The sequence below is a fragment of the Paenibacillus barengoltzii G22 genome (assembly GCF_000403375.2).
GTDB lineage: Bacteria > Bacillota > Bacilli > Paenibacillales > Paenibacillaceae > Fontibacillus > Fontibacillus barengoltzii.
The window spans coordinates 972946-1030616 of the sequence record NZ_KE159653.1 but is presented as its reverse complement, the minus strand read 5'-3'; the positions used below and the strand labels follow the sequence as shown (position 1 = coordinate 1030616).

The window sequence follows — 57671 nt, the reverse complement described above, 5'->3', positions numbered from 1 at the left end:
ACGCCGAAGGAGAACAGTGGGAATACGGGGACGAACCAGGCGGAGTCTGCGGAATCGCAGCTTTTTGAACTGGGGAAGGAGCCGCTGGAATTCACGCTGTACGGCAACTATGACTGGTACACCATGCCCAAATGGGGCGCCGACGAAACGACAGCTTGGGTGAAAGAGAACAAAAAGGTGAACATTACTGAAATTCCAAACGGCGGAAATACCGTGCAAAAGCTAAACACGATGATTGCCTCCGGCGATCTGCCGGACGTCATTTGGGGCGAGCGGGGCGCGGATGTAGAAAGGCTGCGTGAAGCCGGTCTGCTGGTGCCGCTGGACGATTATATCGAGAAATACCCGAACTTGAAAAAATGGCTCGATCCAAAGGCCATGAACATGCTGCGATCCCCTGACGGCAAGCTGTATCAATTCCCGAACTGGTACACGAACCGTCCGAACGGCAATGCCGGCTGGGTGGTGAACAAGAAGATCTATAAAGAGCTCGGTTCACCTAAACTGGAAACGACCGATGATCTGTACAATTACCTGAAGCTGGTGAAGGAGAAATATCCGGACGTCATTCCGCTGGAGACGGATTTGGCCAGCGAAGGTCACGGGCTCGATCAGATTTACTCCGCGTTTAAGGAGAATAATTTGAGTTTCCCGCGTTATTTTGCCGTACCTAACGGAGATAAAATGACTTCGATCTACAAGGACGAACCGTTCCGGGAATCGGTGGTTTATGCGGCGAAGCTGTTCCGCGAGAAGCTGATGACGCAGGACGCCATGACGCAAACGCGAGACCAGGTGCAGGAGAAGCTGATGAACGGCCGGGTGGCGGTGTACACTTCCTCCAATCCGACCTTGTATGCGATGCAGGCCCATGCCGCTTTGACGCAAAACGATCCGGACGCCGGCTATTTCATGATCTGGCCGATTCATAAGGAAGGACTGGATAAAAACAAAATTTATCCCGGCACCTATAACATGCTCGGCTGGAACGCGGCGGTCATTACGACCAGCGCCAAGAATCCGGAAGCGATCTTCGCGTTCTTGGATTGGTGGACCGGTCCGGAGGGGATGACCTTGCAAATGTGGGGCGTGGAAGGCGAGTTCTGGGAAGGACGGGAAGCGGACGGCATCACGCCGAAGTTCACGGAGAAATATACGCTGGAGAAAGAAAAACTCGCTGATTATCAAGCAAAGATGGACCCGTTGATGTGGGTGGGGAATACCGTCTACGTTGACGATATTAAAGGCAAGTTCGAAGCCACGTTGCCGGAGAGTGAACGGAACTGGTCCACTTACTGGCAGTACGAGATTACCTGGAAAACGCAAGGCGATGCGACGGAGTTCATCAACTTGTTCCCGTTGCCGGATACCGAGGAGGGCATCACCTTCCAAAGCGGCAAGGACATTTGGCAGAAAGCCAGAGCACAAGCGCTGTATGCGAAGACGGATGAAGAAGCGCTGGCGATTCTCGACAAAGCGCATGAGGACACGATGGCCATCGGGTTCGAGAAGCTGCTGGATTACTACACTCAGCGCTGGCATGAGAATTTGAAGATGATTCAGGGCAATTAAGCGAAAGAGAAATTTTTGGGTGGGAGCCGATGGATGAGGCTCCCTTTTCCTGTAGCGCAGGGCGGGGAGGATTAGAGGAATTTCTCCGTTCTCAACGAACGGGGAGGCCGGGTATACTTAGGGGGAAACGGAGCTGAAACCGAATTTCCGCAAGGAAAAAAGGGGGCTGACACGATCGTGTACAAGGTACTGCTTGCTGATGACGAGCATCTTGACCTGGAGGGCATGAGAACGTTTATACCCTGGTCCGAGCTGGGGATGGAGGTGGTGGGCGCCGTAAGCAATGGCTTCTCAGCCTGCGAGTTGATGGAGCGGCAGGCCATTGACATTTTGGTAACGGACGTTAATATGCCGCATATGTCCGGACTGGAGTTGGCACGCCGGGCGATGGACCGGAAGCCGGACGTCCGCGTAGTGTTTGTCAGCGGACACCAGGATTTTCATTATGTGAAGCAGGCGCTCTCCCTCAAAGCCTGCAGCTATGTACTGAAGCCGATGGACGATGACGAGCTGGTCGCCTCGCTCCGGCAAATTACGCTGGAATTGGAGCACGAAGCGAATCGGAAGCGGACGGAGGAACAGTATCTAAAAATGATGCAGGCGTTGCAAGCACAGGGCGTAAAGCGGCTGGAGGACGAGCAGGAGCAGCGAGCTGCGACGCAGTTGAATGAAGCGCAACCCGTGCCAGGCTGCAGCCGGCTGATCCGGGAAATCATCGCGACGATGCAGGAGCGCCTCCATGAGAACCTCACTTTAAAGAACATCGCTCAGCAATTTGCCTTTTCGCCGAATTATCTGGGACATCTTTTTAAGGAAGAAACGGGTCAAGGCTTCAGTGAAATGCTGACCGAGCTGCGAATGGAACGGGCGCGCGAGCTGCTCAGGGACCCTGAGGTGAAAATTTACGAGGTCGCCGGTCAGGTCGGATACCGCTATATCCCTTACTTTAGCCGGCAATTTAAGGAGACCTTCGGGATGACGCCGATGGAATTCCGCAAACGGGAGTGAATCCAACTTGATGAAGATCCACCGCGTCACGCTGCCCCAGGCCCCGCGTTACCTTCCGTTTGGCTACAAGCTGATGTTGACCTACCTCGTATTTATTTTGATTCCGGTGCTGGCGATCGGGTATTTTTCCCATTCTCTCTATCAGGAGTCGATTCGCAATCAGACCCGCAGTAATATTCAGGGGACACTGCTGCAAATCCGGGATAACGTTGAATATAAACTGGCCGATGTCGAGCGCGTCTCCTCGATGCTCTATCACGATTACACGCTGATTACGCAGCTGCGCAGTTATGAGGAGGGCTGGAGCAGTTATGAACGAACGACGATGGTGCTTCAGCCCAAGCTACATATCGCCATGAATGCGACCGGCTTGAAGCTTGCCATGTACGTTTTTCTCGAGAATGATACCTTGCCTGAGATTTATCACGGCTCCTTTGTGAATGAGAACCCGGATGCATTGGAAGGCAACTATAATATCTATCATTTAAGCCGGCTTCAGCATAAAGCGTGGTACATCGATTTCCCGGAGGAGCGATACGGAGAGACGCTTGTTTGGCGGCAGGTGGAGAAGGATCGGGATCAGGATCGAATCTCGCTGCTGCGCCGGTTGGTCGATAGCAATACGCCGTTCGATTTACGGGAAATCGGCTTCTTAAGGCTCAGCGTTCGCATCGGCGAGCTGTTTGAGGCGCTGGATTACCGCAAAATCGGTGAAGGCAGCCAGCTGCTAATCCAGGATGGGGCGGGGGAGACGTTATACGAGTCCGGAGGGGTTACATCATCCTCGGGAACCGCCGAATATTTGACGATCCAAGAGGAGCTCGATGGCCCCGGATGGGTGCTGACGGCCCAGGTGCCCCTGACGATCATGGAACGGGACTCGGCGAAGGTGCGCTGGTTTGTGACCTTAATCTGCGTGTTGTGCCTGATTGTGTTTACGTTTGCCGGTATGTTTGTCTCCCGTTATTTCTCGATCCGGGTGACGAAAATCGTCTCGGTGCTAAACGCCTTCCGCGAGGGAGATTTGCATAAACGGATGCGCTACCGGGGGAAGGACGAATTTTCCCAGATCGCCTCCGCCTTGAATGAGATGGGACAAAATATCGAGCAGTTGATTGAGCAGGTCTATCTGACCAGGCTTGAGAAAAAAGAGGCTGAGCTGGAAACGCTGCAAGCGCAGATCAACCCGCATTTCCTCTATAATACGTTGTCCTCGATCAGCCGGCTGGCTAAGTTCGGGGAGATTGACAAGCTGCAGCGCATGGTGCTGGACTTGGCGAAATTTTACCGTTTGTCGCTCAGCGATGGACGGACGATCATCCCGATTTATAGCGAGCTGGCGCAGGCCGAAGCGTATATTAACATTCAGCGAACGAAGTTTGGTGAGGCGGTGTCGTTCGACTTTGAGGTGGACCCGGCTATCTTGTCCTTAGCCACGGTGAAGCTTGTGCTGCAGCCGTTTATTGAGAATGCGCTGGAGCATGCCTGGTTTGGCGATCCGATCCACGTTCGGATTCTTGGATATACGGACGGGCGGGTGGTCAGCTTCAAAATTATTGACGACGGTATTGGGATGACGCAAGAACGGCAGCGGCAAGTGCTCGATTTAGCTCCGGGAGCCGATGGCGGCTTTGGCATTCGGAATGTTCACAGCCGCATTCAGCTGCATTTTGGCTCGGAATATGGGGTGAAGATGTTTAGCCGCCCCGGGATCGGTACGACGGTGCTGATCCGGTTCCCAGCCGTTCCTCATGGTGAGGAAATGCCGGGTTTTCGTGCCTCTACAGGAACGTCAAGCATTTCTTCTTCTGACAAGTCTTGACAACTATTGATTTCGCGGTTTAAATAGGGAGATAGTTTTGAACATCTTGTGAATAAAGAAGGCGAAATCACAATGAACTCACAACTTAAGAAGATTCATCCCTTGTCTTGGACGATTATTGTTGGGACGATCTTTGGACGGATGGCATCGTCCATGAGCATTCCGTTCTTATCGATCTACTTGATTAAATCGCTTGGAGCATCTCCCTCTGAGACTGGGGTTGTCGTTGCGGTCAGTTCATTGATTGGGGTATTCGCCAGCTTCTACGGCGGTTACATCTCGGACGTCATTGGACGCAAGCGGGTGCTGTATATTTCGATATTTGGCTGGGTGCTGGTGTTTATCGGCTTTGGAATGGCGAACCAAGTGTGGCTCTTCTTTATTATGAACGCGCTAAACGGGCTCTGTCGTGCGCTGTTCGAGCCAACCTCCCGGGCGCTGCTGGCTGATATCACGCCGCAAGAAAGCAAAATGCTGGTCTTTAATTTGCGTTATGCCGCGATCAATCTCGGTGTTGTCATTGGGCCGATTCTTGGGTTGCAAGTGGGGGCTTCAGAGTCAGGGTTGGCCTTTTATTTCGCGGGAATTGTATATTTGGTATATGGTCTGGTTCTTGTTTTTCAGTTTATCCTGCATAAAGAAGTCGGAAACGCGGGGCATGGAGCCGGCGAGCGCTTGACGTTGAAGGGCGCTATGCAAGTGACTGGACGAGATCGTACTTTCTTATATGTTCTGATCGGCATGATCTTCTGTGTGCTGGGGTACGGCCATTTCAGTTCCACGCTGGCACAGTATCTGGAGATGACGCCGGGCATCCAGGACGGAGCTAAGCTGTTTGGCTATATGCTGTCGCTGAACGCCATTGTCGTGTTGGCGGTGCAGTTCCCAATCGTCAAGTTTGCCGGCCGTTTCTCGCCGATTGTGCCGCTGCTTGCGGGCAATCTGTTCGTGTCCGGCAGCCTGCTGCTGTTCGGCTCGGTGCATGCGGTCTGGGCGTTCCTGGTGGGTGTGGTGATCTTTACGATCGGCGAAGTGCTGATGTTTACGATGACGGACGTGCTGGTTGACCGGATTGCCCCTGCGTCGCTGCGCGGGACGTATTTCGGGATGTTTGGATTCAACCAATTAGGCAATGTACTTGCACCGCTGGTGGGCGGTTTTCTGCTGGATGCCTTTGGTGCCGTGCAGGCTTTGCTGATCTTTGGGATCATTGCGCTGACGACGGCTTGCGGCGTGCCGTTCCTGCTGCTGGCGAAGCGTCACTTGACTGTGAAGGAAGAAGCGCTGGTTATGAAGGCTGAGGCGGAGGCGGGAGTGCCTAGTTGAGAAGCTGATATGCTGATAGGGCCGATGTGCTGATGTGGGTGCCATTCCTTTGAAGTCTGGCGGCGGAGAAAATAGCATCGCGGGACCGGATCAACTAACGGGATTTTCTACCGTTAAATTCGGGGCATACAGACGGTTTGGCGAAAATAACCGGAAATTCTATTGTTAATTTGCTCGAATCAGCGCCTATGGGCGGTTCCGGGCAGAATTAACGTTAGAATTTCCAGTTAATTGAACACAATGGCTATATTTATCGAAATTAACGGTACTTTTTACAGGTAACTGATATAAGTTGGGGACAGCAGGTACATACCATTGACAACGGATCGGGCGATCAAGCCCGGTCCGTTTTAGGTTTCGGTTGCTTGGGCCAGATGAACGCGGAAATCATAATGAGGCCATCGATGACAAGCACGATCCCCCAGACACGCAAGATCCCGCCCAGCGCTTCCGTCCGGCTCGGATCGTTGATGAAGGTGATCATGCCAAGGAGCAGTGCTCCGCCAATCAGGAAAGAGAGGGCATGGCGCAGAAATCCCTTCAGCTCGTGTTTGGCATACTCCATACCATAACGTTTAGGTGGTTTAGCGTCCTTGTCCTTGATGAACAAATAACGGTACCAGCGATCAGCCCAATCGATCATGCTCTTGCCGAAAGCAATCGAGACTCCAATATAGACGGCTGCGATCCCGTGGGCGGTCGTCGCAACGGCACCGTTGTACAGGTCGACTCCCGTGAGGACGAACAGCACCAGATCAATCACCGGCGTCAATGCGAGCAGGGCCATTCCCAGCTTTGGCCGCTTTAATCCGTAACGGACGGATAGTCCCGCGAGAATCACGATCCAAAAGGCGATCTCACAGGCTACAATCATCCATGCAATAAAGTTCATAATGACCTCCTGTAATTCCGGTATAGATAAAATGTAAAAGTTGAGTGTATTGTATCATCCTGTTTTAATTAATACAACTGTACTAAATAAATTGTGTGATCCGCCTTGGAGGTGCTAAACTAGGAGCATGCCAAAACTAGTAGATCATGAACAAAGAAAACAGATTATCGCTGAAGCTACCTGGCGGGTGATATTGGAGCAGGGGATGGAAGGGGCCTCCGTGCGCAATATTGCCAAGGAAGCGGGACTTTCGCCCGGAGCGCTGCGCCATGATTTCAGCTCGCAGGAGGAGCTGCTGCGATATGCGATGAACCTGGTCAAGGAGAGAGTAACAGAACGGATCATCGCAATCTCCGGAATGGATCTGCCGCCGCTGGAGAAGGTGCTGAGGATTTTGCAGGAGGTCGTGCCGACCCGTGAGGAGACCCGGGCGGAAGCGGAGGTGTGGATGGCGTTTACGGCCTATTTCCGGCATAAGCCGGGGAAGTTTGATGCGCGTCATGACGGGTTGTACGACTTGATGCAGCGATTGATCACCACTTTGGATCAGCATAGGTTGCTGCAAGCCGGGTTGGATCCGGAGATGGAAACGGTGCGGCTGCACGCGTTGATCGACGGCCTCACCTTGCATGCCTTGCTTGATCCTTTGCGGGTAGGTCCAGACCAAATCAACCGCGTCCTGGAGGCTCATCTAGATTCGATTACGAATGCATCCAAGGATCAATAGCTTGCAATCATCTTCCATCGTCAGCAATTGCAACGGGTATCCCCAAATCCGGCTACTTGTCTTTCGGTCAAGCCGGGGCTAGTCTGCATAATCGGCCAAGTTCCCTCATAGACATGTATCAGTTTAGGAAATCAAACTGCAGAGGGGATGATCTCATGCGCCGTTTCACGTGGATGCTGACCATCGTGATAGCCTTAAGCTTCGTGCTGGCTGCATGCGGGAAAAAGGACGCCGACGGCGTCGTCAAGGATTTGGACAAATTGGTTGCCCAGTTGGAGAGTTATCAGGGCTCCGGCACGATGACGCTTTATACGGGTGACAAGCCTCAGGAGTACAAGGTGGAGGTCTGGTACCAAAACCCGTCGTACTACCGGATCGCGCTCACCAATGCGCAGAAGGATGTAACGCAAATCGTGCTCCGCAACGAACAAGGCGTATTCGTACTGACGCCAAGCCTGAACAAGAGCTTCCGCTTCCAAAGCGACTGGCCGGAGAACCAAGGTCAAGTGTATCTGTATCAAACGCTGGCTCGCAGCATCTTAAGCGACAGCTCGCGGCAATTTGAAACTGACAAGGACAGCTACATCTTTGAAGTTGCGGCGAATTACAACACCCATGCTCTAGTCCGGCAAAAAATCTGGTTGGCCAAGGACAACTATGCACCGAAGCAAGTTCAGGTATCCGATGCTGAAGCAAAAGTCGTCGTCGAAGTGAAATTCGATAAGTTCGACTTTGGCACTAAGTTTGACAAGAACTCGTTTGACATGCAGCATAACCTCGATACGGCTGCCCAGAATTCCCAAGGCACACTGCTGGAAGTCGATGAGAATGGCATGCTTGTGGAGAAGACGCCAACGGATGAGGCAACGAGCGCAAACGGCGATGCAGCAACCGAGGAAACGAATGGCGACACTTCGGCTGCACCGGCGTTAACGGAACCTTTTGGCGTGATTATCCCAACGTATCTGCCGGATGGTGTCTTGTACCAGGACGACAAAGCCGTAGAAGGCACCGATCGTACGACCGTACTGCTGCGGTATGACGGTACATATCAATTTACGCTGTCGGAGACGCGTTCGCCAGACCGCACTGCATCGCTCGTACCGGGTGAGTTAATCGATATGGGCTTTACGTGGGGGTTGCTGACCGGCGATACCCTGCGGACGCTGACTTGGACAGTGGACGGTTTGGAATTCCGGATTACGAGCGAGAATTTGCCGGTGACTGAAATGGTGAAAATTGCCGCTTCGATGCAGGATCAAACCGGTAAGTAACACAAGGAACAGGCGGATTGCGGCTGTGCCGAAGGAGCATGCTCCCCGGCCCCGTCGATTCGCCTCTTTCTTCTATAATGATGTCTTTAACAAAATAAACTCCTTCTCAGGAATTGGGTTCTTTTGCAGAATTGACAGCCGCATCCATGAACATTACCATTAGGATATTGCTCAGATATTTGAACTCTCAATCTTTGGAGAAGGTGACCTGAAAGTGCAAGTGATGTATCGACCAACCCATGCGGAAATTGATTTGGACGCGCTGCGCAGCAATTTCGAGGAATTACGGAGAAGACAACCGAAGGACATGAAAATGCTGGCATGCGTAAAAGCTAATGCGTATGGGCATGGTGCTGTACCAGTGGCGAAGGAGTTGGAACAGATCGGCGCGGATTATCTTAGTGTCGCTTTTCTGGACGAAGCGTTGGAGCTTCGGAAAGCCGGCATTAAGCTGCCGATTCTCGTGCTAGGATATACGCCGCCACACGGGGTTCGCACCGCTTGGGAACATGATGTCACGCTAAATGTCTTCAGCCACGAAGTGCTGGAGGCGATTGAAGCGCTGAATCCTGCGGAGTTCCCGCATAAGCTGAAAGTCCATATCAAGATCGATTCCGGCATGGGCCGCGTCGGACTGCTGCCTGGAGATGAGGCGGTCGCCTTTGTACGCAAGGCTATGCAAGTGCCGCATGTGGAAGTGGAAGGCTTGTTCACTCACTATTCCACGGCGGACGAGGAAGACAAAAGCTATACATTGGAACAATATCGCCGGTTCCAGGGCGTGGTGGAAGCGCTGCGGGAGCATAATATTCGCATCCCAATCATACATACGGGAAATAGCGCCGTCGCCATTGATATGCCGGAATTGTCGGTGCAAATGGTCCGCATTGGCATCGCATTGTACGGTTTGTATCCGTCCGACGAGGTGAAACGTGATCAAGTGCAGCTCACCCCGGTTATCTCGCTTAAAACGGAAACGGTACGGGTCAAGACATTGCCTGCCCATTCTGCCATTAGTTATGGAGCGAGATACATCACCGAACAGGAAGAGCGGATTGCCACGCTTCCGATCGGGTATGCCGATGGATATTCACGGATGTTAAACGGTAAGGCGCAAGTACTAATACGCGGCCGCCGAGTCCCTGTAGTTGGCGTTATATGCATGGACCAATGTATGGTGTCGCTTCAAGCTTTGGCTGAGGAAGCCGAAGAAATTCAAGCCGGCGAAGAGGTTGTGCTCATCGGCCGGCAAGCCGGCGAGGAAATTACCGCCGGGGAGCTGGCTTCCGCCATGGGAACGATCCATTACGAGTTGATTTGCATGATAGCCCACCGAGTGCCTCGGGTGTACAAACGAAAGGGCGAATCGGTCTTATTGCTGAACCCGCTGCTGTGACAGAATTGGCGCAGCAGACAAATTTCAACAAAACTTTCCCTGTGTGAAGGATTTTATGCCAGGTCTATCGAATACTAAACATGGAAATGATCAGGTATGTACGGCACTACTGTTTTTGTTTATAATGAAATGCAGCATACTTGATATACGCTCGGCATATATTTCTTTTGTATAAATTTCCTTGAATAATGCTATACTGATTATCAGGAAACAGGGGCGAGTAGGTTTTGGGGGTGGAAGTTTTAAGATGGCTAATATGCATAACACCAAAAGAATCATGATCAGTTTGCCGGATCAGCTATTGCAGGAAGTTGATGGAATCGTGGCGATGGAGAACTCCAATCGCAGCGAATTGATCAGGCAGGCCATGAAGCTGTATTTGAACGAGCGGAAGAAACGGTTTATCCGAGAATCGATGCAGCGCGGCTATATGGAGATGGCCAAAATTAATTTGTCCATGGCCTCCGAAGCGTTCCATGCGGAAGAAGATGCAGACATCACTCTGGACCGCCTAGTAAGCGGGGTGTAAACATTGATCGTAAAGCGCGGCGACGTTTTTTTTGCAGATCTCTCCCCTGTGGTAGGTTCTGAGCAGGGCGGGGTCAGACCGGTGCTTATCATCCAGAATGATATCGGAAATCGATTTAGCCCAACAGCCATTGTTGCTGCTATTACGGCACAAATCCAAAAGGCGAAATTGCCGACTCATGTGGAGATTGATGCGGCAACTCACGGATTTGACCGGGATTCCGTCATCTTGCTGGAGCAAATTCGAACGATCGATAAACAAAGACTAACGGATAAAATTACGCATTTGGATGAGGAGACGATGAAGAAAGTGAACGAATCACTGCTCATCAGTCTCGGTTTAATTGATTTTTGAACATTTATTACTCATGTGTGCGTTTTTAGAATGACTTTTTTACGCTCCGGACGTTGCTCCGGGGCGTTGTTTATTTTGCGATAAAATTGATATAGGATCTTATAAATTTCCTATTTGTCACGCGGACAATTCGAGTACGATGGGAGTAATCACGGATAAAGGAGAGGTTGCCGTTTGAACGCTCAATATGAAATCTATGACGATCCCTTCAAAATGTTGATTTTGCTGGCGACGTTCGTGGCCGAGCAGCAAGGCAGCAAGCTGGATTACGAGAACATCGTGCCCTTTGACAACGACAAGTTTTTATTAACGAACGGCCGGTTCCTGTACAAAAAAGATCAGGTCGAGATCACCTGGTACCAATTCCTAGGGCGGGATATCCAGTGCAACAAGGACCTGACCCGGCAGGAATACAATCGGATGTTCGTCGATTGCATGGCCTCGGTTTATGGAGTGGGCTAAGCATGTAGTAAAGAGTAAAGTGCAAGCGCGCTGGGGAGAGGGTTCCTTGGCGGCTTGCACTTTTTTGGCTTGGTGGCGGAAGATAGATTTCGCCGAAACGCGGAATTTTGGTGCAATCTATTCGAATTTTCAAATATAAATGCGCTGACTGAGTGGGATAATGGCAGAATGTATTCGATTTTTCATATATAAACGGACGGATCACCAGGGGAGCAGCGGAATCTATTCGATTTTTCATATATAATCTCGGATTCCGGCCCCTGGAGGGCACATTCTATATGAAATTTCATATATATCACGCCCCAAATGGTGGGATCTGCCGAAATGTATTCGATTTTTCGAACACATTTGCTGTCATTAGCGGTTCAATCGGTCCGCAGCGCGTAGATGGGGCGGAGCTTGGCCGCCTTGTTGGCTGGGATCATCCCAAAGATGATGCCAATAAATAAGGAGAAGCCAAAAGCGATCAGGACGATCGGGAACGAAACGGTGGTCGTCAGCGATGAATAGTGCCCGATCAATGCGCTGGCGCCGTAGCCCAGCCCGATGCCAATCAAGCCGCCGAAGCCGCTGAGCGTCGTTGATTCGACCATGAACTGCATCAGGATGTCACGCTTTTTGGCCCCAATCGCTTTGCGAACGCCGATTTCCCGAGTACGTTCGCTGACGGAGACGAGCATGATGTTCATGATCCCGATCCCGCCGACAAGCAGCGAAATACCGGCGATGCCGCCAAGTGCCAGCGACAGCATTTGCGTGGTCGAGTTGAGCGTATCCAGCATCTCTTGAGAGTTAAAGATACTGTAGGCGTTGTCAGCGTTTTGGAACTTTTTGTCCAAGACAGCTTCCAGCGACGTTTTGACGGTTTCTATCTGCTTGGTGTCCTCGACCTGTACCGTAATCGATCGGACGCCGCGGCTCTGCAGAAAGCGCTCGGCCGTAGCGATTGGGATCAACAGCTTATTATCATTGGAGGCGGTCAGGCTGGAGCCTTTGGATTCCAACAACCCAACGATTTTGAAGCTGCTGCCGTTCAGCTGAATCATTTGCCCAATTGGATTATCTGCTCCAAAAAAAGTCTCAGCCGCTTCGGTCCCAATCAACGCCACCTTCATGCGAAACTCGTTGTCCATGTCGATGATATAGCGACCCGCCTGGACGTGGAAATCCTGAACTTCCTCGTAGGAAGGCGCAATGCCTTCTACCGAAAGGCTGTCATTTACCGTGCCTTTCTTGGCCGTCACAGAACCGTTAATCACGGGGGATACCGCCTTCACTCCTTCGATTTCTCCCAGAGCCATCGCTTCCTCATAGGAGAGCGACGTGGCGCTGCCCCGGCCCATAATATTCACCGTCAGCAGGTCGGTTCCTAAGCCTTCGAGCTGTTCGGTAATCTGCGACGTGGTGCCTTGTCCTACAGATACGAGCGTAATCACCGAAGAGACGCCGATAATGATGCCTAGCATGGTAAGAAAAGAGCGGATCTTCGCTCCCGCGATGCTTTTCCAAGCCATTTTGATGCTTTGCAGAAGGTTCATGCCCCGTTCCCCCGATCTTCAACAATTCGTCCGTCCTGGATGCGAATGATCCGCTTAGCTTGCTCCGCGATGGACAGATCGTGGGTGATAATTATGATCGTGTGGCCGAGAGCATTTAATTCCCTCATCTTATTCATCACTTCGATGCCGGTCTTGCTGTCCAGCGCGCCGGTCGGTTCATCCGCGAGCAGGAGCGGCGGGGAGCCTGCGATTGCACGGGCGATGGCCACCCGCTGCTGTTGCCCGCCTGACAACTCGGAGGGGCGATGGTGCATTCGTTCTTCCAAACCAACGAGACGGAGCGATTCTTCGACTGATTTTTTTCGTTCCTTGTGCGGGACGTTGCGGTAGATCAGCGGTAGCTCGACATTTTCGTAGGCGGTTAATTTGGGCAATAGATTAAACTGTTGAAAAATAAACCCGATCTTCTCATTACGAATCGTAGCCAGCTTGTTATCGGACAACTTGCGTACGTCCTGTCCATCAAGCAAATACGTCCCTTCGTTGGCGACGTCCAGACAGCCTAACATGTTCATCAGCGTCGACTTCCCGGAGCCGGACGGGCCGATGATGGCAACAAACTCACCATGCTGGACCTGAAAGCTGATGTCGCTGAGCACGGTCATCATCTCACCAGCCATCCGGTAGCCGTGTCCGAGGTGCTGCACGTCAATCAGCGGGGGAGAGAGTGCCGCCATTACCGGCCACCTCCGCCGCTGAACCCGCCTCTGCCGGATGGAATCGGACCGCCCCCGCTGGGAGCTGCACCTCCGGCTCCGCCGAATCCTGCGCCGCCTCCACCAAATCCAGCACCACCTCCGCCGAATCCTCCTTGCATTCTCATTTGTTGTTGGGAAGAGGAACTTGATGAGTTGCTGACGAACGTCGGGATCACCACTGCTTGGCCTTCGGTTAGTCCGCTGACAATCTCAATATACGATTCGTTATGCACGCCAACCTCAACGACTTGGATGCGCCCGTTCATGCTGCTGATTCCCCCGACGGTTCGGCTTGCTCCAGCGCTTCGACCTTGGCGATTGGTCGGGGCTTCTCCAGCGCCGCTGCTTCCAGAGGCAGCGCCCTGCGGCGGCGTCCCTTCAGCAGCAACGTCTGTCGTATCCGGCCGTGCAGGACGGTCTGTGCTGGGCGCACTGCCTCCAGCCGGGATGCTGCCCATGGCTGGCGCATCGCCTACAGTTGGAGGGCTGCCTGTGGTAGGCGCATTATCCGTGGCCGGTGCACTACCTTTGGCCGGCGTGTTGCCTGTTGTCGGACCGCCGCCTGCCCCTCGCGGACTCACGGCACCACCTGTCGCGTTGTTCTCGTTGTTCTCCGTTTCGGGCAGTATGACGAAATACTGGTCGCCTCGCTGTTGAACTGCCTCGATTGGCAGGGTCAAGATGTCCTTTTTTTCCTCCGTGATGATCGTTGCTTCCGCTGACATGCCTACCCGCACGCCTTCGGAATGGTTCAGGGCGATCGTGACATCAAATAACGACACACCGCCCGAGGTGGTCCCTTCATTCGCGATGTCAGAGACTACACCTTCAAAAGTCTGATCCGGAAAAGCGTCAACTTGAACGTTCGCCTTCATGCCCTTTGTGACGCTGGGAATATCCAGTTCGTCCACCTGAATTTTGACGCTGAGCTTCTGGTAATCGTTAATGACAAACAGCTCGCTCCCGCTTTTGGCTTGTTCCCCGGCGGTAATGTTGACTGCGGTGACTGTGCCGCCAATCGGGGAGGTTAACGGATTGGGAGGTACCATTTCCTCCTGCAGTTTGGCAATCTCCGCTTCCGTATTGCTGATGTTTAGCTCCTGCTTGGCGATTGATTTTTTCGTTGCGTTTAACGTCTCCTCATCGGCACCTTCTTGTACCTGTCGTTTAAACTGATTTTGCAAATCTACGAGATCCAGTTTCTGCATTTCCAGGGAGGATTGCTGCTCCTTGATGTTATCGGTGTGATCTGTGCCCTCAAACGTGAGCAGCACCTGGCCTTTTTCCACGACATCGCCCGTCTTGACCAGAACTTCACTGACTTTCCCCTCGTCCTTCGTACGCACGCTTTCGCTCTCAGTGGAGACGATGGTGCCTGATCCGGATACGCTGACGGTGATGTCGCCTTTGCTGACCCGGGTCGTATTCTGAACGGGCGCCGCCGTCTGATTCTGCTTGTCCGGCAGCTTTAGAACAAGGATGAGGGCGATGGCGACCAGAGCTAAGGCTCCGCCCCCAATCCATAACCATTTCTTCTTCATCAAATCCCTCCAACGATGTCATCTACCGACAGGCGGCAGTGCTTGTACCGATTCTCCGCAAATCAAAACCATTTTAGGGGATGAAGATGAGACGAACCTTAAGTGTAGCTGAAAGTTTTCTGAATATTTTTTCATCTAGGAGTCAGTTCACAGGAAATAGCCATAGCGCCCTTCACGGTGATCAAGTACAATGGATGTAACATAATTGGGGGAGGATTTTTTTTACATGGATCAACGTCCGTCTGAAACATCTTATTCGTATTCTACATTTAACCAATTTCCGCCGCCGCCGCCAACGACACCGCCAAAAACCAACGGCAAATCCATCGCCTCGCTGGTGCTCGGGATTCTCTCGATCGTGATTCCGTATGTCGGTTTTATTTTGGGGATCGTTGCGATTGTCTTCGCCAGCTTGTCGTTTAAGGAGATCAAGCGGAAGGGCGAGCAGGGCAAGGGACTTAGCATCGCAGGGCTCGTTTGCGGCATCATCGGTACGGCAGTGTACGGCGTCATTATTGTACTTGCCATTATTGCGATCGTAATCTTTGCGGCTGCAACGCCAGACATCTATGGTACGTTTTAAAGAACGGAATGAAAGCACCGTTGCCTGGGGCACGGTGTTTTTTTTCGTTGACGTTGACTTCCATGTCGCTGGACAAGCTGGAAAAGGCGCGCAAAGTTTGTGATAATAGAAACAATCGCAATTTTTTGAATGAAAGAGGGATAGGGCCATGGCGCAAACGGAGACGAACGGAACAGCGGTGCAAAGTACGGCCGATGCAGGGGAACAGGAGCGAATTATCGCCCAGATTGCGAAGGAGCTGGGACTCTCCCTGAAGCAGGTGCGAACAACGATCGGGCTGCTGGATGAGGGCAATACGATTCCGTTTATCGCCCGTTACCGGAAGGAAATGACCGGAGAGCTGGACGAAAACCAGCTGCGTAATATTGAAGAGCGGACGCAATACCTCCGCAACCTGGAGGAACGGAAGCGGGAAGTCATCCGGATGATCGACGAGCAAGGCAAGCTGACGGATGAGTTGGCAGCCGCAATCACGAAGGCCGTGAAGCTGCAGGAAGTGGAGGACTTATACCGACCTTACCGGCAAAAACGCAAAACCCGCGCGAGCGTAGCGAAAGAAAAGGGACTGGAGCCGTTGGCGGAATGGCTGCTTACGCAGCCGAAGCAAGGCGATCCGCTCACGGAAGCAGCGAAGTTCACCCAGGCTGCCGGGATCGAAGGGGGCGTGGAAACGGCCGAGGAGGCGCTGCAAGGGGCGATGGATATCGTCGCCGAGCAGGTCGCGGATGAAGCGGCAACGCGGGCATGGGTTCGCAAATATACGATGGACCACGGCATGATGGTGTCCGAAGCGAAGTCGCCGGAAGAGGAATCCGTCTACGAAATGTACTATAACTATCGGGAACCGGCCAAAAAAATGCCGCCTCACCGCATCCTCGCCATGAACCGCGGCGAGCGGGAGAACGTGCTGAAGGTGTCACTCGAAGTGGACGCCGAGGCGATCTGCCGCCACATCGCCGGTCAGGTGATCCGCGGGCGTTCCGCAACGGAGGACGTGCTGCGCGCGGCGATCGAGGACGCATACAAACGCCTGATCGCCCCGTCGATCGAGCGGGAGGTACGCGGCGAGTTGACGGAAAAAGCCGAAGCTCAGGCGATTTCCATCTTCGCCGCCAATTTGCGCAGCTTGCTGCTGCAGCCGCCGGTACGCGGCAAAACGGTGCTTGGCGTTGACCCGGCCTACCGCACCGGCTGTAAGCTTGCCGTTGTTGACGACACCGGCAAGTTGCTGGAGGTGGCGGTCACCTACCCGACCCCGCCCAACAACAAGAAAAAGGAAGCGGCCGTCAAGTTCCACGAGCTGATCGACAAATACGGGATCGAGCTGATCGTGATCGGCAACGGTACGGCTTCGAGGGAGACCGAGCAATTTGTCGCCGAAGTCATCGCCGAGCGCAAGGGCAAGGATCGCGAGCTGGCGTATCTGATCGTCAACGAGGCGGGAGCCAGCGTGTATTCGGCCTCCAAGCTGGCGCAGGAGGAATTTCCGGATCTGGACGTCGCGGAGCGAAGTGCCGTATCCATTGCACGGCGGGTGCAAGACCCGCTGGCGGAGCTGGTCAAGATCGAGCCGAAGGCCATTGGCGTCGGTCAATACCAGCATGACGTATCGCAGAAGCATCTCGACGAAAGCTTAAAGAACGTGGTGGAGTCGGCGGTGAACCATGTTGGTGTGGACGTTAATACCGCTTCGCCGGCGCTCTTGTCCTACGTGTCCGGCGTGAATGCGACGATTGCGAAGAATATCGTGAAGTTCCGCGAGGAGAACGGACGCTTCAAGAGCCGCAAGCAGCTGCAAAAAGTGCCGCGGCTTGGCGCCAAAACCTTCGAGCAGTGCGTAGGCTTCCTGCGAATCGACGGCGGCGAGAATCCGCTGGATAAGACGCCGATCCACCCGGAGTCTTATGATGTGGTGCATCGCTTGTTTGCCGAGCTGGGGGTGTCGATGGAACAGCTGGGCTCTAAGGAGCTCAATGAGAAGCTGGGTGCGTTGAATCCGGATGAACTGGCCCCTCGACTTGAGGTGGGCGTTCCAACGCTGCGCGACATTCTTGAAAGCTTACAGCGCCCAGGGCGTGACCCGCGGGAGGAGCTGCCGCCGCCAATCTTCCGCACAGATGTGCTGAAAATTGAGGACTTGGTGCCCGGCATGGAACTGCAGGGGACGGTGCGCAACGTTATCGATTTTGGGGCTTTTGTGGATATTGGCATCAAAAACGATGGGCTTGTCCACATCTCCCAACTGAGCAACGGGTACGTCAAGCATCCGATGGACGTCGTCTCAGTCGGCGACAATGTCACCGTCTGGGTGCTGAATGTGGACGTGAAGAAAGGCCGGGTTGGTTTGACGATGCGGGGACCTTCTGAGGTGAAGGCGCAATAAACGTAAGGAGAGCCGGTAAACGGGATTTCCCGTGGAGCCCGGCTCTTTTTTTGCGAGAGTGAGGGCCGTACTCCAGTAGGTTTTCTGCTGTGGAGCCGGCCCTTTTGGCGTTGAAGAAGTGCTATTGCATTTGGTTTGAGGATTCGGTTTGGCTTTTTTGACGACTATAATAAAAAAACCAACAATCGTTTAACAGCCGAATTTGACGGCGATCTCTCTTGTTAAAGGCACGCATGATCTGATTGCTAAGCCAGTTTGGCAAGCGTATCCCCTCCTCCGGTAACCCATTGGTATGGTTAAGGTATGGGGAATTTCCCCAATCCGTGCAAGTCCCCTGCAAATCGCCGGGAAATTCTGGCTTATGAACACGGTGGGGGATTGGATGGAGCGGGGCAGCTCGACCTGAGCTAACGACCGGGAGGGTGGTGCGAGGGTTGCCGCCACACTAACAGAAGTTAGAAGCGTTGGCGCTACCTCCGCGTTAGTTAGGTCCGTTCTAACGGAACTCAGAGACGTTATTTGCGAGGAAACGGGCATGATCCAATTCTAACGGAACCAGGAGACCTTATTTGGGGCGTGGATGGCGATATGGTCGCCAAAAAGGGGCAATAAGGTCATTACGTTCCGTTACAGCGGGAAATCGCCGGGAAATAGGCAAATAAGGTCTCTACGTTCCGTTAGAGTGGCGCTGGTTCGTTGGAGGGAGGGCGGTGGGCAAGACGAGCCCTGCCCCAAAAAAAGCCCCGACGTTGGCGCGCTAAGCCCCCCCAACCCTAAGCCAAAAAGCCGGCCGCTCCCCCAACTTACAGAAAGGGATAACCGGCCGGCTTTTTTTTGTTGCGGTTCTCTTGGCAGAAACTCAAGAGTTACGCGCCTTCTTCTTCGTACCATTGCTCCAGCTGAGCCTGGAGAGCACGGATTTCGGTGAGCAGCGAAATCAGGGGGTAATTTTCCTCGCGAATCGCGGAAAAAGCGGACTCCAGTCCGTTAATATAATCCAGCCCGCTGGTGATCTGCAGCGATTCCTGCAGGAGCTCAAGCTGGTCGCATTCGGCAATTGCACGCGGCAAGGTCGGAACCTCGGAAGCCGTCAGTTTATCGATTTCCTTGTTCAGCCGCAAATTCAAAGCGCTAAGCTGGTAGGCGTAATCACGGGGCATTTCAACGAAGATCAGTTCTTGGTCCTGCTGCAATATGACGTATCTCATTAGGGACATGCTTCACGATTCTCCTTTTCTATCCATCCTACTTGACAGTGTAGCGTAAGGAGAAGTTAAAATTCAAGTAATGAATCTAGCAGATTATCATTTGCATCTACGAACAGGAAGGGGAGAGGACGATGACGGATGAGCAGCTGCAAGCCTGGGTCGAGCAAATCTCGCTGCGTTCCTTCGGCGTGCCTTTCCGGCATAAAGCCCGTTTTAACAGCCGGTTAAGAACAACCGGAGGGCGTTATTTTATGAAAACCCATCATATCGAAATTAATCCCGCGCAACTGGCTGCCTACGGAGAAGAGGAAGTCGAACGCATCATCAAGCACGAATTGTGTCACTACCATCTGCATCTAGCGGGGCGAGGATACCAGCATCGCGACGCGGACTTTAAGGCCCTGCTTCAAAAGGTGGGCGGCAGCCGCTATTGCAACGCCTTGCCCGGAGTAAAACAGCGCAAAACGTTGCCGCACCGCTATAAGCTGGTCTGCACCGCTTGCGGAATGACGTATCTGCGTAAGCGCCGCGTGGATCCCGCCCGATACCGCTGCGGTCGATGTGCGGGGAAACTTCGGCTTTATTCATTATCGGAAGCTTAAGATGTGCTATACTGAAGTCAAACGATTGAAGGAGTGATGTCAGATGGCTCAATCTCAAGCCAAGAAACATCGGCAGAAGCTCATTCGAGAAGGCAAACGCAGCCCCGAGCTCAGCCGCAGCCCATTTGCGTTGCAGGATTTGCGAACCCGCAAGACGAAGACCAAGCAGGAACAACTTCATCGGCAAAAATATAAGAACCACGCTTCCTATTATGGAGACGATGGTTCTTATTATTTTAGTCCTCAGAATCTGTGCTTTTCGATACCGTTAAAAAAATCTCGTGCAACTCACTGTCCTCTGACGTCTTGGTCTGGTGCTGCATAAGAAACGCCGCGACCCAATCCTGAAACTCTTTCGCTTCCTGCGGGGTCAGATACACCTGATCCGTGGTCAACTGCGCAGAAGACGTTTGCGAGCGAGATGCTTTCAAGAACCGCTTCTTGCTTTCATCATATAAATTGTTGAGCAGCTTCTCGGTTTCTGACAAGGCGACCTGCCTCAGCGTATCGTCAAAATAACTTTTCTTAATCTGAATAGCCCCCTCAAAGGGCTCATAGTATTTCGCTGTAATGCCGTTGATGACCTTCGTATCCACAAGTTGCAGCAGGCCGATGCTCTCCAGTTTTTTGGCATGATAATAGACCTTGGCTGGAACCTCTCCCATCTTATCCGCGACTTCCTTCATCGTTGCCGGACGATTTAATTGCTTAAATGTATCCAGGATTTGAAGGCGATACGGGTCAGAATAGATCCGAATGTCCTCCAAGGTTTTTAATTCCTTCACATTGTCCACCTGCAAGCCCCCTACCCGAACCTCATGCGGTTGTCGTCGTTGTTTTTAGTATAGCTTGGGTCTATCAAATGCGCAAAGCAGGTGAAGGCATCAGATTTCCATAAAGCTTCGCTGCTTTAATAAGAACAGAAGCGGGATAAGCAGGAGGCATCCAAAGCTTACATACAGAAGGTGGACAGGCATCCATTCCCCTACAACCCCGGCCAGCGCGCTGCCTGCAGGAATCGCACAGGTGCAGACCATGGAGTACAATGCTCCAACACGGCCCAGCAGTTCCTTGGGGACACTTTCCATAAAATAGGTCGTGGATGGGGTGTTGCATAAGGAGACGGAAAGCCCCATGCCAAAGGAAAATAACGCAGCCAAAGCGAGCGGTTGAATCGGAACGACCGCAGGCAGGTACATCAGCGCATAGTTGGCTCCAAGCAGCAAGTAACCGGTGAGGATGAGATGGCTTTTTTTGTAGTGGGAGCCCCTCTTGCCAATCCATAACCCGCTGACAATGGTTCCAGAGATTAAGCTAACCCCCATCAGGCTTAGGCCGGCAGGACCGGAACCTAGAATTTCATCCACATAGACGGCGTTTAGGACGTTAAACGGGGATAAGCAGAAGTTAACGAAAGCCGCAGCCATCACGATGGTAATCAGCAATTTGTTGGATACGAGATATTTAAGCCCAGCCTTCAGTTCCTGAACAAAGGAGTCGTCTGGTTGTGCAGCATTGAGGTGAGGAGCAGGTGAATCTGGGTTGGCGCTTGGGCTGGAGGTGCGAATCAGAAAAATGAAGCCGGCCGCAAGGGTAAACGTAAGGCCGTCAATCAAAATTGCAGTGGAAATACCTAAGGTTGCAATAATACCGCCGACGGCGGCCATGCCCGCTAATTCAGCTGCCCGCGAAGCGGAAGTGCTGAACGAATTGCCGCTAAGCAGTTTTTCCTTAGGCAGCAGTTGAGGAACCAAAGCCAGCTCGGCAGGAGAGGCAAAGCATTCCAAGGTGGAGGTCAAGAATGTCAGCACATAGAGATGCCAAGGGGCGAGCCAGCCTTGCCAATAGAGGAAGGCCGTGAAGCAGACAATGAGGCCGCGCCCCAGATAGGTGAACGCCGCGACCTTCTTCTTGGACCAACGATCCACCAGCGTTCCCGCGAAAAAGCTAAAGGCGATGTTCGGGATGAAATTGAGGGCAAACAAGGTGCCCATCATCAAGGTGGAGCCGGTTAGTCTGTATACCATCCAGCTATAAGCAATAGAGTCAATAGAATCGCCAAAACGGGAAATGATACGAGCGAGCAAAAGGTACAGAAACGGTTTATAAGCTGCCAGTTCTCCGATCCGGATCAACGGCCGGCTTTTGACGCGCACGTCTTGAGACATGAAAACATTCCTCCTACAAAAATGTTAACACGTTAAAATTATTTTTACGTTAAGTTTATTTTATCGTTTTTTCGATGGAATGCAACCCTTTTTTTGGGGGGCTTGTTTGACGAAAAGCTGCGGCAACTGGCTGAACAGTTGTCACCGTGTGTGGAGAAAGAAGGAAGGGCTTACAAACTGCTTAGAATCTTGACTTTGCTGCGGAACCGTGATAAATTAAATGGTGTTCTCACTCATGTCGTTCCCCGATAGCTCAGTCGGTAGAGCACTCGACTGTTAATCGAGTTGTCACAGGTTCGAGTCCTGTTCGGGGAGCCATTTATATGGAGAGATACCCAAGTGGCTATAAGGGGACCCTCTGCTAAGGGGTTAGACTGCGTAAGCGGTGCGAGGGTTCGAATCCCTCTCTCTCCGTTCTGAATTACATCACAATAAGAGCCTCCGGTAATCTGGAGGCTCTTTGTTGTTTGATGGATGAGAACCCTCGATAGGTGGGTTCGTCGGAGCATAAGCTTCGGTAGGAATACATCGCAGTCTCGAACGAAGTGAGAGTATCTCTCTCTCTCCGTTCCCAAAATATTTTTTATATTTAGGGCTTGCAAGCCGGAAATCTTTTTGCTATACTCATTTTTGTCGCCGCTTCTAGTGGTGATGAAGCTGTGGCCCGTTGGTCAAGGGGTTAAGACACCTCCCTTTCACGGAGGTAACAGGGGTTCGAATCCCCTACGGGTCACCATCCCTTTTATTAATTTCATATGCGGTAGTGGTGGAATGGCAGACACGCTATCTTGAGGGGGTAGTGGGCGTACGCCCGTGGAGGTTCGAGTCCTCTCTACCGCATCCTAAGAAAGTGAAGAACCTTGCATTTAGCAAGGTTCTTTCTTCATGCCCAAAGGCTTAGACAGGGGCTAGATTTCGAGTAAAGTGCGAATTGCATAAGCCACTCCGTGTTCGTCATTGGTTCGGGTGACCGAGGTGGCCAGGCGCTTGACGTCATCTACAGCATTGCCCATAGCGATTTTGGTACCTGCGACTTGAAACATGGAGATATCATTATAGCTGTCACCGATCACCACGGTATCGGACATCTCGACGCCCAAATGGCCGGCGAGAAATTGTAATGCTTGGCCTTTGTCGGTTTCCTTCGCGATGACCTCTACAATATGCTTGGCGGAGGTGGTCGTTTGCACCTGAGGCTGTACGTTAAAATGTCGCGTGATTTCGTCGAGTTTTTCTTCGTTATAGGTAAATACCAGAAGTTTATATATAGGACGCTCTTGCTCGATGAGCTGCAGTGGATTGTCGATTCTCTCGAAACCAAATTGAACGAATTGGATTTTTGCGCTCTCCCACAATCGATCCCGATCGACCTCCACATTTGCGCTGACCAGCATATCCATTTCAGCGAGCAGCTTTTGCTCGCCGCTTGACGGTGAATAGATGGCTTCAGGACAAAATATTTCGAAATAGACGTCCTGTTTCAGCAAATAACGAATGGCTTCCGCAGCAGCGTTCGAGTGAATTGGCGTTTCCCGCAGCAGCATTCCTTCCCGGTCGAACACTTCTGCGCCATTGGATGCGATAATGGGGATGGACAGCTTCCCGGTTAAATGTCGGGCATCAAAGCTTGCTCTACCGGTACACAGCGTTACAGTATGCCCCTGTTCTACGGCGTGCGAAATGGCGTCCAAGCCTTGGGAGCTCGGGCGGCTGTTCGAGGTCAGCAGCGTTCCGTCCAGATCAACAGCGATCAGTTTCATCGTTAGTTTCCTCCTATCCTCCCATTATGGGTGAGGGTTATCTTTATGGTTACGAGTATAAATTATGAAATGCATTTCAGGTCAAGGAGAGATCAAAACGTGGTAACTCAGCTTTGGATCATTGTTCTGATTGGAGCGGGAACCTATTTATTACGGGCAGGTTCCTTAGTATTAGGCAGCCGGATCCGGTGGTCCGATTCTACGAAGGAATGGTTAGCGTATGTGACGCCTGCCGTGCTTGGCTCGCTGATTGGCCCGCTGCTGCTGCTTGATGATGGGAAGTGGATACCGCTGGCGGAGAACCTGATGCTGTTTGCCGCGATTCCTACGATTTTGATCGCCTGGTGGACACGCCGTCTTCTGTTAACAGTAATCGCCGGCGTGCTGTTTTATGCAGGTTTTCACGCTTGGCTCGGCTGACCAGGATCAAAAGATAGATAGAGGGAGAGGAAGCATTCATGAATCGACCGAAACGAAGTGAAGAGATTCAACATGCCTTACGGGATGCATTTCCGATTCTGCTGGCTTATTTTCCATTGTCCATGACTTACGGTGTGCTAGCTGCGGCGGGTGGAATGCCGGGGGGAATGACTGTGTTCAGTTCGGTTTGGATCTTCTCGGGAGGGGCCCAGTTTATGCTGTTAGGTATGTTGGCATCCGCTGCGGCTCCCGTGACCATCGTAACGACACTGCTGCTGTTAAACATGCGTCATGTCCTCTATGGAGCAACGATGGGACCTTACCTGTCGACATGGCGGGAATTCCCCAAATGGTTGGCAGCGATTGGCCTAACCGATGAAGGGTTCGCGGTCACTTCCAGCCGGGCAGCCCAAGGGGAGCCGATATCGCCTGCTTATTATATTACTTTCGCATTGGCGATTTATGGGTCGTGGATTGCCGGTACAGCGGTAGGCACTGGATTGGGGAGCTTCGTTACCGCAGAATTGGCGGAAGTTTTAACTTTTGCGCTGCCGACGCTCTTCATCGCGTTGCTTGCCGGGGGCGAGCGTACTGTGCCATTCCTAGCCGCAGCTGGCTGTGGGGCCGTGCTCGCCACCTTCGCAGGGATGCTCCAGCTTGGGGGCATCGGCTTGATTGCCGGAGGCTTGGCTGGTGCTACACTGGGGCAGCAACTCAGCCGAATGTTATCACGACGAATTTCGGCAGCCCAGGACAAAGCTGAACGTCCGTTACACTAACGCTCAGCTGAGTTCATTATGGTTCCTGCTGGGGCGGCAAGTCCAGGTTCGAGGAATATTTGGGATATAAAGCCCGGATGCAATCAGGGCAAATGTCATGCGTAAATTCAGCGTGGGTATGCTGGATCAGGTAAGCCTCGGTGTTACACCATCTGTTGTTGCCTTCATCCTTGATCTTCTTACATACGGCACAAATGGGAAGCAGCCCTCGGAGCGTGCGGGTATGTGCGAGCTCATGCTGAATTTGAAGTTGCAGACGCTTTATCCGGGTGATGTTGGTGCAGGTGATCACGATGCCTTGAGGTGAAGAGGCGTCCTCTTCGGCATAAGGAGTTAATTCGGCGAGAAACCAGAGCTCGTCATCGTTGGAGGGAACCTTGAATTCAATCTCAATATGGTCGGCTTCCCCGTTTAATATTTTGGAAAATTGATCCAACAGCAGATGGGGGTTAAAATAACGATGATGATGCGGCCCCTGCTGAAAAAACTGAAAAATGTTTAATCCGGGCCGTGCCCAGCCGTGAGCAACACCCAAAGAGGCGGCACGTTTGGCCCAAGTTCGGTTGACAGAGACGATCGTTCCATTCGGTTCAATGATTGCAACACTTTGATTCAAAGAATGATAGGGTGCCTTCCATTGGAAGTTGTCACTCATGGCGGGTACGCTCCTGTCATGAAACTGAGGGCAGTCTTCCGACCTATTAAGTACTTGCCAGTCGTATGTTAAGATATAGGTATAGTTCCAGCATTTCACTCTATTATAAACGCATCTAAGTTATTACACAACTTATAAATTACTTAAATGCGTCATCAAAGCTGTTGAGGAAGGTTGGAGAGAAGTTGTCAATCTACGAACGTATTGAACTGCTGATTAAAAACGCCGGCATGACCAAAAAGGCGTTTTGCCTCGAATTGGGGATCAGTACCGGGAACTTCGGGGATTGGAAGCGGGGAAAGTCCACGCCGAGCACGAATAAATTGATTGAGATCGCGGCTTTTTTCGATGTTAGTCTGGATTGGCTTATGACGGGAAAGGAAAAACAGGCGGAGTACGTGCAGGATCATAGAACGGAATATACCACCACCACCGATAAAGACTGGAGCTCGTTCATCGGCACGTTAACCGAAGCCGAGCGAGCTTTTGTTCGGGAATATATCGAATTTGTCCGTTACCGTAGGCGGAAGACCGGTCGGATGGACAAATAATTCCACTTTACTTTTGAAGACGGCAAAGCTATAATTACCATGTTCGTCTGAACCTAGACTTAACATATGCGGTAGTGGTGGAATGGCAGACACGCTATCTTGAGGGGGTAGTGGGCGTACGCCCGTGGAGGTTCGAGTCCTCTCTACCGCATGACAGAAGAACTTCTCGGAGGAATCCGGGAAGTTCTTTTTTTGATTCCTTTGAATTGGTGGAGCATGTGAGTATGGGAAGGTGACTTTTTGCACATATTAATAAAAATCTTGCGAAAAGTGCGTCAAATCAAGCCGTTTGGGCAGGTTTTCAAGTTGACACGCCGATAAAAATTCATTAATATGTCTAAGTACTAAAAGAGCTGTGCTCTGTGGAACGAAATTTGATAATACGGGTGATAACATGGCTTACAGACCGAATGTTGTAAATGTGACCAAGGCCGGCAGCAACGAGAATGACGGATTATACGAGTTTATCGTGAATCTGGCCGATGGTACGGCGTGCCGCGTGTTTTACCACCGTAATCCCGAATGGCGGTTAACCAACGTCAGCAGGCTGCAAAAGACACCTTGCCCGGTCTGCCGTAAAGACTTCATTTGCGGATGTATGGAGAAGTTTTCGGATGAAATCAACCGTCAGATGGTAGAAGGACAGTGGCTGGAGAAGCTGACGTCCTAGTAAAAACGCTTTGGCCAGCTGGCGACAGCAAGCACGGGAATGGTCCCGTGCTTTTTTCATATATTCTAGTAGATAACGTATGTGTTACCCTCTGTACGGGAGAGGAGGCCAGGAGCATGTCAACTCAATGGGATGAACGGAATGAACATGTGATTTTATTTGACGGCGTCTGCCATTTATGCCAGGGAGCGGTCAAGTTTATTATCAAACATGACCCGGCTGGGCGGTTCCGCTTTGCCTCGCTGCAATCCCAGGCAGGGAGCCGGCTGCTGCGAGCGGCAGGAGCGCATGAGGAGTCGCTGGACAGCGTCGTGTTGATCGAAAATGGAACCTATTATATCCGCTCGGCGGCGGCGCTGCGAATTGCTAGAGGCTTACGCTCCCCCTGGCCGCTGCTGTACGCGCTGATCGTTGTCCCCAAGGGACTTCGGGATGCCGTCTATCGATTCATCGCCAAACATCGTTACCGTTGGTTTGGGAAGGACGAGACTTGCCTTGTGCCGACCCGGGAGCTGAGGGAGCGGTTTTTGGAGGATCGGTAATTATAGAGAGTTATATAATAGAAACTAAGAAAAGGTCTTGTCTATCATCCATAAATGTGATATTCTTACTGTAAAATCCAGGAATTCGGAACGGTAGCACCGTCCATTACTCGATTGTTAAATCGGGTTATTGGGCGGTGCTTTTTTTGTTCTCGTTTTCCTTGAAGGAGGGGATTGAGATTCCAATCAAATTAGTGCTAGCCGTGCAAGAGGAGGAGTATATCGAACCATTTTTGCATTATGTTCATGAGAGCGAGTTCGACCGGCGATTGGTGGTGACCGCGTTTAGCCGGAAGGAGGCATTTGCCCAATACCTGCTGGAATCCAGCGGAGAGATCGATGCGGTGTTGGGTGACCGGACGTTCCTTGAGGCGGCAGAAGGCATGAAGCGCCCCGGGCTTTACTTCATTGAACTAGGGGAAGGCGGTGGACCACAGCATTCGGATCGTTTGCGCGTCGACAAATATCAGTCGCTGCATCAGCTGCTTTCTGTGGTGATCGAGCTCGTTCAAGGAGCTTCAGGCAAGGAGGTGCGCATCGGCGGGCAGTCGTTGGTCATAGGGGTTTATTCAACCGTAGGAGGCTTAGGCAAAACGACGGTGGCACTTCATTTGGCAAGGCAGCTGGCGACCGAAGGGGGGAAGGTATTTTACCTGAACCTGGAGACGATTGGCAGCGATCCGCCGTTTACCGGGCAGAGCACAGAGGAGGAGAAGCCTGGTTTAGCCCGGCTGCTGTACGACTTGAAGGCAGCGGATGAACGGCGGGAACCGCCTCGTTCTCCGATCTCCGCGTATGCCTACAGGCATCCCGTACTTCAAGGGGATACGCTGGCCCCGCCGGATAATCTGAATGAGCTATTGGAAATGGAGCGCAAAGATACAGTGGAGTTAATCGAGTACATTGCCGGCAGTGGTTTGTATGACTCGGTGATCGTGGATATGGATTCCTTTCCAGATGGACGTATGGATGCGGTGCTGGAACGGGCGGATCGTATTGTATGGATTGTAACGGAGGATTGGGGAGTAATGCGTAAAACCCGGGGATGGCTGACTCATCTGGAACGTACTAGACCGGATTTCTATCGGTCGCTTCTGAAGAAAACCTGCTTTGCACTGAATCGATATACAGGCAAGCCGCTGGCTGATTTGCAGCGTCCCGAGATGAAACTGCGAGCTACGCTATCGTATATTCCAGCCTGGAGTCAGGGCAGCCGCCAAGGTGAATTGCTGCATTCGCCGCTGTATCAACGCGATATGATTCGGCTTTGCCGTGAGCTTCAGGGTGAGGAACCGTCATTCGCTGGTGCGGGAGGGATTCATGATGGAGGAAGCGGAATTTACCGCCCTGCGCAATGAAATTCGTCAGGGGCTGGATGTCACCTCTGTGCTGAACGATGACCAACTGATGGACTATATCGAGCGACGCGTTCTGGAGGATCGGAGATTAAGCGGGGCGACGGCGGCCGAGAAGCGCAAATGGGTGCGCAGGTTGTACGATTCGTTTCGCGGGCTGGATGTTCTTCAGCCGCTCGTTGAGGATCGCAGCGTCACAGAGATTATGATCAACAGTCATGAGGAAATCTTCGTCGAGCGAGAGGGGCAGGTTCAGCGAATTCCTGTCCGCTTTGAGTCCCGGGAGCGCTTGGAAGACATTATCCAGATGATCGTTTCCGGCGTGAACCGGGTAGTGAACGAATCGTCGCCAATCGTTGATGCGCGTCTGCGGGACGGGTCGCGGGTAAATATCGTGCTGCCACCCATCGCTTTAAAGGGTCCGACGATGACCATTCGCAAATTTCCGGAGCGGCCGCTGACCATGGAGCAGCTGGTTGCGATTGGCTCCTTGAGTGAGGAAGCAGCGGAATTGCTACGGCGGCTGGTGCGCAGCAAATACAACATTTTTATCAGCGGCGGAACGGGCTCGGGGAAGACGACATTTCTAAACGCCTTGTCCCAATTCATTCCCTCCGATGAGCGGGTGATCACGATTGAAGATTCCGCTGAGCTGCAAATCGTCACCGTCCCCAATCTCGTATCGCTCGAAACCCGGAATGCGAATACGGAAGGCAAAGGCGAAATTACCGTGCGCGAGCTGATTCGCTCTTCGCTGCGTATGCGGCCCAACCGGATTATCGTTGGAGAGGTGCGCGGGGCGGAGGCGCTGGATATGCTTCAGGCCATGAACACTGGCCATGATGGCTCTCTTTCGACGGGGCATGCCAACAGCACAGCAGATATGATCAGCAGGCTGGAGACGATGGTGTTGAGTGGAGCCGAGTTGCCGCTTCCGGTTGTTCGTCAGCAGATCGCTTCGTCGATCGATGTTTTCGTTCATTTGTCGCGGTTGCGTGACCGCTCACGCCGAGTAACTGAAATTTCCGAGGTGGTTGGCCTGCGGGACGGGGAGGTGGTGCTTCAGCCGTTGTTTGCGTTTCAGGAAGAAGGGGAGCAGAACGGCCGAATTGTAGGGCAGTTACAGCGCAGCGGCGCTAAGTTAATCCACACGGACAAGCTGCGTATGGCTGGATTGCCCGTCGATTAATGCACAGGAAGGAGAGGGTTCATTTTGTTGCTGAAAGCCAGGTCCGGTTTGCAGCGCCGGAAGACCGGGGCCGGAGTGAAACCTGCGGCCGATCCAACCAGTCTTGCGGATTATCGGGTGTATCCTCTGTCTCCGCGACAGCGCCTGATCTGCACGTTGGTTGGAGGAACTGCTTTCTTTACACTAGGTTACACTTTCTTCCATGCCCTCCCGCTGGCACTGTTGCTTTCGTTAAGCGGCTTATATACGCCCAAGTTCTGGAGCCGTTACCTGCTGCGCCGAAGACGGGAGAATCTGAGCCTTCATTTTAAGCAAGCGTTATATTCGCTGTCCTCTTCATTGGCCGCTGGCCGCTCCGTAGAGAACGGCTTTCGTGAGGCGATCGACGATCTTAGATTGTTGTATCCGGATGGCGATAACGATGTCATTCGGGAGTTGGCGATCATATGCGCCCGGATGGAGTACGGTCAGCCGATCGAGGAGGCGCTGCTGGATTTCAGCCGACGTGCCGCCATGGAGGATATCGACAATTTTGCCGATGTGTTTACGACCTGCAAGCGTTCCGGTGGCGATCTGGTGGAAGTGATCCGGCGGACATCGAACCTGATCGGTGAGAAGCTGGAGATCACTCAGGAGATCAGCGTGATGATCGCCCAGAAACGATTTGAAGCGAAAGCGATGTTAGCGGCACCGGTCTTGTTCTTGCTCTTTATGCAACTTACCTCCCCGGACTATATGCGTCCGCTGCATCAAGGTGCAGGGTTGCTGATCTCGGGTCTGGCGTTGCTGTTATACGCATTTTGCGCCTGGCTGATGTTAAAGATCATCGATATCCGAGTGTAAAGGGGGTGTTGGTTGATTGTACCTTGTGGCTTCGGGTTTGCTGCTATTCGTGTTAAGTGGAGGTTGGCTATACGTTTACCCGAAATCTCGCCCCCTCTATCGGTGGCATACGGAAGTATCTCTAGAAGGATTAAAGCTTGTTCGCTTCTCACCGCCCATGCTGCTGCTTTTGGAGCGAATGAAGGTAACTCAGCGTTTTCCGGGTTTCTTCTTTAAGGTTCAACGTTCCGTACAGAAAATCGGCGGCAGCCGGCGCAGCCGTGAATTGACGCTGCTCTGGCTAGCGGAGGCGCTCACGTATAGTTACATTTGTCTCCTGTTCGGGTGTCTGTTGACGTTATTGAGCGACGGTCCTGCCGGCTTAGGGATCGGCGTCCTGTTCGCCGTTTTGGTGCCGATGGCGCTGCTTAATGACCTTCATCGCAAGGTACAGCGGCGGGAACAGGCTGTCCTGCTCGAGCTGCCGGAGTTGCTGAACAAAATCGTGCTGCTGGTAGGTGCCGGATCAACGGTCCAGCAAGCGATAAAGTTATGCATTGAGCGCAAGCGAGAACAAATCGGGCATCCCCTATACCGGGAACTGCTGCAGATGCAGAAGGAATGGGAAGGGGGGGATTCATTTCAGCAGGCGATGGAAGGATTCAGCAAACGCTGCGGCATTCAGGAGGTGTCGGCTTTTACGACATCCGTTCTGTTAAACTACCGCCGCGGCGGGGAGGATTTTGCCTTGGCTTTGCGGGACTTGTCCCATTCATTATGGGAGAAACGCAAAGCCGTCAGCAGAACGTTGGGCGAGCAAGCTTCGTCCAAGCTGGTGTTTCCGATGGTGTTGCTGTTTATGGCCGTACTGATTTTGGTTGGGGCACCGGCATTTATGATCATGAATTTGTAATGCACACAGAGGAGGAGAAAACATGTTAACGACAATTCGTAAAGAGATGAGAAGCTTTTGGCGTAATGAAGAGGGGCTTGGAATGCTGGAAATGATCCTGATTATCGCGGTGATTGTGATTATCGCTGCGATTTTTCGCAAACAATTGAAGGCGATTATTGAGAGCTTGCTCGATAAAGCTAAGACGAAAACGGAAAACTTCATGGACGAGACGTAAGAATGAAGCTTTGGCAGGATCAACGCGGGGTTTTTACGATCGAAGCTTCTTTGGTGCTTCCGATCCTTTTTTACACGGTGCTGATCCTCCTGTTCTTCTGTCTCTACCTTTACCAACAGGCGCTGCTGGGTCAAGCGGCCATCGTTGCGGCGGAACGAGCCGCTTATACGTGGGATAACAGCTACCGGGACGGCTTAACTGGAGCCTATGCCGATGGGAAGTACGACTCCCTCTATTGGCGCATGGTGGATGACGGGATGCTGCAGGCGATTTTTGGCGGGGACGGCGGCAGCAATGCAGTAAAGCTGGCGTTGCCTGCCGCTGCAGGTGATAGCGAGGCTGGGTCGCTCCCGCTGAAGAAGCTGAATCGGACCGGGGCCAAGCTGCCTGAAGAGATCAACGGGGAGATGCGCTACGATAACCGGCTGCTGTTGCGCAAAGTCAGTGTTGCACTGGATCGGCTTATCCCGTTGGCCCCGTTGGAGGCTTGGATGAGCGATATCCATCAGCGCAGTCGGGCTGAATCGTATGTGGTCGAGCCAACGGAATGGATCCGGACCGTTGAACTGGCGCGATATTATGGCGAGAAGTTCCGAAGCGGTACAAGTGCGGGAGGAATGGACAAGCAGGAGGCGCAAGAAGCGTTGGTACGGTTCGGAAAATAACCGGATGGAGAAGGAGGCGGAGTTGTCGGTGTTTTCACGGAATCGCTCGGAGCACGGGGCGGTCACGGTATTTTTTATCGTCATATTTGCTGCGGTGTTTGCGTTTGTTGCTCTGTTTATTGATTTCGCCCGCATGTTCGCTTTGCAAGCTCAGGTGGAGACCTTGGCGCACGCAGCTTCGAGATCGGTCCTGTCAGCATACGATCGTGAATTGGCTGAACGGTACGGGTTATTTGCATACGGGCAAACGGATGGGAATTACATCATGTCGAAGGTGCTCCAAGACCAATTCGAGCTGGTCCGGCAAAAGGAAGGATTCCCTCTGCTAAATGCGAGGTTGGATTCCTCTGCCGTCGAATTCATGCATCCGATCGGGACATATCCGGTGTTCGAACAACAAATTCGCGAGCAAATGAAGTATCGGGCACCCATCGACATTACCATCGAGCTGCTTAATCGTTTTAAACCGATGGCTGGAGTTATGAAGGAAGCCTCCAATACGGTAGATTTGCTGGGGAAGTTGCAGAAGCTTTACGACCAGAGAGAGGCCAAGCTTGATCAGCTCCTGGAACTGCAGCGACAAGCCGGCAAGACGGTGGAGCCTTATGCGAAGGCGCTGTCGGGAGGCGGCGGGAGCGGCAGCCTCTCTACTTTGGTCGATGCTGCAGCCGAATATCCTGAATTTGTGAATCAAGTTGAGGCGGATGCGGGTCTGGAACCGGAGGATCGGATGTATACCGGAGAAATCAGCCGCTACCGTTCCGCAACCAGCGGGTTATTTGCTTCCTTGGATCGCGCTTTGCGTATCGCAGAGCAGAGGCATGCCTCGTACCTGCCGCAGGCGAAGACGTTGCTCGATGAAGCACGGCGGATCAATGAGCAAATGCGGCAAACGATCACGGAGGCGAAACATCGCCCGGAACAAGCGGCGTATAATGAGGTGTCCGCCGGGACAAGCACCCGCAGCGGCAACTTGGATCCGGTTGGTGAAGGCGGAGCGATCACCGAGATTCGAGGCCAAGCCGATGCTTTGCTGCTGTCCGAGGAGTTATTCGCCAGCCTGGCCTCGGATATTGATCGGCAGACAACGGCCTTCGCTGAACTCCGGAGCACGGGGAATGCGCTGCAGGCCCAAAGCGGTTCCGTATTATCCGCCACAGCTCCGCCCAGCTCTGTCATTGCGAGTGTGAATAATGCTGTCAGAGCAAGCGATGCCTATCTACGGCAATTCGTTACTTCCGGTTCAGGCAATGTTTTGGAGGCAAGTGCCCGAAAACTGGATGCCCATCGGTCCTCTGACAAGGAGCGGAAGGCCGCCGAAAAGGCGGCAGGTGCCACGCTGAAGGATGCAGCCAGTTGGATCCGCAAAATTGAACAGCTTAAAAGCGGATTAAGTGAACATCAAGCGAAATTTGATTTGCTCAAGGAGAAGATGGAAGCGAACCGTTCGTTGAACCGTTCCGTTGCCGGCGAGGAGGCGGGGGCTACGAGCGTAAACGATGATCCAAGTGAGGCAGGACGCGCCTCCATGGGGATGATGGACAATATCTATGGCGGATTAGCAAGCCTGATGGGCGGCATGTCGGATAACGTTTATCAAACGGAATACGTTGCGAGTTATTTTCATTTCCTGGATGTCAGTGTCTTAAATGGTTTGTTCGAGGGCAAAAACCAAGCTGACGCGCTGGAAGCGATTCGCGGCCAGCTGGCACCGGAGAGCCAAGAGGTTGAGTATATTCTGTACGGCGCGCACCATCCGGCGGGGAATATCGCTGCAGCGTTTGGTGAGATTTTTGCCATGCGGCTGGCAATTCGGACGATGGAGGGCTTGGTGAAAAATGCGGCTAAAGGCAACCCGCTGTTGGTGTTTGCCGCAGCCTTGTTGTACGGAGCACAACATGCGCTGCAGGACATGATTTCTTTAACCCGGGACGGAAAGATTCAACTAAGCGACTATCTGAAAGTGGATTTGACCTACCGGGATCATCTCAGATTATTTCTGTTGCTGCATGGGCGCAGTGAGCAACGATTGTCGCGGATGTTGGCCGTGATTGCGTTGAATACCGGGGTGGATCCAGCGGAACGGTCCACTTATGTCAAAGGGAACGTGACCGTGGCGATGCCGCTATGGTTCTTGCCGGGAGTAAGCAAAGCGCTGGGGAAGGTCGGCGTACTTAAAGGACATGTGGAAGGAAGCCAGTATTATGTGGCCAAGCAAGCGGATTTTTCGTATTAGCGGAACGATGAGGTGCGGCTTCCGAAAGGAATTGTCGAAAGGAAGCATCACTCTGGAAGCTGCCCTGGTCGCTCCGGTATTTGTACTGGTTGTCTTTTGGTTTGTGTTCCTCGTCCATATGACGCTGCTTTACGGGCAGTTGCATCTGGCCGCAGCGAATGCGGTAAAACAGATCTCTGCTCATATTTATCCAGTGGCGCTCGCCGTACAGGCTCAGCATACCGAGGGGCAAGGAGGGCAATCTCCAACCGCCAATTCGGAGAACGAGAATTCGGCAACTTCTTCGGCTGGGGGACTCGGTAACCCTGAGAGTACATCGGGAAGTGATTCGTTTTCCTGGCAGATGCCATCTCTGTCGCTGGAGGAATGGGCGCAGCAATATGCGTCCAACTTGCCGCCGCCGCTGTCGACATGGGTAATCGACGCTGCCCGTAAAGGTGATCAACCGCTGCAAGAGCTTAAAACGAAAGTATCTGAGGCTGTATTAGATCCGTTGATCAAGCCGATGTTGAGTCCTTTTCTTCGCGGCACCCTGCTGGAGGAAGAACGTCTGCATGTCACCCGCATTACGGTTCCGAACTTGAAGACGGGGAAGCAGCCCTACTTTGGTCTTGAGTTAAGTTATGAGCTGCCTCTGAAGGTACCGCTTATCGGTCGGCAGCTGGTGTTGCAGACGAGGGCGGAGGAGCGGCTGTGGATCGGGGATACCGGAGAGCTGGATTCGGGAGACGGAAGCGGTGAAGAGACGGGACAAGCGGCAGTCGTGATCGCCAAGCCTGACCCGGCATATGCTGGACACCGGGCGACGGTTCTGGCCCAGGTTGCTCCGGGATCAACAGCCAAGCTGACCGTGTATTACAAGAGCGGGGTCAGCCAAGCGAAATATTTGGGTGAAGCAACGGCGGATGATCAGGGCCAAATCAGCTGGACTTGGCTGGTCGGAGGAAACACCACGCCGGGGACGTGGAGTTTCGTAATTGAAACGGAGGAAGGCGTACATACGACGGCCACGTTCGAGGTGGTCAGCCCGCGTTCACAATAGGAGAAGGGAGTGGGGACAGATGATTGAGATCTGGGGCTGTTTGCTGATGTTGCTTGCAGCCTTCGTAACGGATTTAAGATCGATGAAAATTCCTAACGTGATTACGGTTACGGGCATTTTTACCGGACTGTCTTATCACCTGTTAACGGATGGGTGGAGAGGCGCTTGGTTCTCAGCGGCTGGGGCGGCCGTTGGATTTGGACTGATGCTTGTTCTGTATTTGCTTCGAGCTGTTGGTGGCGGCGATGTTAAGCTGTTTGCAGGAATTGGGGCCTGGACGGGCATCGCTTTAACTTTATCGACGATGATGTATTCGATTCTAGCCGCCGGGTGCATCGGTCTGATCCTTTTGATTTGGCGGCGGGAGACCGGGCATCGTCTGCGTCGGATCGCCAGCAGTCTCCTCGGGGCAGCGGTATTGCGCAGCCCAGCTCCGATCCAAGCGGTCGCCAGACACCAACTTCAGTTTCCATTTATGCTGGCTGTGGTACCGGGGGTACTACTGGCGATTTACTATATGTAACGTAAGGGGAGGGATGGAACATGCCGGAGTTGGTTACTGATTTTGTCCGAGACGGCGGTACCTACATGATCCTGCAGACGAAGGAGGGGCTGAGGCCGGAAGATCTGAACCGGGTTCAACGGTCTATGCTGGCCGCGGTAACCGTACCGAATTTGCTGCGGCTTGATATTCGCGAAATCGATTATCAAATCAGCCTGCATTATGATATCACCGGAAAAAGAATGCTCTCCCAGTGTCTTCGCAGCGACAAGATCAGTATGCCGGAGTTTTATGGTTTACTGCTCCAAGTGGTGGCTGTACTGGAGGACAGCAAGCGGTATATGCTGTCGCCATCCGGCTTCTTATTGGATGAGACGCACATTTTTGTGGAGGAGCCGTTGTCCAGCGGGGCGATGTATTTTACCTATGTCCCTTGGAAGGAAGCGCCGCCCGGTCTCCCGTTGTCTCAGTCACTGCTATCGCTGATTACCCGGATGCTCACCTGCGTCTCACGGGTTGAGGGCGATGGGATTCCGCAGTTGGTCCGGTTATGCGGAGATGAACTTTTTTCGCTAGGGGAACTGAAAAAAATGCTGCTCCATTTATTGTCGGATGAACCGAGTGCCAAGTCCATGAGCGGTGAGAGGGTTGGAGAGAGAAAATCCATACTTAACGAGCCGCTGCCAAGAATGGTTCCTCGACCTGCAGTCTCATCCTCCCGTTCTGCCGTTGTTAAGGAATATGTTCCTACAGATATATCAACCACGACCCAATCGTCTAAATTGTCTGGGGCGACTGCCCATGATTCAACTGATGCAAATGCAATCAGAGAAACGTGGCCGGGTCTCGAGGATGAAGCAATGGCAGCAGTTGTGACGCGAATTAAACCAACCTACCTTGTCCTCGGGCTCCTTCTGGTCGATGCTTTGGGTTGGAAGTTCCTCTATCTCGATCGTCCTGGAACATTAGGGTTAGCGCTTGGCGCTTTGCTTACCGTACTGTTAGGGGTTACAGGGGTTGTGTTGTGGCGTAAGTTTTGCAGCAGTTCGATCAGCCAGGAAGAAGAGGCAGGCGATGTTCCGGAGGAATCTCTTGGGTCGCTCGGAACGTTACGTCCGTTGGGCTTCACGAACGAACGGGAATTTGACTCCTCTTCCCTTGGCGAACATGCCGCAATATCGGAACGTTCGGAGTCTGCGGCGAAGGTCTCGATGGAGGCATTTGTTCCTCGGTCAGGCCTTCCAGACATGAGGGTGGAGCCCTCCGGTTCCGTCATACCTGAGCCGGAATCCGAAGTGAGATTTTCACCGCCTACGGTTCTGCTGAGCCGGTCTGCTCTGGCAGGCCAGGACAACCCGGCTCGTGAACGCATTCCGCGTTACTATTTGGAGCGGTACGAGTCTGCCGGCGGAACGGCGGAGCGGATTCCCCTGACGCCGGGCAGTTTCGTGATTGGCCGCTCGGAAGACATAGCACAATATGTGGAGAATACTTCGGGTGTCTCCCGTGCGCATGTGGAAATCTTAGTGACATCGCACGGCTGTACCTTAAAGGATCTTGGCTCAACCAATGGGACTTACCTCAACGGAGAAAATGTAGCGCCTTATAAAGAATACCCTTTGCAGAATGATGACGTGTTCGTGTTGGCGGAAACGAGGTTTAAGTTTGGGGTGGAAGCAGCTTAAACTCGAATTTGAAATGACCGTAGATTCTCACCGGAAAAGCGGGTATAATGAACGAGAATTATTCTCAATTACAAGGTACATACATAGTTTGCTGGAAAACTGATTAAAGGATGGTTCTCGACATGTCTGCATTAACCCAATCTTCTAAACCTCGCTTGCGCTCCCGCCCCTTGGCGGCAACGTTCATTCTGATCGGCGGCGCGGCGTTGCTGCTATTTGCGATCAGTCTCTCGATTTCCGTCGGGGCGGCGGACATTAAACTCGCGACCGTCTGGGATGCGTTGTTCCACTTTCATGCGGAACAAACCCAGCATCAAATTATTGTGGAGCTGCGTCTCCCACGCGCTTTAGCCGCAGCTTTGATCGGGGCGGCGCTGGCGGTAGCCGGTGCGATCATGCAGGGGATGACCCGCAACCCGATGGCCGATTCGGGCTTGCTGGGGCTGAATTCCGGCGCGGGCTTGGCGCTGGCTATTTGCTTCGCATTGATGCCGGGTACCCCGTTCCTGCTGACGATGCTATATTCGTTTATCGGGGCCGGTCTGGGTGCTGGGCTCGTCTTTGGCATTGGCTCCTTGACCAAAGGCGGCTTGTCCCCGGTTCGACTGACCTTGGCCGGTGCCGCCGTCAGCATGCTGCTGACCGCGATCAGCGAAGGGATCGCCATCTATTTTAAGATCGGACAGGATCTTGCCTTCTGGTACGCTGGTGCGATTGCCGGTGCCAACTGGCTGCAAATCAAGATGGTATCGCCCTGGGTCTTCGCAGGTTTGCTATGCGCCTTGCTGCTGTCAAGATCGATAACCCTGCTGAGTCTTGGCGAAGAGGTAGCTACCGGTTTGGGGCAAAGAACCGGCTTAATCAAAGTGCTGGGCATGATCATCGTCTTAATTCTGGCCGGAAGCGCCGTTTCGATCGTCGGCGCAATTGGTTTTGTAGGGCTGATGGTACCGCACATCGCCCGTTTTCTCGTGGGCGTCGATTATCGCTGGGTGATCCCTTCCTCGGCGCTGCTTGGCAGCTTGCTGATGGTGTTTGCAGATATTTTGGCTCGATTGGTTCATCCGCCACATGAAACGCCAATCGGCGCGCTTATCGCTGTCATCGGGGTACCGTTCTTCCTCTACCTTGCCATGAAGCAGAAGGGGGGATTGGAATGAACCGGATCGAAGCTCCTTTACACTTGCGGCAGAAAGCCCGCAAAGCTTATATCGTCATGACCGTATTTGCGCTGCTGATTATCGCGGTGTTCATTTTCAGTATGAATACAGGGTATATCCGGCTATCGCCTATGGATGTATTTAAGACTTTAGTTGGGATGGGGACGGACAAACAAGAGCTGATCCTCTACGAATTTCGGTTGCCGCGAATCGTCATTTCTGTACTTATCGGGATGGGGATGGCCGTAGCGGGTTGTATCTTCCAGGGGATTTCACGTAACCCGCTGGCGGATCCCGGCGTGCTGGGGATTAATGCCGGCGCGGGCCTCGCGGTCACGCTGTTTATTTCATTTTATCCGACGACGGCTAGTGCGCCCGTCTATTTAATGCCAGTCTTGGCGTTCCTCGGATCGGCTGGGGCAGCCACATTAATTTACGTGCTCTCGTTCAAAAGAAATTACGGGCTGCTCCCGATCCGGATGGTGCTGGTCGGGATCGCGGTTGCTGCCGGCATCAACGCGGCGATGATCGTGCTGCAGCTGCGACTGCGTCCGGAGAACTTCCAAATGCTGCAGATCTGGTTAGTCGGCAGCATCTGGGGGACGTCCTGGAAGTACGTGCTGGCGCTGTTGCCTTGGCTGATCGTATTGCTGCCCTATGTGTTCTCGAAGTCCCGTTCGCTGAACGTGCTGAACCTGGGGGATCAAACCGCCACAGGCCTTGGCACTTCGCTGGAGCGCTCCCGTTTGGGGCTGCTGGCGGCAGCTGTCGGTTTAACCGGTTCCTGCGTTGCGGTGGGCGGCGGCATCTCCTTCGTGGGGCTGATTGCGCCGCACTTGGCCCGCCGACTGGTTGGGCCCAAGCATGAGTATTTGCTCCCGGCCTCTGCGCTGGCCGGCGGCTTGCTGGTGATCCTCGGCGACACGCTGGGCCGATGGGTGCTGCAGCCAGCCGAGATCCCAACGGGCATTGTGGTAGCCATCATCGGTGCACCGTATTTCTTGTACTTGTTATCGAAGTCTCGAATTTAATCGAGGGGCAAGATCACAAAAGGCCCGGAGAACTGGATATTCCAGTCTTCCGGGCCCATTTTACCTCAAATCGGCGACGGCCGATTCCAGGTCAGGGAAATTGAAGGTGAATCCCGCAGCTAACAGCGCTTGGGGAACGACCTTCTGCCCTTCAAGCAGCAGCATGGACATCTCGCCTAATGCTGCTCGGAGCACCGATGCTGGGAGCGGCAGCCAGAAGGGACGGTGATGCACGCGGCAGACCGTCCGCCCGAATTCCTGGTTCGTCACCGGCTGTGGACTTACCGCGTTCACCGGCCCGTGAATGGACGGAAGGGTAGCGCAATAATCGATCAGCCTCACCATGTCCCGCAGGTGAATCCACGGGACCCACTGTTTGCCGCTGCCGAGGTTGCCTCCAACGCCAAGCAGATAGGGCAGACGCATCAAAGGGTAAGCCCCGCCGTTTCGCCCCAGCACGACTCCGGTCCGCAGCTTCACGAGGCGAACGCCATGGAACTCAAGGTCCGCCGTCTCTTCCCAGGCTGCAGTTACCTCGGCGAGAAAATCGGGAGGCGGCGATGGAATGGCGGCGCTCTCGTCAAACGTTTCGGTGAACGAGGTGCCGTAGATGCCGACCGCGGAGCCTTGTACGACGACTTCGGGCTTGCGCTTCATCCTCGTGACAGCGCGTGCCGCCGCCCGGGTAGACTCCAGGCGGGATTCCAAGATACGCCGTTTCGCCTGTTGCGACCAGCGCTGGCTTAGCGTAGCTCCGGCCAGATTGACGATCACGGAGGCGCCCTCCAGCAACGAGGAGGTGTGCTCAACCTCAGCCCATGTTACAGAGGCCAGCCTCTCATTCCTATAGGCGGTCTCTCGCAGCCAACGATTTCCCTTAACCGCTCCCCGTGTGACGACGATAACCTCTTGTCCAAGGTCCAGCCAATATTCAGCTAGCGCCCGGCCGATAAACCCCGATCCCCCGAAAATGACCGCTTTCATGCGACGAATCCTCCTTTATGCAAAAACATCCAGCAACCTGGTACAAGACAAGGTGCCGGATGTGATTTTGCGGGGTAGACGTTACTTGTTCATTAAATGTTGGTAAGGGCGATAATCGATCTGATTCTTCTCCAAAAACTTGACGAGGAACTTGTTATCCCGCTTTGGCGTCGCGATGATATAACCTCGGATGCAGTGCTCTTGCGTAACCTCAGAGGCGTTCTCCTGCACCGCGATTTTGCCGATCTCGGCAGCAATCGAATGCTTGGCGATATCCCGGAACGGCCCGGGAACCGGCTCAACCAACCGATCCAGGAACGCCTTGGCCTCCTCGGTCCAGAGAGGGCGGCTCTTCTCCACCCAATAGTTCTGCCAGTCCAGCTTCGACATGCCGTCGGCCTTCGGGAGCACCTTCAGGAATTTGCGGAACATAAAATATCCGCCGATCGCCATCATGCCGAGCAGCACGAAGCCCCAGAACGCAATGCTGTTCATAAACCAGCGGTTAGGGCCTTGGGCGCTTAATATGTAACCGAACGTTTGCAGCACATTTATCACCTCAGAACGGATTTCGCTTTTCGCGAAAAATTCAGCTATTATGAATAGTAGAAATTAATTCTTTTTAAATCGAAGATAATCAGCTAAATTATACCTTATTTCTTTATTTATTTCAGCATTCAAGCTAAAATAGGTTTGTTTAGCGATTTATTGTCCAAAAGGGGGAAAACACTTTGTTGAAAATTGGTTCCCATGTTTCGTTCTCGGACAAGGGTCTGCCCAGCGCTACGGCCGAGGCGGTAAGCTACGGCTCCAGCTCGTTCATGATATACACGGGGGCACCGCAAAACACGCGGCGTAAACCGATTGAATCGATGAATATTGAAGAAGGCAAAGCGGCGATGGAGCAAGCCGGAATCGGCGAAATCGTCGTCCATGCGCCTTATATTATCAATTTAGGTTCTTATAAATCGAACACCTATCAGCTGGCAGTTGACTTCCTGCAGGAGGAAATCCGCCGGACGCATGCGCTGGGTGTACGTAATATCGTGCTTCATCCCGGCGCTTTTACGGACAAGGATGCCGAATACGGGGTGAACCGCATTGCTGAGGGATTAAACGAAGTTCTAAACGGCACGAACGAAACGGATGTGTGCATTGCCCTGGAAACGATGGCCGGCAAAGGCACCGAGGTTGGCCGGAGCTTCGAAGAGATTGCGCAGATCATTGATAAAGTTCAACACAATGAGCGGTTAACGATCTGCCTCGATACCTGCCATATCCATGACGCGGGGTACGATATTGTCAATGATTTGGACGGGGTATTGAAGAAGTTCGATGACACGATTGGACTTAAGCGGATTGAAGTCGTGCATATCAATGACAGCAAAAATCCGGTAGGCGCGGCCAAAGACCGCCATACGCCGATCGGCTCCGGCTGGATCGGATTCGAAGCGATCAACCGCGTTGTGCACCATGAGGCGCTGCAAGGCCGGCCGTTCATTCTGGAGACACCTTGGGTTGGGAAGGATGCGAAGACGCAACGCCCGATGTACGAGGTTGAAATCGCTCTGCTGCGCGGAAACGTTGCCGAACGGTTTGGCGATGGCTTCCTGAACGATGTGGAGCGGTTGGCTGACTTCTTCGCCAAGCAGGACATCCATTCGCGTTCCTATGTGTTAGACACGTGGAATTTGCTCAAAAATGACGCCAAAGCGAAAAAAGCGGACCCGCGTGAACCGATGGAGCGCCTGTACGACCTCACCGTCGAAGCCAGCTTGTTCCCGGATTTGACGGAAGAACAGATCAACCATCGCCTGGTGGCCTGGTTCGCCAGCGGTAAATAAGATATAGATAACACAAGAAGCAAGGGGATCAGAAGAACAATGGATACACATGTCAAAACGGGCGGACAACCCGTGAAGCCTCATGAAAGCAATCGCGCGCGCATGTTGATTTCCTGTCCGGACGGACCAGGGATCGTTGCGGCCGTATCCCGCTTCCTGTATGAGCATGGAGCGAATATCGTGCAATCGGACCAATATACGATGGACCCCGAGGGCGGGATGTTTTTTATGCGAATCGAGTTTGATTTGGACGGATTGGACGGGCGGATCGACGCGCTCAAGAGCGATTTTGAAGCGATCGCTTCACAGTTTAAGATGCAATGGAACATCTATCAGCTCAGCCGCAAGAAGAAGCTGGCCATCTTCGTATCGAAGGAGGATCATTGCCTCGTTGAGCTGCTCTGGCAGTGGCAGGCCGGCGACCTGGACGCTGAAATCTCCATGGTGGTGAGCAACCATCCGGATATGAAGGAGTACGTCGAGTCGTTTGGGATTCCGTATTACCATATCCCCGTAACGCCGGAAACCAAACACGAAGCGGAGCAAAAGCAACTTGAGATCGTTGGCGGCAAAGTTGACCTGATCGTGTTGGCAAGATACATGCAAATTCTCTCTCCGGCCTTGATCGAGCCGTATCGCAATCGTCTCATCAATATCCATCATTCGTTCTTGCCCGCATTTGTCGGCGGGAAACCGTATGCCCAAGCGTATCAGCGCGGGGTGAAGATCATTGGTGCGACTGCGCACTACGTGACCGAGGAGCTGGACGGCGGGCCAATCATTGAGCAAGACGTGCAGCGTGTCAGCCACCGGGACGATGTCAGCGAGCTGAAACGCATCGGCCGCACCATCGAACGGGTTGTGTTGGCTCGGGCAGTGAAATGGCATATCGAAGACCGAATTTTGGTGCATCAAAATAAAACGGTAGTGTTTAACTAACCCGCCGTGCAATCTCCACAAAAAATGAAGCCGGCCACCCAGATGAATCGTCAGGGTGGCCGGTTTTTTTGCGATGATTATGCTCCCCGGTAGGCAATCCCGTCGATCATCAGCAGACAGTCGGCATCGATAAACTCCGTGGTGGTGGTGGTCATGCGGGCAGGAAATTGGTTGGGCTCAAAGTATTTCATCATCATCATCACAAAAAATATCATTCGTGTAAGAAGGTTTGGGAATAATGGAATAATGGTATGGAAAAGGCGAGAAGGAAGTGCTACAATAGATAAAGTCAAAATGATTTTTTCAAAATGATTGTTTTGTAATTGCAGCGTTAAGGTTTCATGAGTTTCAAGACTTTTTTCATCATTAAGGAGGAAACACGAATGCCACTTACAGACAACAATTCGATCGACAATCTCTCGATCACCACAATTCGTACGCTGGCGATCGACGCGATCGAAAAAGCGAAATCCGGTCATCCGGGCATGCCGATGGGCTCTGCTCCGATGGGTTATCAATTGTTCGCCAAAACGATGGTCCACAATCCAGATGAACCAACCTGGATCAACCGCGACCGTTTTGTTTTGTCCGCTGGTCATGGTTCCATGCTGCTGTACAGCTTGCTGCACCTGTGCGGTTATGACCTTCCGATGGAAGAAATCAAGCAGTTCCGTCAATGGGGCAGCAAAACGCCAGGCCATCCAGAGTATGGTCACACTGCCGGCGTTGATGCAACCACCGGTCCGCTGGGCCAAGGTTTGGCGATGGCCGTGGGGATGGCGCTTGCCGAAACGCAACTGGCTGCGACCTACAATAAAGGCGATCTGAAAGTCATCGACCACTATACGTACGGCATCTGCGGCGACGGCGACTTGATGGAAGGCGTAGCCAGCGAAGCAGCGTCGCTTGCCGGTCACCTGAAGCTGGGCAAATTGATCTTCCTGTATGACTCCAACGATATCTCGCTGGACGGTAAGCTGAACCTCAGCTTCTCGGAAAATGTACGTCAACGCTTTGAAGCTTACGGCTGGCAAACGCTGCGTGTCGAAGACGGCAACGATCTGGCTGCAATCGAAGCGGCGATCGAAGAAGCGAAACGTGACACCGAACGCCCAACGCTGATCGAAGTGAAGACGATCATCGGCTACGGCAGCCCGAACAAGCAAGGGAAAGGCGGCCACGGCGGTACGCACGGCTCCCCGCTGGGACCTGAAGAAGCGAAGCTGACGAAAGAGAACTATAAATGGGTTTATGAAGAAGACTTCTATGTGCCGCAAGAAGTGCGCGAGCATTTTGCTAAAGTCAAAGAACGCGGTATCGCGGCATATCAAGCTTGGCAAGAAACGTTCAAGCAATATAAAGCACAATATCCAGAGCTGGCGGCTCAATTCGAGCGCGCGATTGCCGGCGACCTGCCATCCGGCTGGGATGCGAAGCTGCCGAAATACAGCCCGTCGGACAAAGCCGTTTCGACTCGCGTTGCTTCCGGTAACGCACTGAACGGACTGGCTCCGAACGTGCCTCAGCTGCTGGGCGGCTCCGCTGACCTGGAAAGCTCGACGATGACTCATCTGAACGATCTGGCAATGTATACGCCGGAAACCCGCGACGGCCGCAACCTGTACTTCGGCGTACGCGAGTTCGGCATGGCTGCAGCGATGAACGGGATCATGCTGCACGGCGGTTTGAAAGTATTCGGCGGTACGTTCTTCGTGTTCACTGACTACCTGCGTCCAGCTGTACGTTTGTCCGCTCTGATGAAGCTGCCGGTAACTTACGTGCTGACGCATGATAGTATCGCGGTTGGCGAAGACGGCCCAACGCATGAGCCGATCGAACAATTGGCTTCCCTGCGCATCATCCCTGGCTTGACGGTCATCCGTCCGGCAGACGCGAACGAAACGTCCGCAGCATGGGCTTATGCCGTAGAAAATAAAGCGAATCCGGTAGCTCTGGTGCTGACGCGTCAAAACCTGCCGATCCTGGAAAGCACGGCTGAAAAAGCACGCGAAGGCGTGAAACGCGGCGGATACGTTGTATCCGATGCGAAGGACGGCAAGCCGGTGGCTCAGATCATCGCGACAGGCTCTGAAGTTCAACTGGCCGTCAAAGCGCAAGCAGCCTTGGCTGAAGAAGGCATCCATGTTCGTGTCATCAGCTTGCCAAGCTGGGATCTGTTTGACAAGCAAGATCAAGCTTACAAGGACTCCGTCATCCTGCCGGATGTCAAAGCCCGTGTAGCTGTAGAAATGGCACATCCTTTTGGATGGGAACGTTTTGTCGGCGAGAAAGGCTCGGTCATCGGCATCGACAAGTTCGGGGCATCCGCGCCTGGCGACAAAGTGATCGCAGAGTACGGCTTTACGGTTGAGAATGTCGTAAGCCATGTGAAAGCTCAATTGAAATAATGGATGTGTAAGTTCACCAAGTCAGGTTAAGGCCGGCTTGGTGAACGACTTCTTGTTAGGAGATGGAAGGGAGAGGGGAACGTGACCCAGCAACTGCAAAATGTGACTGTAGATAAGCAAGCTAACATTTATTTCGACGGCAAAGTCACGAGCCGGACCGTATGGCTTCCTGACGGAAACAAACTGACGCTGGGGATCATGCTCCCTGGCGAGTACGAATTCGGCACGGATTCGCTGGAAGTGATGGACATCTTGTCCGGGGACCTGAAGGTACTGCTTCCAGGCGAAACGCTGTGGCGCGAAATTAGCGGGCGTGGAACGTTCACCGTTCCCGCCAAGTCTTCCTTCAAGCTGGAGGTGCGCAGCGTGACGGATTACTGCTGCTCTTACGGGGCGGGAGCCGAGGCGTAAGCCACCCTTTGGCAGGATAACCAAAAAGGCAGGTATCAGCGAAATAATTACAATCGCTGAACCTGCCTTTATGTTCCTCTTCTGTTCGAACCGGCGGTCGATTATTCGCCGATTTGCTTGCCGATCCAGGCTTCATACACTTTGACGATGGAGGAGAGATCCTCGTCGCCGAAGCCTTGGGTTTGCCCCGCTTGGAACAGGCTCTTGGCCAGATTCAGCATCGGGGCAGGGATGCCGGAGCCGTCGGTTAACGAAGACGCGAGCTTCAAATCTTTGAGCATCAACGCCAGCGAGAACTGATTCGTAAAATCATGTTCGATGATTTTGCGGCCTTTGAGTTCGGCGGCTTTACTGCCGGCGGAGCCCAGCTGTACGAGCTCCAGGAATCGGTCGGCTGGCAGACCGGACTTGGCCGCGATGGCAAAGCCTTCGGCCAGCGCCAGGTTGTTGATGCCAACGATCGTGTTATGGGCCAGCTTGGCGACGGCGCCGCTGCCGTTGTCGCCCATGTGCAGCACTTTTTTGCCCATCGTATCGAATAGATCCGTTACTTGCGACAGTGTTTCCGCTGAGCCGCCGACCATAAAGACGAGCGTGCCGTCGATGGCGGCTGGTGAGCTCCCGGTGACCGGGGCGTCAAGGAACGAGCCGCCAAGTGCAGCAATCTGCTTAGCCAGACGTTGGACGAGCGCTGGTGAGATGGTGGAGCAGTCGATGACCGTGGTTCCAGACCGAATTCCGGCTAAGACACCGTTATCCCCTTCGTAGACTTCGATAATGGAATCATCATTGCTGACCATCGTAATGACAACGTCCGCTCCAGCGGCAGCTTCCTGTGGTGAAGCAGCTACAGTAGCACCCAATTCGGTTAACGGCGCCGCTTTAGAGGCGGTCCGGTTATATACAGTTACAGGATAACCTGCACGAAGCAGGTTCGAAGCCATCGGTGCACCCATCGTCCCGAGGCCGATAAATCCGATTGATTTCAAGTTCGTCACCAACTTCCATAAAAATTGAACATCATTTAATTATTTTAGCACGGGTTGTGGAAACCTGTATATTGTGCCCTTGTCATCGCTGGGAAATTACAGTATCCTAGGTTTAAGTTATTTGAGGGGGCGTTCAGCCCGGATATATTTACCAGATTGCAGCTACCAGCAGATATTGAACGTTTCCTCTTGGATAGGGCCAGTATGATAAATATTAGAAAGAGGAGAGTATCAGCTATGTCCAAAAAAGTGACTTTTGACTACAGCAACGCCCTGCAATTTGTTGGGCAACATGAGATCGATTATTTCGCCGAGCCTGTTCGCGTCGCTCATGAGCAATTACATAATGGCACCGGAGCAGGTTCCGATTTCTTGGGTTGGATCAACCTGCCGACCGATTATGATAAAGAAGAATTCGCTCGTATCCAGAAGGCCGCGGCCAAAATCCAAAGCGATTCCGACGTTCTGATCGTCATCGGGATCGGCGGCTCTTACTTGGGGGCACGCGCCGCTATTGAATCGCTGTCCCATTCGTTCTATAACCTTTTGCCGAAGGACAAGCGTAAGACGCCGGAAATTTATTTTGCCGGGAACAACATCAGCTCCACTTACGTAAATCACTTGCTTGAACTGATCGAAGGCAAGGATTTTTCCGTGAACGTTATCTCCAAATCGGGGACAACTACGGAGCCGGCGATTGCTTTCCGTATTTTCCGTGCAGCCTTGGAGAAGAAGTACGGCAAGGAAGAAGCGCGTAAACGCATTTACGCGACGACCGACAAAGCAAGAGGCGCGCTGAAGAAGCTGGCTACCGAAGAAGGTTACGAAACCTTTGTCATTCCGGATGACGTTGGCGGACGTTATTCCGTATTAACTGCGGTTGGCCTGTTGCCGATTGCGACAGCAGGTATTAATATTGAAGAAATGATGCAAGGGGCTGCCGATGCACAGAAGGAATTCAGCAACCCGAACTTAGCTGAGAACATGAGCTATCAATATGCAGCTGTCCGGAACGCGCTGTACCGGAAAGGGAAAGTTACAGAAATTCTCGTAAACTACGAGCCTTCCCTCCACTATGTATCGGAATGGTGGAAGCAGCTGTATGGTGAAAGTGAAGGTAAGGACTACAAAGGGATTTATCCGGCATCGGTTGATTTCTCCACCGACTTGCACTCCATGGGTCAATTTATCCAAGAGGGCAACCGGAATATCTTTGAAACGGTCATCCAAGTAACCGAGGTGCCTAGCCACATCACGATTGAATCCGATCCTGCGGATTTGGACGGGTTGAACTTCTTGGCTGGCAAAACGCTGGACTTCGTGAACAAGAAGGCGTTCCAAGGTACGCTGCTGGCGCATACAGACGGTCAAGTTCCAAACTTGGTTGTTAATGTGCCGGATTTGACGCCGTACTCCTTTGGTTACCTGGTGTACTTCTTTGAAAAAGCCTGCGGTATCAGCGGATACCTGCTTGGCGTAAATCCGTTCGACCAACCGGGCGTCGAAGCGTATAAGAAGAACATGTTTGCGCTCCTTGGCAAACCGGGGTACGAGAAGGAAAAGGCCGAACTCGAAGCACGTCTTTCCAAGTAATCTACGTCATTTCGATTAAATGTTTATCAGCGCCAGAAGCAGTTCACCGGCAAGTTCCGGAGGAGCTGCTTCTTGGCACATTCATAAGGATGGTCTCATATGCTAGAAAAGTACAAGACGGTCAGGCAATCCGGAGAGAAGGAAATCGTCATCAAGAAATCAAGGTTCATCGGACATGTGAAGCCGGTGGAAACCGAAGCTGAAGCAATCCAGTTTATCGAGGAAATCAAGAAGAAACACTGGAACGCGACACACAACTGTTCCGCATATATGATTGGGGAACGGGACGAGATCCAGAAGCAATCCGACGATGGAGAGCCTAGTGGTACGGCCGGCAAGCCGATTTTGGAGGTGATCAAAAACCAGGGCCTCAAGAACGTTGCAATCGTCGTAACCCGGTATTTTGGCGGGATCATGCTAGGGGCGGGCGGCCTTATCCGTGCGTACACCGACGGAGCTGTTGCAGCGCTTGAAGCAGGTGAAGTCATTACCCGCGTATTACACCAAGAAGTGTTTGTTGAGCTGGATTACACCTGGCTGGGCAAAGTGGAAAATGAACTGCGTAACCGCGGCATCCGTACGGGAGAGACGGAGTTCGCGGATAAAGTGACATTATGCTGTCTGCCGCTTCATCCGGAGGTAAACGCCTTCATGGATTGGATGACTGATTTGACGGGTGGTCAGGCCGTGATGACGGAAGGTGACAAGGTTTATTTTATTGAAGGGGAATAATGCCTATGGCAAGAAGAGCAGTTGATCAGGAGTTGTCGAGAGAAAGAATTATGGAAGCGGCCCGTCATTTGTTCATTACCAAAGGGTACCGCGGAATATCCATGAGGAGCATCGGTCAGCATTTGGGATACAGCCACGGCTCGCTATATTATCACTTCAAGGAAAAGGCCGAATTATTTTACGCCATCGTTGTAAAAGATTTCGAGTCGCTTACCCACCTGTGCGAGCAAGTGACAAAACGCCCCCCAGCCGACGGGCTGACCAAGGCGGAGCAGCTCATGCTGGAATTTATTAAATTTGGCTTGGAGCATCCGCACCAATATGAAATCATGTTTATGCTCAGGGATGAGGAAATCCTAGCATACTGTCGCAACGAACAAGCTAAATGTTTTAATATGTTCGAGTCGCTTATTCGCAGTTTTCTGCAGGAAGAGAAGCATCCGCTGGAGAAGCATCCGTCTCTTCCGCTCAGTATGTTTTTGGGTATGCATGGATTTATCTCTTACTACATCCAAGATCGGCTGACCTTTGAAGAGATTAAGCCGGCTGCTGTCGCCCACGTAAAGTTGTTAAGCCACAGTGTTTACCGTGTAACGTCATAAGGCGTTTTTGTTTTCACTTCGCACTTTATCCAATTACACCAGTATAGCATCAATACTTTATAACACTAATTGACAAAACCGGCAATCCGAGTTGAAGTTCATCGGGATTTGCCGGTTTTTTTGTTTGAGGGAATGGTGAAAACAGCCGTGTTTCGCGGTAAGCTGATACTTTTTTTCAGATTGACGAAATGCCTGAGCTTTGGTAATCTATTCTTAATATTAATCCAAGTAAATTTATCAGAATTTAACGAATGATGATACGGATTCGGGCAGCAATGAGAAGAACGGCAGTAACTTGACTTGGGCTTTCGAAATTGGAAAGGATGTGGGGTTTGGCATGCATGTAGAAGTGCGGAATTTAAACAAGCATTTTGGCAGCTTCCATGCCGTTCGAGATGTGAGTTTTGGCATCGAAAAGGGGCAACTCATCGGCTTGCTGGGGCCGAGCGGCGGCGGTAAAACGTCCATTCTTCGCATGCTCGCGGGTTTGGAGCAGCCGGATGAAGGGGAGATCCTGTTCGATGGACAGCGGGTGAATGAGTTAAAGCCGCAGGATCGCGGAATCGGCTTTGTCTTCCAGAGCTATGCCCTGTTCAAGCATATGACCGTATTCGATAATATCGCTTTTGGGTTGCAGGTGAAGAAAGTCCCGAAGGCAGAAATACGGGAGCGGGTGATGGAGCTGGTTCAGCTGACCGGGCTGAGTGGATTCGAGAACCGCTATCCGCATCAGCTGTCCGGCGGGCAGCGACAACGGGTCGCCTTTGCCCGGGCCTTGGCGCCGCAGCCGCAGCTCTTGCTGCTGGACGAACCGTTTGCGGCGATCGATGCGAAGATCCGTCAGGAACTGCGGTCGTGGCTGCGTGAGCTGATCGAGCAGGTGGGCATCACCTCCATCTTCGTTACCCATGACCAAGATGAAGCGATTGAAGTTGCTGATGAGATTATGATCATTAACCAAGGCCAGCTGGAGCAGAAAGGGACGCCTTGGGATATTTATAAAGAGCCGCAGACCCCATTTGTCGCCTCGTTTATTGGCCAATCCACGCTGGTGGAGCGTGCCGCCGATCTGAAGGGCTTCGAGGAAGAATGCGGAGGGCCGGCGACCAAAGCGTTGATTCGTCCAGAGTACATTGAAGTGGGGAACGAGCATGAGTTTACGCTACTCTCCGCAACCGCCCCCGGAGTGGTGAAGCATCTCCACTTCCGCGGCAGCGAATGGCTGGTGGAGGTCGAGGTGGGCGGACATACACTGACGACCTTCCGTTCGCTGGAGAAGGAAACGTTGAAGGCCGGACAAGAAGTACGCGTGTTGGTGCACCGCGCTTATCTGTTTGACGACGAACGGAGCTGGATTCTGGAGAATCCGTTGAAGCGCGAACCGCTCAGCGTGATCATTTAAACCTAAAGGGCTGTATCAAGGAAAGCGTCTGCGGCTTTCCACGATACAGCCCTTTAGTTGTTATTTCATACCGGAAATCGAATAGTTTTCGATAATATGTTTTTGGAAGATGATGAAGATGATGATGATCGGAACGACCATAAATGCGGAGCCCGCCATCTGCAAGGCGTAATCGCCTCCGTACTGGCCCTTAAGCAACTGCAGGCCCACCGACAAGGTATACAGGCTCTCGTCGTTCGCGATGATCAGCGGCCAGAGGAAGCTGTTCCAACCGGCGATAAAGGTCAGGATGCCTTGAACCGCCAGGATTGACTTGGAAATCGGCAAAGCGATCTGTACGAAAATGCGGAATTCGCCGGCGCCGTCCAGACGGGTAGCTTCCATCAGCTCGTCGGGAATCGTCGACATGAACTGGCGGAACAAGAAGATGCCGAAGGCTCCGACTAAGCCCGGTAGTACAATCCCAACCATGGTGTTAGTTAAGCCCATCATGTTCAGGATCAGATAGACCGGAATCATCGTGACCTGTCCGGGAATCATCATGGTGGCCAAGACGAGATAGAACAGACCGTCCCGCCCCTTAAACTTATACTTCGCGAAAGCAAAGCCGGCCAGGGCGTTCAGGAACAGGCCCAGGAAGGAGAAGACAACAATGATTAACGTATTTCGCAAATAGACACCAAACCGCATGTTCTCAAACAGTTCTTGGAAGTTCTCCAGCGTGAACTGGTGGGGCCATAGGGTAGGCGGGATTTGCGCTACTTCGCTTTCCGGTTTAAATGACGACAGGATCATCCAGACGAATGGCAGCAGCATCAGCAGGCCCATCACACCGAGCAGAATTCCGACCAGCCATTGCAGCGCTTTATCGCCCGAGGTTCTGGTTTGCATATGTGTACACCTCCCGGGATGACATCAGACATCCGCTTCCTTGTTTTGAAATTTGAATTGAATCAGCGTGATCAGGATAATCGCGAAGAACAGAATAAAGGAGCCTGCCGCAGCATATCCAAATTTGCTGAATTGAAAGCCGTTGTTATAAATAAACAAAGCTACGGAGATCGTGCCATCCAGCGGACCGCCTTTGGTCATGACAAAAGGTTCCTCGAAGAACTGCAGCCAGCCAATCATCGTGGTGATGGACACAAAGAAGATGGCGAAGCGCAGCAGCGGAATCGTAATCGACCAGGTCTGCCGCCAGTTGCTGGCCCCGTCGATTTGCGCCGCTTCATAATACGTTTTCGAGATGCCTTTGATCGCAGCGATGAAAATAATCATATTTAAGCCAATTGCCCGCCATACGGCCAGGATAATCAGCGAGATTTTCGCCATGACCGGATCTTGCAGCCAAGGGACAGACCCGAACCCCAGCGAATTCAAAATATAGTTAAGCAGTCCCAGCGACGGGTTGTACAGGTAGCTCCATACGACGGCTACCGCCACGACGTTGGTGACCGACGGCATATAGAAGATGACCCGAAACGCCTTGAAAATACGGGCCTTACCGAAATTGATCAGCAAGGCGATCATCAGGGAAATGATGATAACGAGCGGTACGCCGATAATAACGTAAAATAGCGTGTTCAAGATGGACTTTCGAAACGAAGGGTCCAGCAGCACTTCCTTATAATTATCAAAACCAACAAAGCTGATGTTGGAGAGGTCAGCCAGCCCGGCTAAATCCATATCGGTGAAGCTGATCACCAGTGCAATGGCGATCGGAAGCAGCGAAAAGAGCGCCAGCAAAATCAAGGTCGGCGCAATGAACAGGTAAGGTGCATTTTTCTGCGATAAGCCTTTCATCTCGGATCACTTCCTTTATTCAGCGCGTCTAAGCTAACGTCACCACCTCTGCCCGCCGGGAAGACAAAGCTCCCGGCAGGCTATAGGCGGTTGGGTATTGCTTTCGCTTACTTACTGAGGATTTTCTCAGCTTCGGCGTTGAAGGCATCCATTTCTTTCTGGACATCCGCACCGCCGCGAACGATACGTTCAAAGCTCTTCAGATAAGTTTGAGCAATTTGCTCCCAAGTGGTGAGCAACGGCATCGGCTCGGAATGCTCCAGCTGCTCTTGCAACGCTTGATAGTTTGGATCGTCTTTGAGGGACGGATCTTCCCAAGCCTTCAAGTTGGTTGGCAGCGATTTGGTGAGCTGCATCCATTTGATTTGTGTTTCCGGCTTGCTCATGTATTGAATGAATTTCAAAGCTTCGTCTTGATGTTTCGTGTATTGGAATACCGACAGATCGGAGCCGCCCAACGCGGAAATGTTGTTCTTCTTCGCTGGCAGCGGAGCGACCGCCCATTTGCCTTCCAGATCCGGAGCTTGCGTCTTGATCGAGTTAATCATCCAAGGGCCGCTGATGAACATCGGAACAACACCCTCGCCGCTCAGCCCTTGAACAGGGTCCAATCCAAGGTCAATCGGTGCGGAACCGTCTTTAAAGAATCCGTTCAAGTATTCTACCGCTTCCACGAACTCCGGCTGGTTAAACAGCGGCTTGTTCTGGTCGTCGAGCAGCTTGGAGCCGTTCTGACGGGCGAACATAAACGCCAGCGATTGTTCGTTCATATCAATGCTAATCCCGTACTTCCCGTTGCCGCGGTCCGCCAGCTTCTTTGCTGCATCGCGAAGTTCATCCCATGTTTTTGGTGGTTGGTCATAGCCAACTTCTTTCAGCAGGTCCGTGCGGTAGAAGAGGACGCGGGTCTCGGTATACCACGGAATCCCCACGATTTTACCGTCATATTTCGTTGTGTTTACGGCACCCGAATAAAATTGATCCTCTTTAAATTCCGGATACTTGTCCACCACGGAAGTCAGATCCATGAGCGCGCCGGCATTCGCAAACTCTGGAATCCAGGTTGTCCCCATTTGAATAACGTCCGGACCTTTCTTCGAAGCGACGGCGGTCAGCAGCTTGTCATGCGCATTCGACCAAGGCAGGGCTTGAACATCCACCTTAATGTTGGGATTCTCCTTCATGAAGTCATCCGCGATTTGCGGCAGCGATTTCGCTTCGTCGCCCATCGCCCATACGCTAATTTGCACTTGTTTGTCGCCGCCGTTTGCGGCCCCATTCCCGCCATTCGCAGCGTTATCTTTCGATCCGCAGCCAGCAAGAAGGCTAGCGAGCACCAGTGAGCTGGCAATGAGGGTAGTTGCTGTTTTTTTCCACATAAGGATCGTCCTTTCTGAAAATAATAGCTGTAAGTAATATGAGACATTATTTAACTTTTTTATGCAAAACAGATGAGCCGGCCTTGAGGACAGCAACACCTCCTTCTCAAGTATCGAAATGAGTCCCCTTGAAATAACAAAGTTGATGTCGCCAGTTGCGCGACCATAAACAGGTGAAACGTTTCGATTTTGAAAAATATAAACCTGATTCCTAGAAAATCAGAACCAAGTGAAACGTTTCGACTAATTATAAAACAGATTGTAATCGTATTCAATATCTTTTTTTCGGATCATTACCTGATGCTCAGTTTGTTAAAATGACTTTATTGAAACGTTTCTATAAATTATGAAATCGCCTTCTATGAAAATTGACGGATTTTTTGATTCGATATATAATCCAACTATTCAAATAATCGAAACGTTTCACCGATATGCTATTAACCATAATCTTTATACCGAAAAAGGTGGGGAACCCATGACACAACAACCCATAGAGAATTACCTGAAGCAGATGACCCTGGAGGAGAAGGTTGACCAGTTGCTGCAGCTTGCCGTCCCGTTCTTTGAAGGAGCTCAGACGGAAGGGGAAATCACGGGTCCGATGCAGGAGCTGGGCGTAACCGAGGAGACGGTGCGAAACACAGGCTCGGTTCTCGGATTATCCGGGGCGCAGGAAGCAATCAACGTGCAGCAGGCGCATTTGAAGAAGAACCGATTAGGCATTCCACTATTGATGATGGCCGATATCGTCCACGGCTTTAAAACGATCTTCCCCGTACCGCTGGCCATCGGCTGTTCTTGGGATTTGTCTCTGGCGGAGCGAAGCGCTGAGATTGCTGCGAGAGAAGCCGCCGTGTCAGGGGTTCACGTTACGTTTGCCCCGATGGTCGACCTGGTGCGCGATCCCCGGTGGGGGCGGGTCATGGAATCGACGGGCGAAGATCCATACCTCAACAGCGAATTTGCTCGGGCGTTTGTCCGCGGCTTCCAGGGACGTGATTTGCGGAACGATACCAGCCGGGTGGCTGCCTGCGTGAAGCATTTCGCCGCCTATGGCGCGGCTGAAGGCGGACGGGATTATAACACCGTCGATATGTCGGAACGGCAGCTGCGCGAGACTTATCTGCCGGCTTACAAGGCCGCGTTGGAAGAGGGCTGCGAAATGGTCATGGCGTCGTTTAATACGGTGGATGGCATTCCGGCAACCGGCAATCGGCGCTTGTTACGTCAGCTGCTTCGCGAGGAATGGGGCTTTAACGGCGTGATCATCTCGGATTGGGGCGCAGTCAAGGAATTGATCCCGCACGGAGCTGCAGCTGACGAGAAGGAAGCGGCTCGCCGCTCAATCGAAGCGGGCATCGACATCGAGATGATGACCACCTGTTATATGAAGCACTTGACGGAGCTGGTGAAGACCGGGGTGGTTGAGGAAAGACGGATTGATGAAGCCGTGCTGCGGATCCTGCAACTTAAAGAGAAGCTGGGGCTGTTTGACAATCCTTATCGCGGTGCAGATCCGAAGCGGGAAGCGGAGATCGTCTTCTGTGACGAACACCGGGCCGCTGCCCGTGAGCTGGCAACCAAATCCTGCGTTCTGCTCAAAAACGACGGTGTGCTGCCGCTGCGGCGGGATCAGTCCATCGCGTTGATTGGCCCGTTCGCGCAAAGCGGCGACATTCTTGGGCCGTGGTCCTGGCAGGGGTCAATGGAAGCGGCGGTTCGGCTCTATGACGGCCTTGTCGCGAAGGCAGGCGCAAGCCGTATCGTTGTAGCAGAGGGATGCGGTATCGAGGAAGGCGATGAGCGGCAGCTTGAGGAAGCGGTGGCCGCAGCGGCTCGCGCCGATGTGATCGTGCTGGCCTTAGGCGAAAGCTCGGAAATGAGCGGTGAGGCAGGAAGCCGGGGAGATATCCGGCTGCCGCAGGTGCAGCTGGCGCTGATCGAGCGCCTGGCTGAGCTGGGCAAACCGATGGCGGCGGTGTTGTTTAACGGCCGGCCGCTGGACCTTCACGGCGTAGCGGATCGCGCCCATGCCGTGCTGGAAGCGTGGTTCCCGGGCAGCGAAGGCGGCCACGCGATCACCGACCTGTTGTATGGAGACGTGCAGCCGTCGGGACGGTTGTCGATGTCTTTTCCCTATGCTGCAGGGCAAATTCCTGTGTACTACAACCACTTCAACACCGGGCGTCCGAAGGGAGCGCCAGATGCTCAGATCAGATACGTTTCGCAATATCTGGACATGCCAAACGAGCCTTTATTCCCGTTTGGATTCGGTCTAAGCTACACC

The 57671-nt window shown here is 52.7% G+C and carries 55 protein-coding genes and 5 tRNA genes (2 of these 60 only partly in view); 44 read left to right on the top strand and 16 right to left on the bottom strand.

The window, feature by feature from the left end; translation table 11 throughout:
* The 4 genes from C812_RS13095 to C812_RS13080 form a co-directional block, all read left to right on the top strand.
* Positions 1–1572: the 3' portion of an extracellular solute-binding protein gene (locus tag C812_RS13095; RefSeq protein WP_016313128.1), read on the top strand. Its footprint begins 120 nt before the window's first position; only the last 1572 of its 1692 coding nucleotides appear in the window; the start codon falls outside the window, past its left edge; it ends in the stop codon at positions 1570–1572.
* 177 nt (positions 1573–1749) lie between these two features.
* The gene (locus tag C812_RS13090) at positions 1750–2580 is read left to right on the top strand and encodes a response regulator transcription factor (RefSeq protein ID WP_016313127.1); all 831 of its coding nucleotides are present in this window, start codon (positions 1750–1752) and stop codon (positions 2578–2580) included.
* Positions 2581–2590: 10 nt separating this feature from the next.
* A complete protein-coding gene (locus tag C812_RS13085) occupies positions 2591–4402 on the top strand; it encodes a cache domain-containing sensor histidine kinase (RefSeq protein WP_036625155.1) in 1812 nt (603 codons plus the stop codon).
* 72 nt (positions 4403–4474) lie between these two features.
* Positions 4475–5728, top strand: a complete 1254-nt coding sequence (locus tag C812_RS13080) for an MDR family MFS transporter (RefSeq protein ID WP_016313125.1) — start codon at positions 4475–4477, stop codon at positions 5726–5728.
* A 334-nt stretch (positions 5729–6062) separates the two neighbouring features.
* Here the strand turns inward: C812_RS13080 and C812_RS13075 are convergent, their stop codons facing one another.
* Positions 6063–6620: a hypothetical protein gene (locus tag C812_RS13075; protein ID WP_016313124.1), complete on the bottom strand. Its 558-nt coding sequence runs from the start codon at positions 6618–6620 to the stop codon at positions 6063–6065.
* Positions 6621–6747: 127 nt separating this feature from the next.
* Between C812_RS13075 and C812_RS13070 the strand changes: the two genes are divergently transcribed.
* The 6 genes from C812_RS13070 to C812_RS13045 all read left to right on the top strand — a co-directional run bounded on the left by C812_RS13070 (position 6748) and on the right by C812_RS13045 (position 11362).
* Positions 6748–7347 carry a TetR/AcrR family transcriptional regulator gene (locus tag C812_RS13070; RefSeq protein ID WP_036625152.1) on the top strand — a complete coding sequence of 200 codons (600 nt, stop codon included), beginning with the start codon at positions 6748–6750 and terminating at the stop codon, positions 7345–7347.
* Positions 7348–7502: 155 nt separating this feature from the next.
* On the top strand, positions 7503–8621 hold the full coding sequence (locus C812_RS13065; protein ID WP_016313122.1) for a LolA family protein: 1119 nt from the start codon (positions 7503–7505) through the stop codon (positions 8619–8621).
* A 214-nt stretch (positions 8622–8835) separates the two neighbouring features.
* The gene (gene alr / locus C812_RS13060; RefSeq protein ID WP_016313121.1) at positions 8836–10017 is read left to right on the top strand and encodes an alanine racemase; all 1182 of its coding nucleotides are present in this window, start codon (positions 8836–8838) and stop codon (positions 10015–10017) included.
* Positions 10018–10264: 247 nt separating this feature from the next.
* The gene (locus C812_RS13055) at positions 10265–10546 is read left to right on the top strand and encodes a CopG family ribbon-helix-helix protein (protein WP_016313120.1); all 282 of its coding nucleotides are present in this window, start codon (positions 10265–10267) and stop codon (positions 10544–10546) included.
* 3 nt (positions 10547–10549) lie between these two features.
* On the top strand, positions 10550–10900 hold the full coding sequence (locus C812_RS13050; protein WP_028539678.1) for a type II toxin-antitoxin system PemK/MazF family toxin: 351 nt from the start codon (positions 10550–10552) through the stop codon (positions 10898–10900).
* Between the two features lie 174 nt (positions 10901–11074).
* The gene (locus C812_RS13045; protein ID WP_016313118.1) at positions 11075–11362 is read left to right on the top strand and encodes a hypothetical protein; all 288 of its coding nucleotides are present in this window, start codon (positions 11075–11077) and stop codon (positions 11360–11362) included.
* A gap of 365 nt (positions 11363–11727) precedes the next feature.
* Here C812_RS13045 and C812_RS13040 read toward each other — a convergent pair whose 3' ends face one another.
* Genes C812_RS13040 through C812_RS13030 form a run of 3 tightly spaced genes read right to left on the bottom strand, consistent with a single transcriptional unit; the run spans position 11728 to position 15160 of the window.
* A complete protein-coding gene (locus C812_RS13040; protein ID WP_016313117.1) occupies positions 11728–12900 on the bottom strand; it encodes an ABC transporter permease in 1173 nt (390 codons plus the stop codon).
* Complete coding sequence (locus tag C812_RS13035; protein ID WP_016313116.1) at positions 12897–13598, bottom strand: ABC transporter ATP-binding protein; 702 nt, start codon at positions 13596–13598, stop codon at positions 12897–12899. The genes C812_RS13040 and C812_RS13035 overlap by 4 nt, the downstream gene beginning before the upstream one ends.
* Entirely contained in the window at positions 13598–15160 is a 1563-nt protein-coding gene (locus C812_RS13030; RefSeq protein ID WP_016313115.1) for an efflux RND transporter periplasmic adaptor subunit, read from the bottom strand. The genes C812_RS13035 and C812_RS13030 overlap by 1 nt, the downstream gene beginning before the upstream one ends.
* A 226-nt stretch (positions 15161–15386) precedes the next feature.
* Here C812_RS13030 and C812_RS13025 point away from each other — a divergent pair, with 226 nt between their 5' ends.
* The gene (locus C812_RS13025) at positions 15387–15743 is read left to right on the top strand and encodes a DUF4190 domain-containing protein (RefSeq protein ID WP_016313114.1); all 357 of its coding nucleotides are present in this window, start codon (positions 15387–15389) and stop codon (positions 15741–15743) included.
* Positions 15744–15891: 148 nt separating this feature from the next.
* Positions 15892–18126 carry a Tex family protein gene (locus C812_RS13020; RefSeq protein ID WP_016313113.1) on the top strand — a complete coding sequence of 745 codons (2235 nt, stop codon included), beginning with the start codon at positions 15892–15894 and terminating at the stop codon, positions 18124–18126.
* 121 nt (positions 18127–18247) lie between these two features.
* Here the strand turns inward: C812_RS13020 and cmpA are convergent, their stop codons facing one another.
* Both cmpA and C812_RS13015 read right to left on the bottom strand, forming a co-directional pair.
* A complete protein-coding gene (gene cmpA / locus C812_RS22285; RefSeq protein ID WP_127576196.1) occupies positions 18248–18388 on the bottom strand; it encodes a cortex morphogenetic protein CmpA in 141 nt (46 codons plus the stop codon).
* A 604-nt stretch (positions 18389–18992) separates the two neighbouring features.
* Positions 18993–19343: a hypothetical protein gene (locus C812_RS13015; RefSeq protein ID WP_016313112.1), complete on the bottom strand. Its 351-nt coding sequence runs from the start codon at positions 19341–19343 to the stop codon at positions 18993–18995.
* A 122-nt stretch (positions 19344–19465) separates the two neighbouring features.
* Here C812_RS13015 and C812_RS13010 point away from each other — a divergent pair, with 122 nt between their 5' ends.
* On the top strand, positions 19466–19936 hold the full coding sequence (locus C812_RS13010) for a SprT family protein (RefSeq protein WP_016313111.1): 471 nt from the start codon (positions 19466–19468) through the stop codon (positions 19934–19936).
* 236 nt (positions 19937–20172) lie between these two features.
* Here the strand turns inward: C812_RS13010 and C812_RS13005 are convergent, their stop codons facing one another.
* Together C812_RS13005 and C812_RS13000 are read right to left on the bottom strand one after the other, a co-directional pair.
* Positions 20173–20730, bottom strand: coding sequence for a winged helix-turn-helix domain-containing protein (locus C812_RS13005; protein WP_016313109.1), 558 nt, complete (start codon positions 20728–20730; stop codon positions 20173–20175).
* 90 nt (positions 20731–20820) lie between these two features.
* Positions 20821–22104 carry an MFS transporter gene (locus tag C812_RS13000; RefSeq protein WP_016313108.1) on the bottom strand — a complete coding sequence of 428 codons (1284 nt, stop codon included), beginning with the start codon at positions 22102–22104 and terminating at the stop codon, positions 20821–20823.
* A 242-nt stretch (positions 22105–22346) separates the two neighbouring features.
* Here C812_RS13000 and C812_RS12995 point away from each other — a divergent pair.
* The 4 genes from C812_RS12995 (at position 22347) to C812_RS12980 (ending at position 22944) form a co-directional block, all read left to right on the top strand.
* Positions 22347–22422: transfer RNA gene (locus tag C812_RS12995), tRNA-Asn, on the top strand.
* A gap of 7 nt (positions 22423–22429) precedes the next feature.
* Positions 22430–22518, top strand: a tRNA-Ser gene (locus C812_RS12990).
* 247 nt (positions 22519–22765) lie between these two features.
* Positions 22766–22840, top strand: a tRNA-Glu gene (locus C812_RS12985).
* Between the two features lie 21 nt (positions 22841–22861).
* Positions 22862–22944, top strand: a tRNA-Leu gene (locus tag C812_RS12980).
* Positions 22945–23012: 68 nt separating this feature from the next.
* On the opposite strand, the gene C812_RS12975 is transcribed toward C812_RS12980, so the two are convergent.
* Positions 23013–23864 carry a Cof-type HAD-IIB family hydrolase gene (locus tag C812_RS12975; RefSeq protein WP_016313107.1) on the bottom strand — a complete coding sequence of 284 codons (852 nt, stop codon included), beginning with the start codon at positions 23862–23864 and terminating at the stop codon, positions 23013–23015.
* A 99-nt stretch (positions 23865–23963) separates the two neighbouring features.
* On the opposite strand from C812_RS12975, the gene C812_RS12970 reads away from it, so the two are divergent.
* Both C812_RS12970 and C812_RS12965 read left to right on the top strand, forming a co-directional pair.
* Entirely contained in the window at positions 23964–24284 is a 321-nt protein-coding gene (locus tag C812_RS12970) for an AzlD domain-containing protein (protein WP_016313106.1), read from the top strand.
* Positions 24285–24322: 38 nt separating this feature from the next.
* Entirely contained in the window at positions 24323–25063 is a 741-nt protein-coding gene (locus tag C812_RS12965; RefSeq protein WP_016313105.1) for an AzlC family ABC transporter permease, read from the top strand.
* Positions 25064–25079: 16 nt separating this feature from the next.
* On the opposite strand, the gene C812_RS12960 is transcribed toward C812_RS12965, so the two are convergent.
* Positions 25080–25718, bottom strand: a complete 639-nt coding sequence (locus tag C812_RS12960; RefSeq protein WP_016313104.1) for a PAS domain-containing protein — start codon at positions 25716–25718, stop codon at positions 25080–25082.
* Between the two features lie 230 nt (positions 25719–25948).
* On the opposite strand from C812_RS12960, the gene C812_RS12955 reads away from it, so the two are divergent.
* From C812_RS12955 to C812_RS12880, 16 genes are all read left to right on the top strand, one after another.
* The gene (locus C812_RS12955) at positions 25949–26269 is read left to right on the top strand and encodes a helix-turn-helix domain-containing protein (RefSeq protein WP_051134981.1); all 321 of its coding nucleotides are present in this window, start codon (positions 25949–25951) and stop codon (positions 26267–26269) included.
* A gap of 68 nt (positions 26270–26337) precedes the next feature.
* A tRNA-Leu gene (locus C812_RS12950) sits at positions 26338–26420 on the top strand.
* 243 nt (positions 26421–26663) lie between these two features.
* Positions 26664–26939, top strand: coding sequence for a hypothetical protein (locus C812_RS12945; RefSeq protein ID WP_016313102.1), 276 nt, complete (start codon positions 26664–26666; stop codon positions 26937–26939).
* A 116-nt stretch (positions 26940–27055) separates the two neighbouring features.
* Positions 27056–27481 carry a thiol-disulfide oxidoreductase DCC family protein gene (locus C812_RS12940; RefSeq protein WP_016313101.1) on the top strand — a complete coding sequence of 142 codons (426 nt, stop codon included), beginning with the start codon at positions 27056–27058 and terminating at the stop codon, positions 27479–27481.
* A gap of 137 nt (positions 27482–27618) precedes the next feature.
* On the top strand, positions 27619–28839 hold the full coding sequence (locus C812_RS12935; protein WP_244268317.1) for a CpaE/TadZ family protein: 1221 nt from the start codon (positions 27619–27621) through the stop codon (positions 28837–28839).
* Positions 28805–30025: a TadA family conjugal transfer-associated ATPase gene (locus C812_RS12930; protein ID WP_036625140.1), complete on the top strand. Its 1221-nt coding sequence runs from the start codon at positions 28805–28807 to the stop codon at positions 30023–30025. The genes C812_RS12935 and C812_RS12930 overlap by 35 nt, the downstream gene beginning before the upstream one ends.
* A gap of 24 nt (positions 30026–30049) precedes the next feature.
* A complete protein-coding gene (locus C812_RS12925) occupies positions 30050–30868 on the top strand; it encodes a type II secretion system F family protein (RefSeq protein WP_016313098.1) in 819 nt (272 codons plus the stop codon).
* 16 nt (positions 30869–30884) lie between these two features.
* A complete protein-coding gene (locus tag C812_RS12920) occupies positions 30885–31760 on the top strand; it encodes a type II secretion system F family protein (RefSeq protein WP_016313097.1) in 876 nt (291 codons plus the stop codon).
* 22 nt (positions 31761–31782) lie between these two features.
* The gene (locus C812_RS12915) at positions 31783–31977 is read left to right on the top strand and encodes a Flp1 family type IVb pilin (protein ID WP_016313096.1); all 195 of its coding nucleotides are present in this window, start codon (positions 31783–31785) and stop codon (positions 31975–31977) included.
* Between the two features lie 2 nt (positions 31978–31979).
* Positions 31980–32642, top strand: a complete 663-nt coding sequence (locus C812_RS12910) for a TadE/TadG family type IV pilus assembly protein (RefSeq protein WP_016313095.1) — start codon at positions 31980–31982, stop codon at positions 32640–32642.
* Positions 32557–34878, top strand: a complete 2322-nt coding sequence (locus C812_RS12905; RefSeq protein ID WP_244268315.1) for a TadE/TadG family type IV pilus assembly protein — start codon at positions 32557–32559, stop codon at positions 34876–34878. The genes C812_RS12910 and C812_RS12905 overlap by 86 nt, the downstream gene beginning before the upstream one ends.
* A gap of 31 nt (positions 34879–34909) precedes the next feature.
* Positions 34910–35920, top strand: a complete 1011-nt coding sequence (locus C812_RS12900) for a pilus assembly protein (protein WP_341860320.1) — start codon at positions 34910–34912, stop codon at positions 35918–35920.
* A 19-nt stretch (positions 35921–35939) separates the two neighbouring features.
* Entirely contained in the window at positions 35940–36443 is a 504-nt protein-coding gene (locus tag C812_RS12895; protein ID WP_016313092.1) for an A24 family peptidase, read from the top strand.
* Between the two features lie 20 nt (positions 36444–36463).
* Positions 36464–38107, top strand: a complete 1644-nt coding sequence (locus C812_RS12890) for a DUF6382 domain-containing protein (RefSeq protein WP_016313091.1) — start codon at positions 36464–36466, stop codon at positions 38105–38107.
* A 122-nt stretch (positions 38108–38229) separates the two neighbouring features.
* On the top strand, positions 38230–39267 hold the full coding sequence (locus C812_RS12885) for a FecCD family ABC transporter permease (protein WP_016313090.1): 1038 nt from the start codon (positions 38230–38232) through the stop codon (positions 39265–39267).
* Positions 39264–40298: a FecCD family ABC transporter permease gene (locus C812_RS12880; RefSeq protein ID WP_016313089.1), complete on the top strand. Its 1035-nt coding sequence runs from the start codon at positions 39264–39266 to the stop codon at positions 40296–40298. The genes C812_RS12885 and C812_RS12880 overlap by 4 nt, the downstream gene beginning before the upstream one ends.
* 60 nt (positions 40299–40358) lie before the next feature.
* On the opposite strand, the gene C812_RS12875 is transcribed toward C812_RS12880, so the two are convergent.
* Together C812_RS12875 and C812_RS12870 are read right to left on the bottom strand one after the other, a co-directional pair.
* Positions 40359–41282, bottom strand: a complete 924-nt coding sequence (locus C812_RS12875) for a TIGR01777 family oxidoreductase (protein WP_016313088.1) — start codon at positions 41280–41282, stop codon at positions 40359–40361.
* Positions 41283–41363: 81 nt separating this feature from the next.
* On the bottom strand, positions 41364–41777 hold the full coding sequence (locus tag C812_RS12870; RefSeq protein ID WP_208855759.1) for a DUF2621 domain-containing protein: 414 nt from the start codon (positions 41775–41777) through the stop codon (positions 41364–41366).
* Between the two features lie 236 nt (positions 41778–42013).
* Between C812_RS12870 and C812_RS12865 the strand changes: the two genes are divergently transcribed.
* The 4 genes from C812_RS12865 (at position 42014) to ppnP (ending at position 46884) form a co-directional block, all read left to right on the top strand.
* On the top strand, positions 42014–43126 hold the full coding sequence (locus C812_RS12865) for a deoxyribonuclease IV (RefSeq protein WP_016313086.1): 1113 nt from the start codon (positions 42014–42016) through the stop codon (positions 43124–43126).
* Between the two features lie 39 nt (positions 43127–43165).
* Positions 43166–44065 carry a formyltetrahydrofolate deformylase gene (gene purU, locus C812_RS12860; RefSeq protein ID WP_016313085.1) on the top strand — a complete coding sequence of 300 codons (900 nt, stop codon included), beginning with the start codon at positions 43166–43168 and terminating at the stop codon, positions 44063–44065.
* 383 nt (positions 44066–44448) lie between these two features.
* Positions 44449–46473: a transketolase gene (gene tkt, locus C812_RS12855; protein WP_016313084.1), complete on the top strand. Its 2025-nt coding sequence runs from the start codon at positions 44449–44451 to the stop codon at positions 46471–46473.
* An 81-nt stretch (positions 46474–46554) separates the two neighbouring features.
* Positions 46555–46884 carry a pyrimidine/purine nucleoside phosphorylase gene (gene ppnP, locus C812_RS12850; protein WP_016313083.1) on the top strand — a complete coding sequence of 110 codons (330 nt, stop codon included), beginning with the start codon at positions 46555–46557 and terminating at the stop codon, positions 46882–46884.
* Between the two features lie 101 nt (positions 46885–46985).
* On the opposite strand, the gene C812_RS12845 is transcribed toward ppnP, so the two are convergent.
* Positions 46986–47873, bottom strand: coding sequence for an NAD(P)-dependent oxidoreductase (locus C812_RS12845; RefSeq protein WP_036625137.1), 888 nt, complete (start codon positions 47871–47873; stop codon positions 46986–46988).
* A gap of 237 nt (positions 47874–48110) precedes the next feature.
* Between C812_RS12845 and C812_RS12840 the strand changes: the two genes are divergently transcribed.
* The 4 genes from C812_RS12840 (at position 48111) to C812_RS12825 (ending at position 52202) form a co-directional block, all read left to right on the top strand.
* Positions 48111–49466: a glucose-6-phosphate isomerase gene (locus C812_RS12840; RefSeq protein ID WP_016313081.1), complete on the top strand. Its 1356-nt coding sequence runs from the start codon at positions 48111–48113 to the stop codon at positions 49464–49466.
* Positions 49467–49565: 99 nt separating this feature from the next.
* Positions 49566–50198, top strand: a complete 633-nt coding sequence (locus C812_RS12835) for a YigZ family protein (RefSeq protein WP_016313080.1) — start codon at positions 49566–49568, stop codon at positions 50196–50198.
* Between the two features lie 5 nt (positions 50199–50203).
* Positions 50204–50800 carry a TetR/AcrR family transcriptional regulator gene (locus tag C812_RS12830; protein WP_016313079.1) on the top strand — a complete coding sequence of 199 codons (597 nt, stop codon included), beginning with the start codon at positions 50204–50206 and terminating at the stop codon, positions 50798–50800.
* Positions 50801–51137: 337 nt separating this feature from the next.
* Positions 51138–52202: a sulfate/molybdate ABC transporter ATP-binding protein gene (locus tag C812_RS12825; protein ID WP_016313078.1), complete on the top strand. Its 1065-nt coding sequence runs from the start codon at positions 51138–51140 to the stop codon at positions 52200–52202.
* A gap of 60 nt (positions 52203–52262) precedes the next feature.
* Here C812_RS12825 and C812_RS12820 read toward each other — a convergent pair whose 3' ends face one another.
* The 3 genes from C812_RS12820 to C812_RS12810 form a co-directional block, all read right to left on the bottom strand.
* On the bottom strand, positions 52263–53093 hold the full coding sequence (locus tag C812_RS12820) for a carbohydrate ABC transporter permease (protein ID WP_016313077.1): 831 nt from the start codon (positions 53091–53093) through the stop codon (positions 52263–52265).
* A gap of 24 nt (positions 53094–53117) precedes the next feature.
* Entirely contained in the window at positions 53118–54005 is an 888-nt protein-coding gene (locus C812_RS12815; RefSeq protein WP_016313076.1) for a carbohydrate ABC transporter permease, read from the bottom strand.
* A gap of 107 nt (positions 54006–54112) precedes the next feature.
* A complete protein-coding gene (locus C812_RS12810; RefSeq protein WP_016313075.1) occupies positions 54113–55384 on the bottom strand; it encodes a sugar ABC transporter substrate-binding protein in 1272 nt (423 codons plus the stop codon).
* A 475-nt stretch (positions 55385–55859) separates the two neighbouring features.
* Between C812_RS12810 and C812_RS12805 the strand changes: the two genes are divergently transcribed.
* Positions 55860–57671 carry the 5' portion of a glycoside hydrolase family 3 N-terminal domain-containing protein gene (locus C812_RS12805; protein WP_016313074.1) on the top strand. It continues 354 nt past the right edge of the window, so only the first 1812 of its 2166 coding nucleotides appear in the window; its start codon is at positions 55860–55862; its stop codon lies off the right edge, out of view.

Coding starts and splice junctions, on each gene's coding strand:
- purU (WP_016313085.1), top strand. CDS start 43,166: ATGGATACACATGTCAAAACGGGCGGACAACCCGTGAAGCCTCATGAA.
- tkt (WP_016313084.1), top strand. CDS start 44,449: ATGCCACTTACAGACAACAATTCGATCGACAATCTCTCGATCACCACA.
- C812_RS13000 (WP_016313108.1), bottom strand. CDS start 22,104: ATGTCTCAAGACGTGCGCGTCAAAAGCCGGCCGTTGATCCGGATCGGA.
- C812_RS12895 (WP_016313092.1), top strand. CDS start 35,940: ATGATTGAGATCTGGGGCTGTTTGCTGATGTTGCTTGCAGCCTTCGTA.
- C812_RS12945 (WP_016313102.1), top strand. CDS start 26,664: ATGGCTTACAGACCGAATGTTGTAAATGTGACCAAGGCCGGCAGCAAC.
- C812_RS12815 (WP_016313076.1), bottom strand. CDS start 54,005: ATGAAAGGCTTATCGCAGAAAAATGCACCTTACCTGTTCATTGCGCCG.
- C812_RS12830 (WP_016313079.1), top strand. CDS start 50,204: ATGGCAAGAAGAGCAGTTGATCAGGAGTTGTCGAGAGAAAGAATTATG.
- C812_RS13070 (WP_036625152.1), top strand. CDS start 6,748: ATGCCAAAACTAGTAGATCATGAACAAAGAAAACAGATTATCGCTGAA.
- C812_RS13015 (WP_016313112.1), bottom strand. CDS start 19,343: ATGTCCCTAATGAGATACGTCATATTGCAGCAGGACCAAGAACTGATC.
- C812_RS12870 (WP_208855759.1), bottom strand. CDS start 41,777: ATGAACAGCATTGCGTTCTGGGGCTTCGTGCTGCTCGGCATGATGGCG.
- C812_RS12885 (WP_016313090.1), top strand. CDS start 38,230: ATGTCTGCATTAACCCAATCTTCTAAACCTCGCTTGCGCTCCCGCCCC.
- C812_RS13080 (WP_016313125.1), top strand. CDS start 4,475: ATGAACTCACAACTTAAGAAGATTCATCCCTTGTCTTGGACGATTATT.
- C812_RS12965 (WP_016313105.1), top strand. CDS start 24,323: ATGAATCGACCGAAACGAAGTGAAGAGATTCAACATGCCTTACGGGAT.
- C812_RS12890 (WP_016313091.1), top strand. CDS start 36,464: ATGCCGGAGTTGGTTACTGATTTTGTCCGAGACGGCGGTACCTACATG.
- C812_RS13075 (WP_016313124.1), bottom strand. CDS start 6,620: ATGAACTTTATTGCATGGATGATTGTAGCCTGTGAGATCGCCTTTTGG.
- C812_RS12915 (WP_016313096.1), top strand. CDS start 31,783: ATGTTAACGACAATTCGTAAAGAGATGAGAAGCTTTTGGCGTAATGAA.
- C812_RS12835 (WP_016313080.1), top strand. CDS start 49,566: ATGCTAGAAAAGTACAAGACGGTCAGGCAATCCGGAGAGAAGGAAATC.
- C812_RS12810 (WP_016313075.1), bottom strand. CDS start 55,384: ATGTGGAAAAAAACAGCAACTACCCTCATTGCCAGCTCACTGGTGCTC.
- C812_RS13065 (WP_016313122.1), top strand. CDS start 7,503: ATGCGCCGTTTCACGTGGATGCTGACCATCGTGATAGCCTTAAGCTTC.
- C812_RS12825 (WP_016313078.1), top strand. CDS start 51,138: ATGCATGTAGAAGTGCGGAATTTAAACAAGCATTTTGGCAGCTTCCAT.
- C812_RS12820 (WP_016313077.1), bottom strand. CDS start 53,093: ATGCAAACCAGAACCTCGGGCGATAAAGCGCTGCAATGGCTGGTCGGA.
- C812_RS13055 (WP_016313120.1), top strand. CDS start 10,265: ATGGCTAATATGCATAACACCAAAAGAATCATGATCAGTTTGCCGGAT.
- C812_RS13010 (WP_016313111.1), top strand. CDS start 19,466: ATGACGGATGAGCAGCTGCAAGCCTGGGTCGAGCAAATCTCGCTGCGT.
- C812_RS12840 (WP_016313081.1), top strand. CDS start 48,111: ATGTCCAAAAAAGTGACTTTTGACTACAGCAACGCCCTGCAATTTGTT.
- C812_RS12880 (WP_016313089.1), top strand. CDS start 39,264: ATGAACCGGATCGAAGCTCCTTTACACTTGCGGCAGAAAGCCCGCAAA.
- C812_RS13030 (WP_016313115.1), bottom strand. CDS start 15,160: ATGAAGAAGAAATGGTTATGGATTGGGGGCGGAGCCTTAGCTCTGGTC.
- C812_RS12940 (WP_016313101.1), top strand. CDS start 27,056: ATGTCAACTCAATGGGATGAACGGAATGAACATGTGATTTTATTTGAC.
- C812_RS12930 (WP_036625140.1), top strand. CDS start 28,805: ATGGAGGAAGCGGAATTTACCGCCCTGCGCAATGAAATTCGTCAGGGG.
- C812_RS12910 (WP_016313095.1), top strand. CDS start 31,980: ATGAAGCTTTGGCAGGATCAACGCGGGGTTTTTACGATCGAAGCTTCT.
- C812_RS12875 (WP_016313088.1), bottom strand. CDS start 41,282: ATGAAAGCGGTCATTTTCGGGGGATCGGGGTTTATCGGCCGGGCGCTA.
- C812_RS12905 (WP_244268315.1), top strand. CDS start 32,557: ATGGCGAGAAGTTCCGAAGCGGTACAAGTGCGGGAGGAATGGACAAGC.
- C812_RS13025 (WP_016313114.1), top strand. CDS start 15,387: ATGGATCAACGTCCGTCTGAAACATCTTATTCGTATTCTACATTTAAC.
- C812_RS12975 (WP_016313107.1), bottom strand. CDS start 23,864: ATGAAACTGATCGCTGTTGATCTGGACGGAACGCTGCTGACCTCGAAC.
- C812_RS13040 (WP_016313117.1), bottom strand. CDS start 12,900: ATGAACCTTCTGCAAAGCATCAAAATGGCTTGGAAAAGCATCGCGGGA.
- C812_RS12955 (WP_051134981.1), top strand. CDS start 25,949: ATGACCAAAAAGGCGTTTTGCCTCGAATTGGGGATCAGTACCGGGAAC.
- C812_RS13020 (WP_016313113.1), top strand. CDS start 15,892: ATGGCGCAAACGGAGACGAACGGAACAGCGGTGCAAAGTACGGCCGAT.
- C812_RS13085 (WP_036625155.1), top strand. CDS start 2,591: ATGAAGATCCACCGCGTCACGCTGCCCCAGGCCCCGCGTTACCTTCCG.
- C812_RS12960 (WP_016313104.1), bottom strand. CDS start 25,718: ATGAGTGACAACTTCCAATGGAAGGCACCCTATCATTCTTTGAATCAA.
- C812_RS13035 (WP_016313116.1), bottom strand. CDS start 13,598: ATGGCGGCACTCTCTCCCCCGCTGATTGACGTGCAGCACCTCGGACAC.